Here is a 56,014-nt window from a genome sequence, read left to right as displayed (position 1 = left end):
TCTTGTGGTCCGGACCACAGGGCGAACAGTCATCGCAACTCCCTTGAGCCGCAAGGAGAACACTCGATGCTGCCCTGGAAACGTACTCTCAGGACGCTCCCCGCCCTGCTGCTGACCGCAGCGGCCACCCTGATCCCGGCCGCCACCACGGCCCACGCGTCGTCCGCTCCCAGCCGCGGATGGAACAACTACTCCTGCAAGCCGTCCGCGGCCCACCCGCGACCCGTGGTCCTCGTCCCCGGAACCTTCGGCAACGCGATCGACAACTTCCTCGCCCTCGCCCCGTACCTGGTCAACCGCGGGTACTGCGTCTACTCCCTCGACTACGGTCAGCTCCCGGGCGAGACACTCTTCGACGGGCTCGGCCCGATCGACGCGTCGGCCGGGCAGCTCTCCGTCTTCGTCGACAAGGTGCTCCGGGCGACCGGCACCTCGAAGACGGACATCGTCGGCCACTCGCAGGGCGGCATGATGCCGAACTACTACCTCAAGTTCCTCGGCGGGGCCGCCAAGGTGAACTCCCTGACCGGCCTCGCACCCGACAACCACGGCACCGACCTGTCGGGTCTCACCAAACTGCTGAAGTACTTCCCCGCCGCGACGGACATCCTCCGGAAGGGCGCACCGGGACTCAGCGACCAGATCGTGGGCTCACCCTTCCTCACCAAGCTGAACGCGGGCGGCGACACCGTCCCCGGAGTGCGGTACACGGTCATCGCCACCAAGTACGACGAGGTGGTGACCCCCTACAAGTCGCAGTTCCTGAAGGGCCCCGACGTCACCAACGTGCTGGTCCAGGACAAGTGCGCGCTCGACCTGTCCGAGCACGGCGCCATCGGCCTCACCGACCGGATCGCCTACCACGAGGTCGCCAACTCCCTCGACCCGGCCCACTCGACCCGCACGACGTGCGCCTCGGCCGTCGGCTGAGCGGGGACGCCGGCGAGACCGGCCGGCAGCGCGGCCGGCCCCCTCGGGAGGGCCGCCGCGCACCGAGCCGGCCGGACCGGTCGTAGCGTGTCCGCATGAGTGATGAGATCCGGCCCGCCGTGGCCGATGACACCCCGGCGGTGCGGGCCGTGACCGAGGCCGCGTACCACCGGTACATCGAGCGGATCGGCGTCGTCCCGGTGCCGGTGGAGGCGGACCACGCCGCGAATGTGGCCGCAGGACGGGTGTTCGTCACCGGGACGCCGGTGGTGGGAGTCCTGGTCCTCGTCCCCGAGGCCGACCATCTCTTCCTGGAATCGATCGCGGTCCACCCGGACGCGCACGGCACGGGCATCGGCCGCCGGCTGCTCCGCTTCGTCGAGACGTACGCGGCGGAACGCGGACTCGGCGAGATCCGCCTCTACACCAACGCGCTGATGTGGGAGAACCAGAAGCTCTACACGCGGTACGGCTACGAGCTGATGGAGCGGCGAGCGGACGGGCCCTACGACCGGCTGCACTACCGGAAGCGGCTCACGGGCTGACGCGCCGCCCTCCGCCGACGGGCCAATCAACTCGATTGTCAGTGGTGACTGAGATCATCGGAGCATGACGATCGACTGGGATGCCGCTGCCGGCACTTTCGACGAAGAGGCCGACCACGGACTGCGGGACGCCGGGGTGCGGAAAGCCTGGGAGGCCCGCCTGAGGAGCTGGCTGCCCGACGCGCCGGCCGATGTGCTCGACGTCGGCTGCGGCACCGGAAGCCTCGCCCTGCTCGCGGCCGAACAGGGCCACCGGGTGACCGCTGTGGACCTCTCGCCGCGCATGGCCGACCGGGCGCGGGCCAAACTGGCCGGCGTCGACGCCGAGGTGCTGGTCGGTGAGGCGTCCCGGCCGCCGGTCGGGGAGCGCACGTTCGACGTGGTGCTGGCCCGCCATGTGGTGTGGCTGCTGCCCGATCCCGAGGCGGCGCTCAAGCACTGGTGCTCGCTGCTCAAGCCCGGGGGCAGGCTGGTGCTGGTCGAAGGCGTCTGGGGCGGCGTCGGGCTGTCCGCCGGCCAGCTGATGGCGGCCCTCGACCCTCTCACCTCATCGGTCCATCACACCTTGCTCTCGGCCGACCCGGCGCTGTGGGGACGGGAAGTCGACGATGAGCGGTATGTGCTGGTGGCCATGGCCTGAGACCTGCCTGTTCAGGCGGACGGCAGCTGCCCGCGTGCGGCGAGCAGCTCTGTTGCAGAACGCCTGTCCCGGCTCGGTGGTCTCGTAGGCAACGCCGACCTGCGCAGAGTACGGGCCGGCCAGAGTGGTCGCCTCTCATTTTCCGCCGCGGGCACCCGTGATGGGGGAGAATCGTCCGGTGACTCTGAACATCGCCATGGACACGGCCTCCGGGACCGCCCCGTACGAGCAGTTGCGCACCCAGATCGCCGAGCAGGCCCGCTCGGGGCGGCTTCCGGTGGGCTACCGGCTCCCCACGGTGCGCGGGTTGGCCGAGGAGCTCGGCCTGGCGGCCAACACGGTCGCCAAGGCCTACCGGGCGCTGGAGACGGACGGTGTGATCGAGACGCGGGGGCGCCACGGTACGTATGTCGCCGCCGCCGGGGATGCGGCTCAGCGGGAGGCAGCCGAGGCCGCCCGTGTCTATGCGGAGCGGGCGGTGCGGCTGGGGTTGAGCGCGGACGTGGCACGGGCTGCGGTGGATGAGGCGCTGCGGGCGGCCTACCCGGCGTAGTACGCCGCCCTTTCCGCGTGTCCGCCCCGGCCGTTCACAAATACAGCCCGGCGTCCGCCCCCCGCTCCTGAGCCGGCACCGCAGCCGGCCCCGCACCCCGGCGCAGGGCGTACAGCTCCGCGAGTGTGGTGCCGTCCCGGCCGATGCCCTCGTCCGTGCCGAGCCACGCCGCAGACTCCTTGCGGGTCAGCGCGCCGACCTCGATGCGGGCCAGGCAGCGGCCCGGCCGGACCACTGCGGGGTGCAGGCGCTCCAGGTCCTCGTTGGTGGTGACGCCGACCAGGACGTTGCGACCCTGGCCGAGCAGGCCGTCCGTGAGGTTCAGCAGACGGGACAGGGCCTGGCCCGCCGTGTGCTTGGCCTCGCCGCGGATCAGCTCGTCGCAGTCCTCGAGCAGCAGCAGTCTCCAGCGGCCCTTCGCCGAGCCGTCGTCCTCGCCGATCGCGATGTCCATCAGATAGCCCACGTCGTTGAACAGGCGCTCCGGATCGAGCACGCAGTCGACCTGGCACCAGTCCCGCCAGGAGCGGGCCAGCGTCCGCAGGGCGGAGGTCTTCCCGGTGCCGGGCGGCCCGTGCAGCAGCAGGAGCCGGCCCGAGATGTCGTCGGGGGTGACCTTCATCAGGCCGTCCAGCGCATCGGCCACCGGCGCGGTGTAGTTGGTCCGCACCTCGTCCCAGGTACCGGCCGCGATCTGCCGGGTGGTGCGGTGCGGGCCGCGTCGCGGTGAGACGTACCAGAACCCCATGGTGACGTTCTCCGGCTGCGGTTCGGGCTCGTCCTGGGCACCGTCCGTCGCCTGCTTCAGCACCCGCGCCGCCAACTCCTCGCTGACCGCGGTGACCGTGACGTCGGCGCCGCGGTTCCAGCGGGAGACGAGCAGTGTCCAGCCCTCGCCCTCGGCGAGCGTCGCGCTGCGGTCATCGTCCCGGGCGGCGCGCAACACGGTCGCGTCCGAAGGCAGCAGGGTGCGCCCCTTCTTCACCCGGTCCAGCGATGAGCTGTGCGAATACGGCTGCTCGCCCGTCGCGAAGCGGCCCAGGAACAGCGCGTCGACGACATCGGACGGCGAGTCGCTGTCGTCGACGTTGAGCCGGATCGGCAGGGATGCCTCAGGGTTTGCGGACATGGCGCCCATGATCCGGCACGGCGGCGGCAGACGCACGCGCTTTGTGCGACACGCAGTCAGCTGCCGGGCGCCCCCCGGATGGTAGTGAGTCCGTCAAGTTACTGAATAGTTGGCATGAACACTTCCAGTCGCATCTGTTCCCTGGTACGACAGTTGAGGCGGAAATCCTGCTAAGGGAGGTTCCATGAAACTGTCCCGAATCGCGACACTCTCATCCTCGCTCCTGCTCGCCGTCGGACTCGCCCTCACCGGGGCGAACGCGGCCCAGGCAGCCCAACAGGCCACGCCCACCGGCTATGTGGCCCTCGGCGACTCGTACTCCTCGGGCGTCGGTTCCGGCAGCTACGACAGTGCCAGCGGCAACTGCCTGCGCAGCACCCGCGCCTACCCGGCGCTCTGGGCGGCCGCACATTCACCCTCGTCGTTCCACTTCGCCGCCTGCTCGGGTGCTCGTACGGGTGATGTTCTGTCCGGCCAGCTCTCCTCGCTCGGTACCTCGACCGGGCTCGTCTCCCTCACCATCGGCGGCAACGACGCCGGATTCGCGGACACCATGACGACCTGTGTGCTGCAGTCCCAGTCCTCCTGCCTCTCCCGCCTCGCCACGGCCAACAGCTACATCGACTCGACCCTGCCCGGCCTGCTCGACCAGGTGTACTCGGCGATCACCGCCCGGGCGCCCGCCGCACATGTCGTGGTGCTCGGCTATCCGCGCTTCTACGAACTGAACGGCAGCTGCATCGCGGGACTGAGCGAGACCGAACGCAGCGCCATCAACGCCGCTTCCGACCACCTCAACTCGGTGACCGCCAAGCGTGCGCTCGACCACGGGTTCGCCTTCGGCAGCGTCACGTCGGCCTTCGCCGGGCACGAGATCTGCTCCGGCAGCAGCTGGCTGCACAGCGTCAACCTGTTCAACCTGACCGAGTCCTACCACCCCACGGCGGCCGGCCAGTCCGGCGGCTACCTGCCCGTACTCAACGCCGAGGACTGAGCCCCGGAGGACCGGGATCCCGCGGACCGCACGTCGTCAGAGAGGAGGCCTCTTCCTCCGGGGCCTCCTCTACCGTCCAACTCGCCCTGGAATCGGATGAATTCGGGGAGTTACCGTCAACACCCGTACGGGAAAGGTGAATCCGGCGGCCGGGATACACGCGTGTCATCGGGGGACTGTAGGGTTACTGTGCCCCGGGCCGGGTGCCCTCGTACGGGTGGGGAGTGACATGGAACAGATAACAGTGCGCAGCAGGCCACGAGTGCCTGCCATTACCTGCGGAAGCGGTGCGACCAGCTCGCGTCTCGACCGTCATCTCTCGGTGCTGGGCGGCCCTGTCGTCCCGCAGCGCGAGTCGGCGGAGGCGACCTCGCTGATGCGTGAGCTGACCTCACGCGACGTCGCGCATTCCAGCACGGGACGCGGAGCGCGGGTCAAGCTCTTCGCGCCGCTGCGGCGACTGCGCCGCTCACTCTTCGGCAGCCGCGGCTGAACGCAACGACACGGACGTCACATCAGGCGATCACACCGTTCAGGCGATCACGCAGTCCCGGCGCAGCGCTGCCGTCGCCCCCTCCGTCATCCCCAGGGCCCGCAGCAGCGCGTCGGTGTGCTGGCCGAGCTCCGGGACGCCGCCCATCCGGGGGTCCTCCCCACCCGGCATGGTGATCGGCGGCAGCAGCGCCCGCAACGGTCCGGCCGCCGTTTCCACGTCCCGCCACCTGTCCCGTGCTGCGAGCTGCGGATGCGCGGCCAGCTCGGCCACCGTATTGAGCCGTGCGCAGGCGATGCCCGCGGCATCGAGCCGCTCCACCGCTTCCTGGGTGCTCAGCGTCGCCAGTGCTTCCGCGACCACCCGGTCCGTCCGCTCGCGGTGGGCCGTCCGCGCCCGGTTCGTGGCCAGCTCCGGATCGACCGCCAGCTCCGGCCTGTTCAGCACCTGTTCGGCGAGTCTCCGCCACTCCCGGTCGTTCTGCACGGAGAGCAGCACCTTCCCGCCGTCGGCCGTCGGATAGGCGTCGTAGGGCGCGATGACGGCATGCGCGACCCCGGTGCGCGCCGGTGCGGTGCCTCCGTGCATTCCGTGGTGCAGCGGGTGGCCCATCCACTCGGCGAGGGAGTCCAGCATCGAGACCTCCACCGGCCCGCCGAGCCCGGTGGTGCCGCGGCGCAGGAGTGCGGCGAGCACTCCGGAGAACGCGTACATCGCCGCCGCGATGTCCGCCGCCGGAATACCGGCCTTCACCGGCTGCTCGGGGGTGCCGGTCACCGAAACCAGTCCCGCCTCGCACTGGACGAGCATGTCGTAGGCCCGTTTGTGCGCGTAGGGGCCGCCTGCCCCGTATCCGGAGATGTCCACGGCGACCAGCGCCGGATGCGCCGCGCACAGGGCGGCCGCGTCGAGGCCCATCCGGGCGGCCGCGCCCTGGGCGAGGTTCTGTACGAACACGTCGGCGTCCGCGATGAGCCGGCGCACGATGTGCAGGCCGCGGGGGTCCTTGAGGTCGATCGCGATGGACTCCTTGCCGCGGTTGCACCAGACGAAATGCGAGGCGAGGCCAGCCGCAGCGGTGTCGTATCCGCGGGCGAAGTCGCCGCCGTCCGGCCGCTCGACCTTGATGACGCGCGCGCCCAGATCGGCGAGCTGACGGGTCGCGAAGGGGGCCGCGACGGCCTGTTCGACGGCGACGACGGTGATGCCGTCGAGGGGCAGCGGCTGAGTGCGGTGAGGAGTCACCCTGCCATGATCCTCCCCGGTCCGCCGACCGGAGCAGCGGGCTGTCAGAGCAGGGCGAACTGTCCTTCCGGACCCTCCTCCTGGTGGTCCAGTACCGATGCGGGGCGACGGGCGGCCGGGGGCGCCGGGATGACGCCGGCTTCTCGTAGTTCGACCCGGTCGATGCCGTGGCCCGCGGCCAGCTGCCGACGCAACTCCTGCTGAACCGGGTCGAGTTCACTGAGGAGTGCCAGTACGGTGATCAGTTCGAGCAGCTCCGACGTCCACTCCTGGGGCCAGGCGGACGGCCGAATCGACTCCAGCGTGCCCGGTTCGGCGGGCGCGCTGCGGCGCTCGAACCACAGCTTCAGCATCCGGACCCCGCCGACCCGGACGTTCCATGCCCCGGCCGGAACCGGTGCGATGCGTCCCGAGCCGAGCCGCAGGACCTCCTCGTCCGGCTCGTACCTGATGTCCTCCGGCCGGGCCGGGACGGCGGCCCGCACATAGGGGCGGCGGCCGCCGGGCAGCCTGGGCCGCTCGGTGCCGCGGGAGCCGCGCAACTGGATCCGCAGCGCCCGCTGCCCCAGCTCGACCCCGGCCCGCCAGAGGCCCGGGTCGGCGGTCAGCGGTACGGCACAGCCCCGCGGTGAGGTGGTGGCAGCGGTGAGCGCCCAGGCGAGAAATTGCTCCGCGGTGACCTCCGCGCCGTACTGCGCGGTCAGCCGGGCCGACAGCCCCGGTGCGAGATTGGGCTCGACCCCTCCGGGCCTGCGGTAGAGCGGCCGGATCCGGCCCGGCCGCCCCGCGGCGGAACACCCGTCCGGCAGCAGGGCACTGACCAGCAGGGCGGGCCCGTCAGCAGCCGGCACCCGGCCCTGCTCGGTGGCGAAGAGCTGCCGGTCGTCGGCCACCCGCCAGAGTTCCGATCGCGCCGCGTCGAGCAGCCGGTGATCGGGGATCAGCCACTGCTCGTCGAAGGGGCCGTGCGTGATCCGTACCGGCGGCGGGCACGGCCCGGACTCCCGCGCCAGCCGACCGGTTCCGGTCCGCTGTCCCGGCAGCGCGCTCAGCGAACTGTTCGGTGTACGCATCCGGGTGGAGCGGAACAGCCGCTCCTGGTCAGTCCCTTCGGCCCGCACCAGCCGCTCCCAGCGGCGCTTCAGCGAACCCTGGTCCGGTGCCATCACCCAGCCGCGTCCCAGCCGCAGGGGTGCCACCGACCAGGGCATCAGCTCATCGAGCAGGGGCGCGTCATCCGTCACGTTCCGATGCTAAGGGCCGTCCCGACGGGACAGCCCTTGGGCCGGTCCGCTAGGGAGCTTCCACCGTCACCGAGAAGGAGAACCGGTCGCCCCGGTAGCGGATCCGGGCCACATCCACCGGCCTGCCCGCCTCGTCGTAGGTCACCCCCGTGTAGTGCAGGATGGGCGAGAGCAGCGGCACTTTGAGCAGTTCGGCGGTCCTGGGGTCGGCCAGAGTGGCCTCCAGGGTGTCGGTGATCCGGCTGATCCGCACCCCCACCTCGTCGCGCAGCACCTTGGTCATGGGCCAGCGCTCCAGGTCGGCGGCATTCACCGCCGCGGCGATCTCCGGACGGAGCGCGTTCTCCGCCCAGTTGGTGGGCTCCCCGCTCTCGTCGCAGCGCAGCCGGGTGTAGCCGACGACCTCGTCGAGGTCGGGGAAATACTCGGCGACCTCGCCCGGTACCGCCATCGGCCCATGGCTGAGCACGGTGGTGAGCTCGCCGGACTGCTGGGCGACAATCGCGTCGATCGATCCCAGCAGCCGGCGCGGCGCGCTCGGGCGGGCTCCCGGCGCGATGAAGGTGCCGCGCCGCCGGTGCCGGCTGATCAGCCCCTCGGTCTCCAGCTCCTTGAGGGCCTGGCGCATGGTGAGCACGCTGACGCGGTAGTGCCCGGCGAGCTGCTCCTCGGTGGGCAACCGCAGCGGGTCGTGCGGCCGGCGGCCCAGTATGGAGGCGCGCAGCGACTGCGAGACCTGGTACCACAGCGGCAACTTGCGGTTCAGCACCAGCGAGTCGGGCGCGAAGGCGGTCACGGGGCATCTCCGTCCGTACTTACGACCTGCCGGTGGCCCCGGGGGAGTGCCCCCCGGACCTCCAGTGACGCTGCAGACCCTGCCATACGTCGTCGTACCCGGACTGCAAGTGGTCCGCGGTCGCCGCCTGCTCGGTCGCTGTGACCGGCCAGCGCGTCTCGAACATGAAGGCCAGTCCGTCGTCGATCTTCTGTGGCTTCAGCTCCGCGGTGCTCGCCCGGTCGTAGGTCTCCTGGTCCGGGCCGTGCGCGGACATCATGTTGTGCAGCGAGCCGCCACCCGGGACGAAACCCTCCGCCTTGGCGTCGTACGCGCCCTCGATCAGGCCCATGTACTCGCTCATCACGTTGCGGTGGAAGTACGGCGGCCGGAAGGTGTCCTCGCCCACCAGCCAGCGCGGCGCGAAGACCACGAAGTCGACACCGGCCAGGCCGGGGGTGTCGGACGGTGAGGTCAGCACCGTGAAGATCGACGGATCCGGGTGGTCGTAGCTGATCGACCCGAGCACATTGAAGCGGTGCAGGTCGTAGACGTACGGCACATGGTTGCCGTGCCAGGCGACGACGTCCAGCGGCGAGTGGTCGTACGTCGCGGCCCAGAGGTTGCCGCAGAACTTGTTGACCACCTCGACCTGACGCTCCTCTTCCTCGTACGCGGCGACCGGGGCCAGGAAGTCCCGCGCGTGCGCCAGGCCGTTGGCGCCGATCGGGCCGAGGTCGGGAAGCTGGAAGGGACGGCCGTAGTTCTCGCAGACGTAGCCCCGGACGCTGTCGTCCAGCAGCTCGACCCGGAAGCGCACACCGCGCGGGATCAGCGCGACGTGTCCCGGCTCGGCGCGGAGCAGCCCGAATTCGGTGCGGATGAGCAGGCCGCCCTGCTCGGGCACGATCAGCAGTTCGCCGTCGGAGTCGCTGAACACCCGGTCGGTCATCGCCGAGTTGGCGTGGTAGAGGTGCACGGCCATACCGGTGCGGCAGGCCGCGTCGCCGTTCCCGCCCAGGGTCCACAGCCCGGCCAGGAAATCGGTACCGGGCGGGGGCTCGGGGAGCGGGTTCCAGCGCAGACGGTTGGGGTCGGGCGCCGTCTCGGTGAACGGGGCGCAGCGCACCGCGCCGTTGTCGATCCGGACGAAGGGCGGGTGAGCTGCCGATGGCCTGATCCGGTACAGCCAGGAACGCCGGTTGTGGGCCCGGGGCTCGGTGAAGGCGGCGCCGCTGAGCTGCTCCGCGTACAGCCCCAGAGGTGCGCGCTGTGGGGAATTGCGTCCGTGCGGCAGGGCGCCGGCCACCGCCTCGGAGGAGTGTTCGTTGCCGAAACCCGAGGAGTAGGTCAGTCCGTCCGCCGTCTTCCGCGCTTGTTCGATGGTGGTCATCGCTCGCTCCAGATGCCGAAAGAATCCTATGTTCCACAGTAGGATTGCGCTTACTGAACGTCAATGCGAGGAAACAGCGCGCGTTCCCCGGTGTGAGCCGCCGGGCGGTCCGTATAACGACGATGAGCTGAGCGTGAGGAAAGGTCGGTTCAGGCCATTCCCAACCGGTGCGTAACCGGCTAGTTTGCGCCCCAGTCGTCTCTTCCGGTCACAACAGCTCTTCTGGTCGCAGCCGCCGCGCTCATCGCCCCGGACGGAAATCCATGTCTCGCGCCATCTCCCTGCACAACATTTCCAAGACGTACGATCGCGGCGTCCGCGCCGTCGACCGGGTGTCGATCGAGGTCGAGCCGGGTGAGTTCCTGGTGCTGCTCGGCCCGTCGGGGTGCGGAAAATCAACCGTCCTGCGCATGATCGCCGGTCTCGAGGACGTCACCGAGGGCGAGGTGCTCCTCGACGGGGCGTACGCCAACCACCTGCCGCCGGGGCAGCGCGGCATGGCCATGGTCTTCCAGAACTTCGCCCTCTATCCGAGCATGACCAGCCGCGACAACATCGGTTTCCCGCTGCGCTTCGAAGCCCCCGGCGAGGATTCGTCGGCCCGGGTCGAGGCCACCGCCCGGATGCTCGGCATCGAGGACGTCCTCGACCGTTACCCCGGCCAGCTCTCCGGCGGGGAGCGGCAGCGCGTCGCGATGGGCCGGGCGATCTCGCGGCGTCCTTCGGTGTTCCTGATGGACGAGCCGCTGTCGAACCTCGACGCCAAGCTCCGCAGTCATCTCCGGGCCGAAATAGCCCACCTCACCCGCGAGCTGGGAGTGACCACCGTCTACGTCACGCACGACCAGGCCGAGGCGATGTCGCTCGGCGACCGGGTCGCCGTGATGCGCGGAGGGGTGCTCCAGCAGATCAGCAAGCCCCGTGACGCGTACGGGCTGCCGGAGAACGTCTTCGTCGCCGCTTTCATCGGCACGCCGCGGATCAACCTGCTCCAGGCCGTGGTGCACGCGCCGCTGGAGGGCGCGATGTCGATCGATCTGGGCCGGCAGCGGCTGCGTCTTCCCGAACCGCTCAGCACCGACCACCAGCTGCTCCGCATCCAGCAGGGCAGGCAGCTGATCGTGGGTCTTCGCTCCGAGGCGGTGCGGATCGCCCCGCCCAGTCAGGCCCGCCCGGGTGAGGTGCCCATCAGTGGCCTCGTCGAGCACATGGAGTACCAGGGGCACGAGGCGCTGGTGCACCTCAACACCGGCTCGCAGCCCGCGGTCGTGCCCGAACTGGAGTCGCCCCGGCCGGGGACCGCCGCACGCCGCCGCAAGGGCGGTGCGCCGACCGGGGTGCTGAGCCGGCTGAAGGAGCGGGCCGCCCAGCACGTCTCGGGACCCGTGGTGGTCCTCGACGGGCCGGAGACCGAGCTGCCGCCCCGGCCGTCGTACAGCCCGGACCGTCCCTCCATCGGGGCGAGCGATCTGGTGGTCCGCACCAGCCCCGATCTGCGGGTGCGGACGGGCGCCCAGGTGCCGCTGCTGGTCGACCTCGCGCATCTCTATGTCTTCGACCACTACGGCCGCCGGATCTGCCCGGCGCCGCAGGACCTGCCCGGTCTCGACGAGGGGCCGCTCTGACGGTTTCCGGCCAGGCCGGCCCGGCGGACGGACCCGCCGGGCCCCAGGCATGCCCGGACTCCCGCCGCCTGCTTTCCTGAAGAACGACGTCCTCGCCACCCGGCGGGGCCCTGGCGCCGGAAAACTAACAGCGCTAGTTTGGGCAGCCGGGACAGAACAGCCGGGACAGCCGGACGACGACCGCACGGACAGCAGCGCAACGCAGGTTCTGGAGGAGAGCGATGAAGCCCCATGACGGCATGTACATCGACGGCGAGTGGCGGCCGGCCGCGGGACAGGAGACCATCGCGGTCCTGAATCCGGCCGACGAGCAGGTCATCGGCCACGTCCCGGCGGGCACGCCGGAGGACGTGGACCTGGCGGTACGGGCCGCCCGTGCGGCGTTCCCGGCCTGGGCCGCCACCGCACCCGCCGAGCGCGCGGCCCGGCTCGCGGCGCTGCGCGATGTGCTGGTGACCCGCAAGGACGAGATCGCCGAGACGGTGACCGCCGAACTCGGCTCCCCGCCGCAGTTCTCCCAGCTGGTGCACGCCGGGGTGCCCGCGCTGGTCGCGGGTTCCTACGCCGAGCTGGCCGCCACCTATGCCTTCGAGGAGAAGGTCGGCAACTCGACCGTCTTCTCCGAGCCGGTCGGGGTCGTCGGTGCGATCACGCCGTGGAACTACCCGCTGCACCAGATCGTCGCCAAGGTGGCCCCCGCGCTCGCCGCCGGGTGCACGGTGGTGCTGAAGCCCGCCGAGGACACCCCGCTGACCGCTCAGCTCTTCGCGGAGGCCACCCAGGAGGCCGGACTGCCCGCCGGGGTCTTCAACCTGGTCACCGGTATCGGTACGGTCGCGGGCCAGGCGCTGGCCGGTCATGACGGGGTCGACCTGGTCTCCTTCACCGGCTCCACCGCCGTCGGCCGGCAGATCGGCGCGGTGGCGGGGGCGGCCGTCAAGCGCGTCGCTCTCGAGCTGGGCGGCAAGTCCGCCAACGTGATCCTGCCGAGCGCCGATCTGGCCAAGGCGGTCAATGTCGGGGTCGCCAACGTGATGGGCAACTCGGGCCAGACCTGCAGCGCCTGGACCCGGATGCTGGTCCACCGCGACCAGTACGACGAGGCCGTGACGCTGGCGGCGGCCGCAGTGGCCAAGTATGTGCCGGGGGAGCGGGTGGGCCCGCTGGTCAACGCCAAGCAGCAGGCGCGCGTCCGCGGTTACATCGAGAAGGGCGTCGACGAGGGCGCCAGGCTCGTCGCAGGCGGCCCCGAAGCGCCGCTGGCGCGGGGCTATTTCGTCAGCCCGACCGTGTTCGCCGACGTCACCCCGGAGATGACCATCGCCCAGGAGGAGATCTTCGGCCCGGTCCTCTCGATCCTCCGCTACGAGGACGAGGACGACGCGCTGCGCATCGCCAACGGCACGGTGTACGGGCTCGCGGGCGCCGTATGGGCCGGTGACGAGGCGGAAGCGGTGGCCTTCGCCCGGCGGATGGACACCGGTCAGGTCGACATCAACGGCGGGCGGTTCAACCCGCGTGCGCCCTTCGGCGGTTACAAGCAGTCCGGCGTCGGCCGCGAGCTGGGCTCGCACGGCCTCGCCGAGTACCTCCAGACCAAGTCCCTCCAGTTCTGAGCCCGGGAGCACCGCACCATGGTCCGCGCCGCAATCCTGCCCGCCGTCGGCTCTCCGCTGGAGATCGCCGACATCGATCTGCCCGCACCCGGTCCCGGTCAGGTCAGAGTCCGCCTCACCGCCGCCGGAGTCTGCCACTCCGACCTCTCGCTCAGCAACGGCACCATGCGTGTCCCGGTGCCCGCCGTCCTCGGACATGAGGGCGCGGGCACCGTGGTCTCCGTCGGTGAGGGCGTCAGCCACGTCGCCCCCGGCGACGGAGTGGTCCTCAACTGGGCGCCCTCCTGCGGAGCGTGCCACGCCTGCACGCTGGGCGAGGTGTGGCTCTGCGCCAACGCGCTCTCCGGCGCCGGGGACGTCTACGCGCGGCGGGTCTCCGACGGGACGGAACTGCATCCGGGCCTGAACGTCGCCGCGTTCGCCGAGGAGACCGTCGTCGCCGCCAACTGTGTGCTGCCCGTCCCCGACGGTATCCCGCTCACCGACGCGGCCCTGCTCGGCTGCGCGGTCCTCACCGGGTACGGCGCGGTGCACCACGCCGCACGGGTCCGAGAGGGCGAGTCCGTCGCGGTATTCGGCGTCGGCGGGGTGGGCCTCGCCACCGTGCAGGCCGCTCGTATCGCCGGTGCGTCGACGATCATCGCGGTGGACGTCTCCCCGGCGAAGGAGGAACTGGCGCGCGCGGCCGGCGCCACCGCGTTCGTGGTGGCGTCCGAGAACACGGCTCGTGAGATCCGGTCCCTCACCGGCAAGCAGGGGGTCGACGTCGCTGTCGAGTGCGTGGGGCGGGCGGTGACCATCCGCACCGCGTGGGAATCGACCCGGCGGGGCGGCCGTACCACGGTGGTCGGTATCGGCGGCAAGGACCAGCAGGTCACCTTCAACGCCCTGGAGATCTTTCACTTCGGGCGCACGCTGGCCGGGTGCGTCTACGGCAACTCGAACCCGGCGGAGGACCTGCCGGTGCTGGCGGAGCACGTCCGGAGCGGGCGGCTCGATCTGGGGGCGCTGGTGACCGAGCGGATCGGCCTCGAGGGCATCCCGGCGGCGTTCGACAACATGATCGCGGGCAAGGGCGGGCGCGCGCTGGTCATCTTCTGAGCCGCCGCACCGCTTCGTACTGCAGGGCCAGCCCGTCCACCAGCGCACCGAGTCCCGTCTCGAAGGCGCCCTCGTCCACCTGCTGCTGCCGCTCGGCCAGCAGGTGGGCCTGGCCGAGGTGCGGATAGTCGGCCGGGTCGTAGGCCGTCTCGTCCTCGACGAAGCCGCGGGCGAAGGAACCGAGTGCCGAACCGGTGATGAAGTACCGCATCAGTGCTCCGATGTACGTCGCCTGCGCGGGCGGCCAGCCCGCCCGCACCATCCCGCCGAACACCGCATCGGCCACCCGCAGCCCTGCCGGGCGGCGGCCGGGGCCCTGGGCGAGCACCGGGACGATATTGGGGTGGTCGGTCAGCGCCGAGCGGTAGGAGACGGCCCAGTCGTGCAGCGCCGTGCGCCAGTCGCGGGCGTCGTCCTCGTCGAACATCGACAGGTCGATCTGGGCGGACACCGCGTCGGCGACCGCGTCCAGGATCTCGTCCTTGTTACGGAAGTGGTTGTAGAGCGACGGCCCGCTGACCCCCAGCTCCGCGGCGAGCCGCCGGGTGGACACCGCGGCGAGCCCTTCCGCGTCCACCAGGGCGCTCGCGGTCGTGACGATGCGCTCTCTGCTGAGGAGGGGCTTGCGTGGGCGGGCCATGGCGCACATAGTAGGGCCTGCCGACTAAAAACTAGCAGTGCTAATTAATCGTGACGTGAGGTGCCCGAATGAACCTGGAGCTGAGTGAGGAACAGGCGGCGGTGCGGCAGCTCGCCAAGGACTTCGTAGGCCGCGAAGTGACGCCGCATGTCGTCGAGTGGGACCGGGCGGAGAGCGTCGACCGCGGCATCGTCAGGAAACTCGGCGCGGTCGGATTCCTCGGACTGACGATCCCCGAGGAATACGGCGGCTCCGGCGGTGACCACCTCTCGTACTGCCTCGTCACCGAGGAACTCGGGCGCGGCGACTCATCGGTGCGCGGCATCGTCTCGGTGTCGCTCGGCCTGGTCGCCAAGACCGTCGCCCACTGGGGCGACGAGGAGCAGAAGCGGCGCTGGCTGCCCGGTCTGACCTCCGGGGACCTCATCGGCTGCTTCGGCCTCACCGAGCCGGGCACCGGCTCCGACGCGGGCAACCTCACCACCCGGGCCGTCCGCGAGGGCGGCGGGGACTACGTCATCAACGGCGCCAAGATGTTCATCACGAACGGCACGTGGGCCGATGTGGTGCTGGTCTTCGCCCGCTCGACGGACGCCCCCGGCCACAAGGGCGTGTCCGCCTTCCTGGTCCCCACCGACACGCCGGGTCTGAGCCGCCGGCCGATCCACGGGAAACTCGGACTGCGCGGCCAGGCGACCGCCGAGCTCACCTTCGAGGACGTCCGGGTCCCGGCCTCCGCGATGCTGGGCCGGGAGGGCAAGGGCTTCTCGGTCGCGATGTCCGCCCTGGCCAAGGGGCGGATGTCGGTGGCCGCCGGCTGCGTGGGCATCGCCCAGGCGGCGCTCGACAGCGCGCTCCGGTATGCCGGCGAGCGCGAGCAGTTCGGAAAGTCCATCGCGCAGCATCAGCTGATCCAGGAGCTGATCACCGATATTTCGGTGGATGTGGACGCCGCCAGGCTGCTGACCTGGCGGGTCGCCGATCTGATCGACCGCGGCGAGCCCTTCGTCACCGAGTCGTCCAAGGCGAAGCTCTTCGCATCCGAGGCCGCGGTGCGTGCCGCCAACAACGCGCTGCAGGTCTTCGGCGGCTACGGCTACATCGACGAGTACCCGGCGGGCAAGCTGCTCCGCGACGCCCGGGTGATGACGCTCTATGAAGGCACCAGCCAGATCCAGAAGCTCGTCATCGGCCGCGCGCTCACCGGGGTCTCCGCGTTCTGATGCCTCCGCGTTCTGGTGTCTACGCGTCCGATGAGTACCGGAGCTGAGTATCCGGACGGATGCGGGTCCGCCGCGGCCGTCCGATGCTCTCCTCATGAGTGACACACAGGTCAAGCAGCAGAACACCGCCGCGTACCACGGACAGGCCGTCGCGTCCTTCGCCGTCGCGCTGGCGGCCATGGCACTGGGCATCCTCAACCTGGACGTCGACGTCTGGGTGCGGGCGTTCCTCGGCCTCGGGCTCCTCTACCTCACCACCTCGGCGTTTCACCCTTGCCAAGGTCATCAGGGACCGCCAGGAGGCCGGGCAGATCGTGAACCGGGTCGACCAGGCCCGGCTGGAGAAGCTGCTCGCCGACCACGATCCCTTCCAGAAGATCTAAGCGCTTGCTCACCTTCGGGTATGGTGTGCGTCCTGCACCACGGGAGGAAGGGGCGAGCAATGAGCACGGCGGAGGAGACGGTCGGCGGCGAGGACATGCCGTGGGCCGAGGTCAGTCCCGAGGCTGCGAGGCGGTTGCTCGTCGCCGCGGTCGAGGCCTTCGCCGAACGCGGCTACCACGCGACGACGACCCGCGACATCGCGGGCCGCGCGGGGATGAGCCCGGCTGCGCTCTACATCCACTACAAGACCAAGGAAGAGCTGCTCCACCGGATCAGTCGGATCGGGCACGAGAAGGCGCTCGAGATCCTGGAAACGGCGGTCGACGGCCCCGGCGCCGCCGCAGACCGGCTCGCCGCCGCTGTGCGCTCCTTCGTCCGCTGGCACGCCGGGCACCACATGACGGCGCGGGTCGTCCAGTACGAGCTCGACGCGCTCGGCGACGAGCACCGCGCGGAGATCATCGAACTGCGCAGGCGGAGCGACGCGGCCGTCCGCGGCATCCTCCAGGACGGCGTCGATGCGGGGGAGTTCGACGTCCCGTACGTCCCCGGCACCGCGCTCGCCGTGCTGTCGCTCTGCATCGACGTGGCCCGCTGGTTCAACGTGGAGGGCCGCCGGACGCCCGACGAGGTCGGCGTGTTCTACGCCGACCTCGTCCTGCGCATGGTCTCCGCCCGCGCACCGCGGCCCGCCCAGCGATAGGGCCACGGATCAGAAGTAGTACCGGGAGACCGACTCGGCCACGCACACCGGCTTGTCGCCGCCGTCGCGCTCGATCGTGACGGCGGCGGTGACCTGGACGCCGCCGCCCGCCTCGGACACATCGGTGAGTACGCCGGTGGCCCGGAGCCGCGAGCCGACCGGCACCGTGGCGGGGAAACGCACCTTGTTCGTGCCGTAGTTGATGCCCATCTTGACGCCCTCGACCCGCAGGATCTGCGGAACCAGGACGGGCAGCAGGGACAGCGTGAGATAGCCGTGCGCGATCGTCGTGCCGAACGGCCCCGCCGCGGCTTTCTCCGGGTCGACATGGATCCACTGGTGGTCGCCGGTGGCTTCGGCGAAGAGATCGATCCGCTTCTGGTCGATCTCCAGCCAGTCGCTGTGCCCCAGCTGCTCGCCGACCCCGGCTCGCAGTCCTTCGGCGGATGTGAAGATCCTCGGCTCTGCCATGTTCGTGATCCTGCCTTCCCAAGGGGAGTGTCCAAGCGCTTGCTCAGCATTATCGGGGAGGGCCTCTGCTGTCAACGACCGTTGTCGGTAGGCTTCGCGGAGTGCCGCAGATTCCGGAAAAGATTCATGAACTCACCGTCGGCCAGCTGTCCGCGCGGAGCGGGGCCGCCGTCTCCGCCCTGCACTTCTACGAGTCGAAAGGCCTGATCAGCAGCCGCCGGACCAGCGGCAACCAGCGGCGCTACAGCCGTGACGCGCTGCGCCGGGTCGCTTTCGTACGCGCGGCGCAACGCGTGGGTATCCCGCTCGCCACGATCAGGACCGCCCTGACCGAACTGCCCGAGGAGCGCACGCCCACCCGCGAGGACTGGGCGCGGCTCTCCGCCGCCTGGCGATCGGAGCTCGACCAGCGCATCAGTCAGCTCGGCCGGCTCCGCGACCACCTGACCGACTGCATCGGCTGCGGCTGCCTGTCATTGGAGACCTGCGTGCTCTCCAACCCGGACGATGTCTTCGGCGAACGGATCTCCGGCTCCAGGCTGCTCCCCGAGCGCCGCGAACCCCCGGCCTGAGCCGTCCCGGCCTGAGCCGTCCCCGATCTGAGCCGGGGACGGCTAGGCGACCGAGGCGAGCGCGGTGTGCCGCTCCTTCCTGGCTCCGGTCAGTGCGGCCGGGGTGAGCACCGGCTGCGGCACCAGAATGCCGCACCGGGTGCACACCGGACCCGACCACTCCTCGTGGGCGGCCTCGGCGCGCCAGCCGATCGAACGCTCCGCGCACACCGGGCAGCAGGCGGCGGGATCCGCCCGAAGGGCGGAAATCAGCCGCCGCAGAACCTCGGCCAGCGGCCACGAGGGATGTACGGCGGGGTCGGCGCACCAGACCACTCCGCACCCGCCCCAGGTGCGCCGGTGCCAGTCGTCGAAGGGGCCGGGGCGGCGCAGGCCCGCGTGCTTCTCGCGCTTGCGGCGCTCCGCGAACTCGGCCTCGTAGGCCAGCCAGACGGTCCGCGCCTCCTCCAGTTCGTCGAGCGCGGCAACCAGCCGCGCCGGATCGGGCGCCCGGTCCTCGGGCCCGATGTGGTGCCTGGCACACAGATGGTCCCAGGTCGCCCTGTGTCCGTAAGGCGCAAACCTCTCCAGACACTTGCGCAGCGAATACCGCCGCAGCGCAAGATCGTGATGAGGGTCGCGCACCTCTCTCGCGAGGCTCCGAAAACCGGCCATCGCACTGCCACCTCCGTCGCTGGTGCTTCGGCGTCATGGGATGGACGTACGGCTACCCGATTCGGCTCCATCGAATTTCGGATGGGAGCCATCACTCATGCGCTGTTGCGGTTTCGCCGGCGGCGCCGGACCGGCATCCCGGTCGCCGTGTGGCGATTCGGAAAAGGTGACGCATGTTCACCTTACTGACGAGTCACCTCGCCAGTAACGTCCGGGCATCGGCCTCCCCACAGGAGCATTCATGCGACGACGCACCGGAAAGCTCAGAACTGCCACAGCCGTAGCGGTGTTCGCGCTCGGCACGGGCCTGCTGGCTCCGCTGCCGCAGGCGACCGCCGCCGACCCGGACCCCACCGACTACTGCCACAGTCAGTGCGACGACATTCTGCCGCCCGGCGAGAACGGCAACGCCACCCTCGCCGACATCCTCGCCAACCGGGTGCTGGGTACCCGCCCCGCGCACAGCGCCGACCAGCTCGGACCGTACGACGCACTGCCTGCCGGGGCCTCGTCCCTCACCGACTCCACGCTCAACAGCTTCTTCAACGACGCCTCGTTCGGCGTCCCCGCGGACCAGGTGGCCTCGGTCACCAAGCCGCGCGACGACGTCAGCATCACCCGCGACAAGAAGACCGGCGTCCCCCACATCAAGGGCACCACCCGCTACGGAACCGAGTTCGGCGCCGGCTACGCGGCCGGTCAGGACCGGCTCTGGCTGATGGACCTCTTCCGGCACATCGGCCGCGGCGAGCTCACCTCCTTCGCCGGCGGAGCTCTCGCCAACCAGGGCCTGGAGCAGGAATTCTGGCCGCAGGCCCCGTACACCGAGCAGGACCTCCAGGACCAGGCCGACAAGATCGCCGCAAGCAGCGCCCGCGGCAAGCAGGCCATGGACGACGCCCAGGCCTATGTCGACGGCATCAACGCCTACCGGCAGAAGTCCAAGGACGGCCGGTACTTCCCCGGCGAGTACGTGCTCACCGGCAAGATCAACGCGATCACCAACGCGGGTGAGATAGAACCGTTCAAGATCACCGACATGATCGCCCTCGCCTCGGTCGTCGGCGCGCTCTTCGGCGGTGGCGGAGGCGGCGAGGTGCAGGCCGCGCTGTCGCTGCTGTCCGCCCAGCAGAAGTACGGCGTCACCGAGGGCAGCAAGGTCTGGGAGTCCTTCCGGGAGCGCAACGACCCCGAGGCGACGCTGACCATCCATGACGGCACCAGCTTCCCGTACGCGGGCAAACCGGCGAACCCGAAGGGCGCCGCCCTGCCCGATCCCGGCTCGGTCAAAGCCGAACCGCTCGTGTACGACAGGACCGGCGGCGCCAAGACCGACGCCAGGACCCCCGTCGACGCCCCGAAGAGTCTCAAGCCGCTGCAGGGCATCTACGACAACGGCGTGCTGCCCGCCAACCTCTTCAGCAGCAAGAAGGGCATGTCCAACGCCCTGGTGGTCTCCGGCAAGCACACCGCGAGCGGACATCCGGTCGCCGTGTTCGGGCCGCAGACCGGCTATTTCCTGCCGCAGTTGTTGATGCTTCAGGAACTCCAGGGCCCCGGCATCAGCGCCCGCGGCGTCTCCTTCGCCGGCGTCGGGATGTACATCCAGCTCGGCCGCGGCCAGGACTACGCCTGGAGCGCGACATCGGCCGGCCAGGACATCACCGACACCTACGCCGTGCAGCTCTGCCAGGACGACACCCACTATCTCTACCGCGGCGTCTGCACCCCGATGGAGAAGATGGAACGGACCAACTCCTGGAAGCCCACGGTCGCCGACTCCACGGCGGCCGGCTCCTACCGGATGCAGGTCTACCGCACCCACTACGGGATCGTCACGCACCGGGCGACCGTCGACGGCAAGCCCGTCGCGTACACCTCGCTGCGCAGCACCTACGGGCACGAGGCGGACTCCATCGTCGGCTTCCAGATGCTCAACGACCCGTCGTACGTGACGGACGCGAAGACCTTCCAGCAGGCGGCCTCGCACATCGGCTACACCTTCAACTGGTTCTACGCCGACTCCCGGCAGGCCGCGTACTTCAACAGCGGAATGAACCCGGTGCGCGCCCCCGGAGTGGACGCCTCGCTGCCGGTCAAGGCCGAACGGGCCTACGAGTGGCAGGGCTTCGACCCCGTCACCCACACCACCGACCTGACACCGGACGCCGAACACCCGCAGTCGGTCGGCCAGGACTACTACGTCTCCTGGAACAACAAGCAGGCCAAGGACTATTCGTCGGCCGGCTTCGGCAACGGCTCGGTGCACCGCGTCGACCTGCTCGGTGACCGGGTGGCGAAGCTGGTGGCCAAGGGCGGCGTCACCCGCGCCGCGCTCACCCGCGCCATGGCCGAGGCCGCGGTCACCGACCTGCGGGGCGAGGACGTGCTGCCCGAACTGCTCGACGTCGTACGGAGTAAGCCGGTCACCGACCCGGAGCAGGCGAAGGCCGTCGAGCAGCTGGAAGCCTGGGTCACCGACGGCGCCCAGCGCAAGGAGAACGCCCAGAGTTCGCACGTCTACAGCCATCCGGACGCGGTGCGGATCATGGACGCCTGGTGGCCTCTGCTGGTGGAGGCCGAGTTCGAACCGGGCCTGGGTGACGGTCTCTACTCCGCGCTGACCGCCGACCTCACCATCGACGAGTCCCCGTCGGCGGGCCACGGACCGACCGGTGCGCACGCCGGATCCGCCTTCCAGTACGGCTGGTGGAGCTATGTCGACAAGGACATCCGTACGGTCCTGGGCCGCCCGGTGCAGGGCAAGCTGGGCCGGACTTACTGCGGAGGCGGCGACCTGAGCGCCTGCCGTGACGTCCTGCTCACCACGCTCGGCCAGGCAGCGGCCAGGACGCCGGCGCAGGTCTACCCCGGCGACGCCGGCTGCGCCGCCGGTGACCAGTGGTGCTCCGACTCGATCATCCAGCGCCCGCTGGGCGGCCTGCAGTTCTGGCCGATCCAGTGGCAGAACCGGCCGACCTACCAGCAGGTCGTCGAGTTCCCCGCACACCGCTGAAGCGGCTGCGGGCCGGCCCGGAAGCCGCCGGTCCGGCCCGCAGAGCTCGCTCAGCGGTAGGCCAGATACCGCTTCCGCACCGCACGGAAGGCCGCCAGTTCGTCCTGCCAGTCCGCCACCACCTCGTCCGTACCCGCGCCCGCGTCGATCATCGTGCGGACCCGGGTGGAACCGGTCAGCTTGTCGATCCAGTTGTCGGAGCGCCAGGCGAAGCCGTCCCACACCTGCTTGGCGGTGACCAGCAGTCCGATGGCCGTACGCACCGGGTCGAAGGTCTCGCGGTCCTGGACATGGAGCTGGACGCCACCGGCCGTCCTGCCCTGGAACTTGGAGAACGTCGGCGCGAAGTACGCCTCCCGGAAGGCGACACCCGGCAGTTCCAGTGCCTGGGCCGCCTCCGCCCACTTCCGGTCGATGCCCTCGGCGCCCAGCAACTCGAACGGGCGGGTGGTGCCCCGACCCTCGGAGAGGTTGGTGCCTTCGAAGAGGCAGGTCCCCGAATAGACCAGGGCGGTGTCCGGCGTCGGCATGTTCGGGCTGGGCGGCACCCAGGCCAGTCCCGTCGCGTCGTAGAAGTCCGCACGGCGCCAGCCCGACATCGCCACGGTGTCCAGTTCCACCGGCTTCGTCAGGAACTCCCCGTTGAACAGCCGGGCCAGCTCCGTCACCGTCATCCCGTGCGCCTGGGAGATCGGCTGCCGCCCCACGAAGGTGGCGAACTCCTTGTGCAGCACAGGACCGAGCGCGGCCCGGCCGGTGACCGGATTCGGCCGGTCGAGGACCACGAAACGCTTCCCGGCGAGTGCGGCCGCCTCCATGCAGTCGTACAGCGTCCAGATGTAGGTGTAGAAGCGTGCACCGGCGTCCTGGATGTCGAAGACCACCGTGTCCACACCCGAGGCGGTGAAGATGTCCGCCAGCGGCTGCCCGCTCCTGGTGTAGGTGTCGTAGACCGGCAGCCCGGTCGCCGGGTCGTCATAACGCCCCTCCGAGCCGCCGGCCTGCGCCGTCCCGCGGAAGCCGTGCTCCGGCCCGAAGACGGCGGTCAGCTTCACCCGGTCGTCGGCGTGCATGACGTCCACGATGTGGCGCACCGCGCCACGCTCGGCCTCGGCCGAGCGGGTGGTGCCCCCGCCGGTGATCCCGGTCGGATTGGTGACGATGCCGACCCGCTCCCCGTGCAGCAGCCGGTAACCGTCCGCCGCCAGCCGGTCGAAACCGGTCTGCACCCGGCCGCCGCGTGCCGCGGGTCGCGCGGAGGCCGTACCCGCCGTGGCCGCGACGGCCCCCAGCGCACCGCTCGCGGCCAGCAGTCCCCGTCTCGACAAGTTCATCGGGCTACCTCCAACATCTCGGCGTCTGTCATGGGCACGCACGCTAGTCCTCCCCCCTTCCCCTGCCACATACCGACTGGTTAGTCTGCTGATGCATTCAACGGAGAGGCAGGTCCTGATGGGTACGGTCGACGGCGCGGGCGTAGTGGTGACAGGGGCGGGCGGTGGTATCGGTGCGGCGCTGGCCCGCCGATTCAGCGCGGAGGGCGCGCGGGTCGTGGTCAACGACCTGGACGCGGCGAAGGCACGTACGGTGGCCGATGAGATCGGTGCCACGGCTGTCCCCGGGGACGCGTCGGAGATCGTGGACGCCGCACGGAAGGCGCTCGGCGGCCGGGTCGACATCTACTGTGCCAACGCGGGCCTCGGCTCACCCGGCGACCCCTTCGCCGACGAGCAGGTCTGGGCCTCGGCCTGGGACGTCAACGTAATGGCCCATGTGCGCGCGGCCCGGGCGCTGCTGCCCGACTGGCTGGAGCGCGGCGAGGGCCGGTTCGTCTCCACGGTCTCGGCGGCCGGCCTGCTGACCATGATCGGCGCCGCGCCGTACAGCGTCACCAAGCACGGCGCGCTGGCCTTCGCCGAATGGCTCTCCCTGACCTACCGCCACCGCGGCGTCAAGGTCCATGCGATCTGCCCGCAGGGCGTGCGGACCGACATGCTGTCCTCCGCGGGCTCGGCGGGCAGCCTGGTCCTGGAGCCGACCGCGATCGAGCCCGAGGACGTCGCCGCCGCGCTCTTCGACGCGATCGCCGACGACCGCTTCCTGGTGCTTCCGCACCCCGAGGTCGCCGGGTACTACCGGGCGAGAGCAGCCGAGCCCGATCGGTGGATCACCGGGATGAACCATCTCCAGCAGAAGTGGGAGGCCGGCCGGTGACCGGGTCGATCTACGCGGCGAAGCCCTGGCTCGCCCAGCTGAGCGAGGCCCAGCGCGCCCCGGTCCATCCGGCGGCCACCCTGGTGCACGCCTTCCGCGACACCCTGTCCCGGGTGCCCGAGCAGCCCGCGCTCGCCTACTTCGACGGACGGCTGTCCTACCGGGAGACCGACGAGCTCTCCGACTCGGTCGCCGGTCACCTCGCGGCCCGCGGTGTGGCGCGCGGCGACCGGGTCGCGATCATGCTGCAGAACACCCCGCACTTCGTGCTGGCCCTGCTCGGCGCCTGGAAGGCCGGAGCGACCGTCGTACCGCTCAACCCGATGTACAAGTCGGCCGAGGTCGGACACGCGCTGAGCGATTCCGGCGCCACCGCGCTGATCTGCTCCGACCGGGCCTGGGAGTCCTATCTGCGGGAAACCGCAGCGGCCGCCTCGCTGCGGATCGCCCTCACCGCCTGCGAACGCGACCTGCAGACCCGCGACGACGAGCGGGTCCTGGCCTTCGAGCGGCTGCCCCGGGCTGCTGACGCCGACGATCTGGTGACGGTGGCCCGCCGCGGCCTGTCGGCCCCCGCCGACCGTGACCCGCTGGCTACGGACATCGCGCTGATCAGCTACACCTCGGGGACCAGCGGCACCCCCAAGGGGGCCATGAACTCGCACGCCAACATCATGGTCAACGCCGAACGCCAGCGCAACGGCCACCCGATAGCCGAGGGTGCGGCCTACTTCGCACTGGCGCCGCTCTTCCACATCACCGGCATGGTCTGCGAACTCGCCGCCTGCCTCTGCAACGCGGGCACCCTGGTGCTGGCCTACCGCTTCCACCCCGGCGTGGTGCTCGACGCCTTCGCCGAGCACCGCCCCGCGTACACCGTCGGCCCGTCGACCGCCTTCATGGCGCTCGCCGCCCACCCGTCCGTCACCCCGGAGCACTTCGCCTCCTTCCAGGTGATCTCATCGGGCGGCGCCCCCCTGCCGCCCGCCCTTGTCGAGAAGTTCCGCGAGGGCTTCGGCCCGTATATCCGCAACGGCTACGGGCTCACCGAGTGCACCGCCCCGTGCGCCTCGGTCCCACCCGAGAAGGAGGCCCCCGTCGACCCGGTCTCCGGGACGCTGTCGGTGGGCGTGCCCGGCCCCGACACGGTCGTACGCATCATCGACCCGAAGGGTGACGAGGTGCCCTTCGGGGAGCAGGGCGAGATCGTGGTGCGCGGCCCGCAGGTCGTTTCCGGCTACTGGCGCCGCCCCGAGGCCAGCGCGGAGAGCTTCCCCGGCGGCGAACTGCGCACCGGCGACATCGGTTTCATGGACCCGAACGGCTGGCTCTACGTCGTCGACCGGATGAAGGACATGATCAACGCCTCCGGGTTCAAGGTCTGGCCGCGCGAGGTCGAGGACGTGCTCTACACCCACCCCGCGGTGCGCGAGGCGGCCGTGGTGGGCATCCCCGACGCCTATCGCGGCGAGTCCGTCAAGGCGTACGTGAGCCTGCGCCCCGGCGCGATGCCGGATCCGGCGGAACTCGCTGCCTATTGCCAGGAACGCCTCGCCGCGTACAAGTACCCCCGAGAAGTGGAGATCCTGCCGGAGCTGCCCAAGACGACCAGTGGGAAGATCCTGAGGCGGGAACTGCGTTCCCAGCACTGACGGAACGACGTACACAGGGAAGGTGGCAGCGATGGCAGCCAGGACGACCGGCGGGAACGGCACCCCCGTCCCCCAGAGGCTGCTGGCCGCTGCCACCCGGCTCTTCGCCGAGCAGGGGTACGACCGGACGTCGGTCCAGGAGATCGTGGAGGCGGCCGGTGTCACCAAGGGCGCGCTCTACCACTACTTCGGCTCCAAGGAGGACCTGCTCCAGGAGGTCTACGCGCGGGTGCTGCGCCTCCAGCAGGAACGGCTCGACGCCCATGCCGGTGCGGACGCGCCGGTGGAGCAGCGGCTGCGGGCAGCAGCGGCCGACGTGGTCGTCACCACCATCGAGAACCTCGACGACGCGGCGATCTTCTTCCGCTCGATGCATCACCTGAGCCCGGAGAAGAACAAACAGGTCCGGGTGGAACGCCGGCGCTATCACGAGCGGTTCCGGGCGCTCGTCGAAGAGGGCCAGCGGAACGGGGTGTTCTCCACGGCGACCCCCGCGGACCTGGTGGTGGACTACCACTTCGGCTCGGTCCACCACCTGTCCACCTGGTACCGGCCGGACGGCCCGCTCACCCCGCAGCAGGTCGCCGACCACCTGGCTGACCTGCTCCTGCGGGCGCTGCGCCCGTAACGCGCCGGGCGGTCATGCGTGGCACGCCACCGGAACACCGCCGTTCATCGCGGTCATGTCACCGAAAACGACCACCGGGTCGAGCGGCGAGCCCTCGGGCAGCCCGTCCAGCTCCGCGTAGGCCCGGTGCAGATTCGCCACCAGCCGCTCGCTCTCGCGCAACTCGGCGAACTCCCCGAGGTCGGCCCGGCGGGCCGATTCCAGCGGGCTGAGCCCCTGGGCGTGCCCCTCGGCTGCCGCGTCGGCGACAAAACGCAGATAGCGCTCCGCCGTATCGAAGGCGGACGGGTCGGTGACCGGGCCGTGCCCGGGAACGACGGTATCGGCGCCCAGACCGCGCAGCATCCGCAGGGCGCGCAGTGAACCGCTGAGTGACCCCATCGCGATGAACGGCGTGCCGCCCTGGAAGACCAGATCGCCGGTGAAGACGATCCGCTGCTCGGGGAGATGGACGACGGTGTCCCCGATCGTGTGCGCCACCCCCGGATGGATCAGCCGTACCTCCGTACCACCCACATGGACCGTCAGGCGTTCGCTGTACGTGAGGTCGGGGGCGGTGATGCTGACATCACCGAAATCGGTCTGCGGCCACATCAGGTGCAACTGACGCCCGGCTGCGAGCACTTCGCTGCGGCAGGCGTCATGGCCGATCACCGTGGCATCCGGCAGGAACACACTGTTGCCGTAGGTGTGGTCGCCGTGGTGGTGGGTGTTGACCACGGTGCGCGGCAGCGGCACGCCGGCCGCCAGCACCGCCTCCCGCAGCGCGTGTGCACGCCGCAGGGTGGCCGCCGTGTCGATGAGCAGCGTCGAGCCCCCTTCGCTGACGAACCCGGCGTTGTTGACGCACCACCCGCCGTCCGGTTGCACATAGGCGTGGACCTGCGGCGAGAGCTGTGCGGTGTACGGGTTCCCTGCGGTCATCGAAGCCCCTCCTGGCACGGCCAACCGGTCGGGATCACCCTGTCATTCGACGCCGCCGGAGGGGACGGCGGGGCCGCGGGCCCCGGCCGAGCGCCACGTCCCGCGTCGGATGGCGGGCCATGTTCCGGATGAATCCCGCGCCCCACCGGTTGCGCGAGACCTGGCCGGGCAAGAGGCTCGTAGCTATGAAGGCGATCAGTTACCGCGAATACGGCGGCCCCGAGGTCCTGGAGTACGGCGAGCGTCCCGAGCCCAAGCTGGGGCCGGACTCGGTGCTGGTGCAGGTGCGCGCGGCAGCCGTCAACCCCGTCGACGTGAAGGCCCGTGCGGGCTATCTCGACGGGGCCATGGAAACCGTCTTCCCGGTGATTCCCGGCTGGGACGTCGCCGGGATCGTGGTGCGGCCCGGAGCCGCCGTACCGGAGTTCGCGGCGGGTGACGAGGTCATGGGATATCTACGCGAGGACTTCCTCTCCCGTGGCACCTTCGCCGAGTTCGTCGCCGCCCCGGTGCGCACGCTGGCCCGCAAGCCGGCCGGGCTGAGCTTCGAGGAGGCGGCCGGGCTGCCGCTGACCGGGCTCACCGCCTACCAGGTGCTCCGGGCCCTGGAGATCCGGTCGGACGACACCGTGCTGGTGCACGCGGCGGCCGGCGGCGTCGGCTCGATGGCCGTCCAGCTGGCCCTGCACAACGGTGCGCGGGTCATCGGCACGGCGAGCGAGCGCAACCACGACTATCTGCGCGGTCTGGGGGCGGAGCCGGTGACCTACGGTGAGGGGCTGGCCGACCGGGTGCGGGCGCTCGCGCCGCTGGGCGTCGACGCCGTGTTCGACACCGTCGGCGGGGACACCCTGAAGCTGTCCGCCAATCTTCTCGCCCCCGAGGGCCGGCTCGCCTCCATCGTCGACCCGGGCGTGAAGGAACTCGGCGGCCGCTACGTCTTCGTACGCCCCGACGCGCTGGACCTGCATGTGCTGGGTGAGCTGGCCGACCAGGGCGTCATCACCGTGCATGTGGACCAGGTCTTCCCGCTGGAGCAGGCCGCCGAGGCACACCGGCTGAACGCCGAGGGCCGCACCCGGGGCAAGATCGTCGTCACCGTCGGCCCATGACACCGGAGACTGCGGGCCCTAGCGGACGATGACCGCACCGATCACGGCGAGGGCGATCGGGCAGGCCGCGGCCAGCAGCGCCGCCCGCACCCGCATGGTGCGGGGTGCCGGGATGCTCCCCACCGCGCGGACCCGGTGGTGCGCGGCCCGCAGAAAGCCGAGCCAGATCAGCACGCAGAGCGCACAGACGACGATCCCGTCGGTCGTGGTGCCGTGCAGCGCCTGCCGGCCGGCCAGCAGGGCGGCGACCGCGAAGGAAAGGGTGGTACGCCGCCAGGCGAGCCGGGTCCGCTCCGGCTGCAGCCCCGGATCGCGGCCGGTCATGTGCCGGCCAGCCCGAGAACCACCACCACGACCATCGCCACCGCGACGATGCCGACCGCCAGACTGAGCACGGTGGGGAAGCGCGACACGGGCAGCGCCTCGCCGCGCCGCATCGCCCGCTCGCAGCGCACCCAGTGGTTGACGGCGCGCAGGGAACACAGCACACCGGAACCGAGCAACGCGAGCGCCAGGCCCACCCGTACGCCCCAGCGGAGGTCCGGCAGGAACTGATCCACCGCGAAACCGCCGCCGATCAGGGCGAGAGCCGTCCGGATCCAGGCCAGGAAGGTGCGCTCATTGGCGAGCGAGAAGCGGTAGTCGGGGGTATGGCCCTCCTCCCGGAGGCGCTCAGGAGTGAACCAAAGCCGAAAACTCTGCAGGAAGCCGATCACCGCTCCGACCCTAGGCGCATCGTGCATGCCCCGCCCGGCCGGCTGCCGTCATCGGGCCCGCCGCGCGGTGAGCCGTCGGTAGGCGGCGAGCCCGTCCGGGACCCACTCCCACTCGCCGAGCCGGTGTGCCAGCTGCTCGTCGGTGAGGAAGTCGTGCCAGGCGACCTCCGACTCCTGCGGATGCACCGGCATCTCGCACCGCACCTCGTACACCCGGGACCACCAGCCCTGGCCCGACCCCTGATAGAGGAACGAGAAGAGCGGCGTCGGAGCGGGCAGCCCACTGACGCCGAGTTCCTCCTCCGCCTCGCGCAGCGCGGCCGCGTCGTAGGACTCGCCTGCACCGACCACGCCGCCCACGAACATGTCGTACAGCGAGGGGAACACCAGCTTCACCGGGGTACGCCGATGGACGAAGATCCGGTCGGCCGCGTCCCGGGCCAGCACGAAGACACAGCGGTGCAGTAGCCCTTTCGCGTACACCTCGCCGCGCGGCGCGCGGCCGATCACCCGGTCGGACGCATCGACCAGGTCGAGGATCTCGTCGGCGGGCGAGGCGGGTGAGGCGGGAGGCACGGGGCAGACAGGGGAGTCGGAGCCGGAGCCGGCGGCCTGGGCAGGGGTCATGCCGCGATTCTCTCCCGAGCCGCCTCGGCGCTCCCCTGCGGCATCGCCGGGTGGATCCCCAGCAGCACGATCCCGGCGACGACGCCGGCGAGCCCCGCCGCTTCCCAGGCCAGAGCTCCGGCGTCGGTACGCAGCCGGTCACCCAGGAATCCCACGCCGCAGGCGATCCCGGCGAGCGGCTGGGCCGCCGTCAGCGCGGGCAACGACATCCGCAGCGGCGCCGTCTCGAAGGCGCTCTGCACCAGGACCAGCCCGGTCACGCCGAGTCCCACCACCGCGTACGGCTGCCAGCCGGTACTCAGCTCGAGCCAGCCCCCGTCGCCCAGACGCTGTCCGCTGATCCGGGTCAGCGCGTCCTGCAGCCCGTACAGCAGCCCGGCGGCCAGGGCGAGCAGCGCGGGCCCCCAGCTGAGCCTGGTCCGCTTGGCACAGACGGTGAGGACCATCGCGGTACCCGCGACCACGCCGATGATCAGCCAGTGCCGCACCGGATCGACCGTCGCCGTACCGCTCCGCGGCCGGCCCGCCACGATGAACGCCGAGACCCCGCCCGCGAGCAGCGCGAGGCCGCCCCAGCCCTGTCTGCCCAGCGGCTGCCCCGTGCGGTGGCGCGACAGCGCCATGGCGAAGAGCAGATTGGTCGCGAGCAGCGGCTCGACCAGGGACACCTCACCCTGACCGAGCGCCAGCGCACCCAGCACCATCCCGCACACCATCAGCCCGATCCCCAGTAGCCAGCGCGGTATCCGGACCAGGTCGAGCAGCAGGCGCAGCGAGAGGAAGTCACTGAGCGGGGCGTCCTGCGCGGCGTTCTGCTGCAGCACGAATCCGAAGCCGAGGCAGCAGGCCGCGCCCACCGACAGCGCAAGCACCAGGAACGACATGTGATCCACCTCAAGACCGGCCGAACAGGGGGCAGGTATCGGGTGACGATAGTGCCTGCGGCCGGCCCCGCACCATCGTGGACGCCACAAGGACGGTTGACGCAGAACCGGCCCGTACCGAAGATGTGACTCACTAGTAACCCGGCAGGGATGGGGCCCATGGCGTACGACGCTGACGTGATCGTGATCGGGGCCGGGCTCGCGGGCCTGGTCGCCACCGCCGAGCTGGTCGATGCGGGCAGGAAGGTGATCCTCCTCGACCAGGAGCCCGAGCAGTCCATCGGCGGGCAGGCGCACTGGTCCTTCGGCGGGCTGTTCTTCGTCGACTCGCCCGAGCAGCGTCGCTTCCGGATCAAGGACAGCCGCGAACTGGCCATGCAGGACTGGCTGGGCACGGCCGGCTTCGACCGGCCGGAGGACCACTGGCCCCGCCGGTGGGCCGAGGCGTACGTCGACTTCGCCGCCGGTGAGAAACGCGCCTGGCTGCACCGTCAGGGCATGCGGTTCTTCCCGGTCGTCGGGTGGGCCGAGCGCGGCGGATACGACGCCACCGGGCACGGCAATTCGGTACCGCGCTTCCACATCACCTGGGGCACTGGCCCCGGTATCGTCGCGCCGTTCGAGCGGCGGGTACGGGAAGGGGTGGCGCGCGGCCTGGTCCAGCTGAGGTTCCGGCACCGGGTGACGGGTCTCGCCCGGAACGCCGGGGCGCTGGACACCGTGACGGGCGAGGTGCTCGCCGCGAGCGACATCGAGCGCGGTGCGGCCAGCAGCCGCGAGGTCACCGGCGATTTCGAACTCAGGGCGCAGGCGGTGATCGTCACCTCCGGCGGTATCGGCGGCAACCACGACCTCGTACGGGCTCAGTGGCCGGCCCGCCTGGGCACCCCACCGGAGCACATGCTCTCCGGGGTGCCCGCACATGTGGACGGGCTGATGCTCGGGGTCGCCGAGGCGGCCGGCGCGCACCAGATCAACCGCGACCGGATGTGGCACTACACCGAGGGCATCCAGAACTGGAACCCGATCTGGGCCGCACACGGCATCCGGATCCTGCCCGGTCCCTCCTCGCTCTGGTTCGACGCCCGTGGCAAGCGCCTGCCGGTACCGCTGTTCCCCGGCTTCGACACCCTGGGCACGCTCGACCACATCATGAAGTCGGGGTACGGCTACACCTGGTTCGTCCTCGACCAGCGGATCATCGGCAAGGAGTTCGCGCTCTCGGGCTCCGAACAGAACCCGGACCTGACCGGCAAGTCGGTCCGCGACGTCATCGGGCGGGCCCGCGCCGATGTGCCGGCGCCGGTGAAGGCGTTCATGGACCACGGCGCGGACTTCGTCGTGGAGAAGGACCTGGCATCCCTGGTGCGCGGCATGAACGCGCTCACCGACGAACCGCTGATCGACGAGACCGAACTGCGCAAGGAGATCGCCGCGCGCGACCGGGAGATCGCCAACCCCTTCACCAAGGACCTTCAGGTGATGTCGATCCGGGGCGCCCGTAACTACCTCGGCGACAAGCTCATCCGCACCGCCGCCCCGCATCGCATCCTGGATCCCAAGGCGGGCCCGCTGATCGCGGTCAAGCTGCACATTCTCACCCGCAAGTCCCTCGGCGGCCTGGAAACGGACCTCTCCTCGCGCGTCCTGACGGACAGCGGCGAGCCGTCGTCGAACAGGGGCGGCCCCCTCCCGGGCCTGTACGCAGCAGGGGAGGCGGCCGGGTTCGGAGGTGGCGGCGTGCACGGATACCGGTCCTTGGAGGGCACGTTCCTCGGGGGATGCATCTTCTCCGGGCGGGTGGCGGGGCGGGCAGCGGCCCGGGCGGTGAGCTGACGCGCTCCGGAGTTCGATGAGCGAAGTTCCCATCGACGGACCACCGCAGGTCAGGCCGCCGGGCCGCAGCAAAGCACCGCGCCACAAAGGGAGTTGGGAAGCGCTTTCGGTCCTGTCCGGCCTTGACGTGGAGCTATCACTACCGGTTTGCTGTGCGTGATCATTGCTACCGGCGCCCCTGAGGAACCCCCCGGATGCCTCCCCTCATCGGCCGCTCCCGCAAACGGGGCGGCCAGCTCGCCGACCCGGCTCTCGACGACTCCGAACTCTCCGCAGCACGCACGCAGCTGGCGCAGGGACGCTGGATCGCGGTCAGCTCCCTGCTCACTGCCACCGCCGACGACTGGGACCGGCGCGGCCACCGCATCGTCGTACTCGCCGAAGGACAGAGCACCGCGGCGTGGGCCCAGGACTGGCTGCTGGTCGAGCCGGAAAGTGTGGACGCCGCGACGCTGCTCGCCTGCGCCACGGTGATGCGGGCACTGGACGGGAAGGAAACCGACGACCGGGCGCGGGAGCTGTGCCGTGCCGCGGCACGGCTGGCGCCGGCCGACCCGACGCCCTGGCTCGGGCTGCTGATCCTGGCCCGCAGCCGGGGCACCGAGGAGGAGGTCGGCCGCCTCTTCGACGAGGTCCGCTCGCGTCACCCGGAGCACCATCACGCCCACCATCTGATGGCCGCGCGACTCGCCGAACACCGGCCCGAAGCGGGTCAGGACCCCCTGCACGAGGTGTACGACTTCGCGGCCTGGGCCGCCGAACAGGCCCCGGCCGACTCCCCGCTCGCCGTACTGCCGGTGGTCGCCCACGCCGAGCGTTACCGGGTGCTCGCCACCGCGGGTATGGAGCCCCCCGACCCCGCACGCTCCGCGCACTGGTCGGGGCGCCGGGCCCGCCAGGTGATGAAGACGGCCTTCGACTGGTGGCTGGAGTGGGGCGGCGAGGACCACCCCCGCAACCGCGTCGATCTCAACTTCCTCGCTCACGCCAAGTACTACGGCGGCCGCCAGGCCGAAGCGGCCGCCCTTTTGCAGCGGATCGGTGCACACATCACCCCGGCCCCCTGGTCCTATCCGGACCGGGACCCGTATCAGGCGTTCATCGCCGCGCGCAGCGTCGCGCTCGGCTCCGCGTAATTCCTCACCGAAGGGACCGACCCGCGATGTCGACGGGCAGTTCGAGCACGAGCGAGATCACCGAGATCAGCACGTTCAAGGGCCAGGAACAGGCGTTGCGGGCCGGCCGGCTGGGAACGGCGGGCCTGCTGCTCTCCGTGCTCGCGGCCAGCGCGCCGCTGATGGTCGTCGCAGGTGTCATGCCCACGATCTTCGGGCTGATGGGAATCGTCGGCCAGCCGATCCTGTACGTCATCCTGGCCGTCGTCCTGGCGCTCTTCAGCGTCGGATACGCCGAGATGAGCCGGCACGTGCACAACGCCGGGGCGTTCTACGCGTACATCGCCCGCGGTCTCGGCGCCACCGCCGGGGCCAGCGCCTCCTTCGTCGCGCTGGTCGCCTACAGCGCGATGCAGGTCGGTATCTACGGCATCTTCGGCTTCGAGGTGTCCAATCTCTTCGCCACCTATCTGAGCACCGAACTCGCCTGGTGGATACCGGCGTTGGCGGCGGTCGCGGTGGTCGGGGTACTGTCCTGGCTCAAGATCGACCTGAACGCCAAGGTGCTTGGTGTGCTGCTGCTCATCGAGTGTCTCCTGGTGATCATCTTCGATGTGGCAGCGGTCGCCGACCCGGCGAAGGAGGGCCTGTCGCTGCACGCCTTCAACCCCGACACCCTGACCGGTGCGGGCTTCGGCACCGCGCTCTGCTTCTGCATCGCGGCCTTCGTCGGCTTCGAACAGGCGCCGGTGTACGCCGAGGAGACCAGCAGCCCGCAGATCGTCGTCCGCCGGGTGATGTTCCTGGCCATCGGCTTCGTCGCGCTGTTCTTCGCCCTCAGTTCCTGGGCACTGACCATCGCCGCCGGTCCGTCCGCGATCAACGCGCAGGCCGGAAAGCTCGGTCCGGGACTGCTCTTCGGACTCAGCGAGGGCGTCCTCGGGAAATCCTTCACCGATGTCCTCCATGTCCTCTTCGTCACAGGCATGTTCGCGGCGATGCTCAGCTTCCACAACGTCGTCGCCCGGTACGCCTTCGCGATGGGCCGGGAGGGCCTGCTGCCCGCCGCCTTCGGCCGGACGAACAAGTCCAGCGGCGCGCCCGGCACCGGGTCGCTCCTGCAGACCGTCATCGCCCTGGTCGTGGTCATCGCCTTCGCGGTGACCGACCACAAGCCCACCGGGGACCCGACGGCGCCCGTGCTGCACCTCTTCACCTGGATGGGCAACATCGGCGCCCTCGGCATCATCCTGCTGATGGCCGCCGCATCGGTCGCCGTCATCGCCTTCTTCGTACAGCGGGGCGCCGGCCGCGCGCAGGTGTGGCGACTGGTGGCCTCGGGACTGGCCTGCCTGGCCCTGCTCACCATCGCGGTGCTCACCGTCAAGGACTTCGACGTCCTGGTCGGCGCCGGACCCGGCTCCGTGCTCAGCTGGCTGCTGCCCGGCATCATCGGCCTGACGCTGGTCGGCGGCCTGGTGTACGGACTGGTGCTGCGCTCGGCCAGGCCGGACGTGCACGCCCGGATCGGACTGGGCAACGAAGCCTTCCAGCTCGACAAGGCAGCCGAGGCGGCGGCTGCCGGGACCGCGAACATGTGACGTATTTCTGACGCCTGCCCGCGCTCACTGGCCTCCGGCGGCCGCGAGTGCTCGAATCAGTGTGTGAACGCAGAACGATCCGACCGAGCAGCGTCCCTTCCCGAGGGGGCGGCCCCTGCCGGGCCCGTCCCCGAAGGCTCGCCCGTCGGCCGCCGCCTGGTGCTCGGCATGCTCGGTCTGGGCGCCGCCGGGCTGGTCACCGCTCCGTACATCCAGCGCGGGGTGGACGCCGCACTGGGCGCGGTGGCCGGCAAGGACCCCACCGGGCTCACCGGTCTGCTGCCGAACGGCGGAGGGTTCCGGTACTACTCCGTCACCGCCTCGGTACCGCACAAGGGCCCCGACAGCTATCGGCTGACCGTCGACGGAATGGTCGACCGGCCGGGCGACTACACACTCGGCGCTCTCCGCGGACTGCCGCAGACCCGCCTGACCCGCGATGTCCAGTGCGTCACCGGCTGGCGGGTCCCCGGCACGCCCTTCGAGGGCGTGCGGCTGTCCCGGCTGCTGGACGCGGCGGGCGTGCGCGAGGGGGCGGGCGCGGTCCGCTTCACCTGCTTCGACGGCGCCTACAGCGAGAGCCTCACCCTGGATCAGGCCCGCCGGGCGGACGTTCTGGTGGCGCTGAAGATGCAGGACAAGCCGGTGAGCTACCACCACGGCGGCCCGGTCCGCCTCTACGTCGCCCCCATGTACTTCTACAAGTCGGCGAAATGGCTGTCCGGCATCACCGTCACCAAGGCCGTACAACCGGGATACTGGGAGGAGCGCGGCTATGACATCGACGCCTGGGTCGGCAAGTCCAACGGACGCGACGACCGTCCCACGGTCTGACGTGCGCCGCTTCACTCCCTCGGTCCGCTGGGTGCACCGTACGACCGCGACCCTGATGCTGGTGTGCATCGCGTCGGCGGCCTGCCTGTACGTACCCCAGCTCGCCGAACTGGTCGGCCGGCGCTACCTGGTGGTCACCGTCCACGAATGGTCGGGCCTGCTGCTCCCGGGCCCGGTCCTGGTGGGCCTGGTCTCCCGCGCGTTGCGCGACGACCTCGGCCACCTGAACCGTTTCGCCTCCTACGACCGGGCCTGGCTCCGCTCGGCACTGCGCCGGGACGGCTCACCGCGCACGGCAGGCAAGTTCAACGGCGGCCAGAAGATCTACGCGGGCTGGATCGCGGGAGCGGCGCTGGTGATGCTCGGCACCGGCCTGCTGATGTGGTTCACGCACCTGGCGCCGCTGGTATGGCGCACGAGTGCGACGTTCATCCACGACTGGCTGGCGCTGGCGGTCGGTGTGGTGATCGCCGGACATGTGGGCATGGCCATCGGCGATCCGGAGTCCCGGCGGGGGATGCGGACGGGATGGGTGCGCCGGGGTTGGGCCGAGCGCGAGCATCCGCTGTGGCTGGACGAGGACTGATGGCCGGGGTGCACCCGACCCATCAACGTACCCGCGCCATCAACGCACCCACACCATCCATCTCACGCCGGCCACCTCCAGCCCCTCCGGCGATCGAGGAGCGGGGTCCGGGGCGGAGCCCCGGTTCGGGAAGGGGCGGGGAGGGGAAAACCCCGCCGCAGGCGCGCCCCCCTCACACCCCGAAGTCCAGCAACACCTTGCAGGACCGCCCCCGATCCCCGGCCAACGCAAACGCCTCCACCGCCCGCCCCACCGGCACCACCGCACTCACCAGCTCATCGAGCCCGGACTCCCGCCCGAGCAACCCGATCGCCTCGTCGAACTCCGTGTCGAAGCGCAGCGCCCCCCGAAGTTCGATCTCCCGGCTCACCACCAGGTTCCCGGCGAACGGGCTCATGCCCGGTGGCAGCATGCCGAGCTGGACCACGACGCCGCCCCGCCGCACGGTGCGCAGACAGGTGTCGAGGCCGGCCGCGGAACCGGAGGCCTCCACGGCGGCGTCCACCTCGTCGGGCCGCCCGGGATCCGCGGGGTCGTCGGCGCGTACGAGGGTGGTCGCACCGGCCGCGGCGGCGAACTCCAGAGCCCGCGGCAGCAGATCGGTGACCGTCACGGCTGCGGCGCCGGCGGTCCGGAGCGCGGCCACCACCAGACAGCCGATCGGCCCGGCCCCCGTGACCAGTACGTGCTTGCCCTCCACCGCACCAGCCCGGCGCACCGCGTGCAGTGCCACCGACAGCGGCTCGGCCAGCGCCGCCCGGCGCAGCGGAAGATCCTCGGGGAGAGCCCTCAACTGGCCTGCCGGCACGGCGACCAGGGAGGCGAAGCCGCCCTGGACGTGCGGGGTGCGGGCAGCGCTGCCCAGGTAGCGGGTGTCCCGGCAGACGTGCGCCCGGCCGTCCAGGCACTCGGCGCATCGTCCGCACGGCGTCGCCGGGTGCACGGCGACGGGAGTGCCGACCGCAGGTCCGTCCACTCCGGCGCCGTAGGAATGGACGGTGCCGACGATCTCGTGCCCCAGCACCATCGGCTCGTGGAGCAGGAAGTCGCCCACGCCGCCGTGGCGCCAGTAGTGCAGATCGGAGCCGCACACACCGCCGTACCGCACCGACACGACAGCCTCACCGGGACCGGGCACCGGCTCGGGCAGCTCATCGATCCTGAGGTCGCCGGCTCCATGGATCACGCATCCGCGCATCACAGCACGCTCGTCATTCCGCCGTCGACGTACAGGATCTGGCCGCTGACGAAGTCCGAGGCGGGGGAGGCAAGATAGAGCACGCCGCCCACCAGGTCCTCGGTCCGGCCCCAGCGCCCGGCCGGGGTCCTGCCCCGGACCCAGGCGCTGAACTCCTCGTCCTCCACCAGCGGCCGGGTCAGTTCGGTCTCGATGTAACCGGGCCCCAGGCCGTTGACCTGGATGCCGTACCTGCCCCAGTCGGCGCACATGCCCTTGGTGAGCATCTTCAGCGCTCCCTTGGTCGCGGCGTAGGGGGCGATGCCCGGCCGGACCACCTCACTCTGCAGCGAGCAGATGTTGATGATCTTTCCGTGGCCCCGCCCGGTCATCCGCCGGGCCGCCTCGCGGCCCACCAGGAAGGCGCTGGTGAGATTGGTGTCCACGATCCGGTGCCAGTCGGAGTCGGTGAATTCCAGCAGCGGTGCGCGCAGTTGCATCCCGGCGTTGTTGACCAGGATGTCCAGCGGACCGGCCTGTTCCTCGGCCGCGGTGATCCCGGCGGTCACCGACCGACCGTCGGTCACGTCGAAGGGCGCGGTGTGCACCGTGCCCCCGGTGTCCGCCAGTTCGTCGGCCGCGGCCTTCAGCCGGTCCTCGTCCCGCCCGTTGACGACCACAGTGCAGCCGGCTTCGAGCAGCCCCCGGGCGAGCGCCAGGCCGATGCCCCGGCTGGAGCCGGTGACCAGTGCGGTACGGCCGCCGATGTCGAAGAGCGGATGTGCCATGACGGGGGCCTCCTTGCAACGGACCGTGACGGGACGACGGGCCGACTAGACGATCAGCGACAGCAGCAGGATGAAGATCATGGAGACAACGGAGATGATCGTCTCCATCACCGACCATGTCTTGATCGTCTGCCCGACGTTCATCCCGAAGTACTCCTTCACCAGCCAGAACCCGGCGTCGTTGACATGGCTGAAGAAGAGCGAACCGGCACCGAGGGCGAGGACCAGCAGCGCCACGTGCGAAGACGACATGTCGGCGGCGAGCGGGGCGACCAGACCGGCGGCGGAGACCGTCGCCACCGTCGCGGACCCGGTCGCGAGACGGATCACCACGGCGATCAGCCAGGCAAGCAGCAGCGCGGGGATCGACCAGTCCTTCGAGACGTCCAGCACCATCTGGCCGACGCCGGTGTCGATCAGGGTCTGCTTGAAGCCACCACCGGCGCCGACGATCAGCAGCACACCGGCGATCGGGGCGAGCGACTTCTCCGTGGTGGTCGCCAGCCGGCCCTTGGTGAATCCGGCGGCACGGCCCAGCGTGAACATGGCCACGATGACCGCGGCGAGCAGGGCGATCAGCGGCGAGCCGATGACGTCGAAGACGCGCTGGACGGTGTTGGCCGGGTCGTCGATGACGATGTCGACGAGCGCCTTGGCCAGCATCAGCACGACGGGCAGCAGCACGGTGCTCACGGTGGCGACGAAACTCGGCAGCTTCTTGAGCTCGTCGGAGGCGCGCTCGGGAACCATCCGGTCCGGCGGCTGGATGTCGACCCAGCGGGCCGCGTACTTCGAGAAGACCGGTCCGGCGATGACCACGGTCGGGATGGCGACGACGAGGCCGAACGCGAGGGTGAGGCCGAGGTTGGCGTGCACGGCGGCGATAGCGACCAGCGGGCCGGGGTGCGGCGGGATCAGGCCGTGCATCACGGACAGACCGGCCAGCGCCGGGATGCCGATCCGCATGAGTGAGAAGTTGCCGCGCTTGGCGACCAGCAGGACCACCGGGATCAGCAGCACGATGCCGATCTCGAAGAAGAGCGGCAGACCGACGATGGCGGCGATCAGCACCATCGCCCAGGGCATCATCCGTCGGCTCGCCTTGGCGAGGATGGTGTCGACGATCTGGTCGGCGCCGCCGGAGTCGGCGAGCAGCCTGCCGAGGATCGCGCCCAGCGCGATGAGTACGCCGACGCTCGCCGTGGTGGAGCCGAGGCCCCCGGAGAAGCTGGTGATGACCTTGTCGAGCGGGGCGCCGGCCACCGCCCCCAGCACGAGCGATCCGATGATCAACGACAGGAACGCATGCAGCTTGAACTTCGTGATGAGCAGAACGATGACGGCGATGCCCGCGAGAACGGCGATCCCCAGCTGCGCATGGCCGGCCGAGGATATCGGCTCGACGTCCGCTGCCAGGATCTCAACGCTGAGACTGGACACGGTGGATTCCTTTGCTCGTACGGTGGGGACGGGGGATGGGTCTACTGATCGAGGCGGCGCAGTGCCGCCACGGCCCGCTCGGTGATCTCTGCGGGGGTTCCGGAGATGTCGACGGCCACACCGGGCTCGTCATCGCCCAGCGGCTGGAGGGTGGCGAACTGCGAATCGAGCAGCGCGGTGGGCATGAAGTGGCCCTTGCGCTCCGTCATCCGCTCCTCGATCAGCTTCCGGTCTCCGGTCAGATGGACGAAGACGACACCGGGCGCCTCGGCCCGCAGCCGGTCCCGGTAGGCGCGCTTGAGCGCCGAACTGCTGACCACCCCGCCGCGCCCCGCTCGGCTGTGCGCCCACTGCCCTATGGCGTCGAGCCACGGCCAGCGGTCCGCGTCCTGCAGAGGCGTGCCGGCCGACATCTTGGCGATGTTGGCCGGCGGGTGGAAGTCGTCGCCCTCGGCGTAGGGAACGCCCAGGGCCTGGGCCAGCAGCGGACCGATCGTGGTCTTGCCGGTCCCTGCCACGCCCATCAGGACGACGACTCGGGGGGTGCTCATCGGTGGTGCCTCGCTGTCTTCTTCGGCGCTGTCTTCATCGACACGGGTCCGTGGCGCAACTGAAACCCATTGGTACGACGTATTCAAGAGGCTGTGACATAAAAGTCATACTTTATGGCCGGGGGCTGGGCCCCGTAGGCTGTCGCCATGACCACTCAGGGCCGGGGGCTGCACGCCCATGTGCTGGAGAGCCTCGGGCCGGCGATCACCTGCGGGGAGTATCCGCCGGGGAGCGTGCTGCGGACCGACGAACTCGCCCAGCGCTTCGAGGTATCCCGCACGGTGATCCGCGAGGTGATCCGCGTCCTGGAGTCGATGCACCTGGTGGAGTCCCGGCGCCGGGTCGGCGTCACCGTGCAGCCGACCGAAGCCTGGAACGTCTACGACCCGCAGGTCATCCGCTGGCGGCTGGCCGGCTCCGACCGCCCGCACCAGCTGAGGTCACTGACCGTGCTGCGTTACTCGGTGGAGCCGGTGGCCGCCGGGCTCGCCGCCCGGAACGCCAGCGCCGAACAGTGCGCCGAGCTCACCGAGCGGGCGCTGGGCATGGTCGCCACCTCGCGCGGGCACCAGCTGCCCGCCTACCTCGTGCACGACATCGCCTTTCACCGACTGGTGCTGCGCGGATCGGGCAACGAGATGTTCGCCAAACTCGGCGATGTGGTCGCCGAGGTCCTGACCGGTCGCACGCAGCACCAGGTGATGTTCGAGAACCCCGACCCGGCAGCCGTAACCTTGCATGTGCAGGTCGCAGAGGCCGTACGGGAAGGGAATGCAACGCGCGCCGAGGAACTCACCAGAGAGATCGCAGTCGGCGCCCTGAAGGAGCTCGACGTCCTCGCACCCTGACATAAGGTATTTCAAACGTTATGTGACAAAGATTTCATTCGGTTCACGTGCCCGGTGTGCCCCTCTACGCTGTCGCCTTGATCGACCGGTCCCCCCCACGTAAGGCGAAGCACCACATGAGTGACCGCACCATCACGGCGGCAGCCCCATCCCCCCACGTCGATGCCGGCGATCAGGGCTACAGCAAGGACCTCAAGTCCCGTCACATCAACATGATCGCCATCGGTGGCGCGATCGGCACCGGACTCTTCCTCGGCGCGGGCGGCCGTCTGGCCGGCGCGGGTCCCTCCCTCGCCATCGCCTACGCGGTCTGCGGCGCCTTCGCCTTCCTCGTCGTACGCGCCCTCGGCGAGCTCGTCCTCTACCGCCCGTCGTCCGGCGCCTTCGTCAGTTACGCGCGCGAGTTCATGGGCGAGAAGGGCGCCTTCGCGGCCGGCTGGCTCTACTTCCTCAACTGGTCGACCACCGCCGTCGCCGACATCACGGCAGCCGCCACCTACGCCCACTTCTGGGCGATGTTCAGCTCGGTCCCGCAGTGGGTCTGCGCCCTGGTGGCACTCGCCGTGGTGCTCACCGCGAACCTGATCTCGGTGAAGTACTTCGGCGAGATGGAGTTCTGGTTCGCGATCATCAAGGTCGCCGCACTGATCGTCTTCATGTGCATCGGGATCTTCCTGGTGGTCACCCAGCACTCGGTCGACGGACACACGCCCGGCCTCGCCACGATCGGTGACCACGGAGGCTTCTTCCCCAAGGGTGTGATGCCGATGATGCTGGTCATCCAGGGTGTCGTCTTCGCCTACGCCTCGGTCGAGCTGTGCGGTGTCGCGGCCGGCGAGACCGAGAACCCCGCGAAGATCATCCCGAAGGCGATCAACTCGATCATGTGGCGGGTCGGCATCTTCTACGTCGGCTCGGTGGTCCTGCTGGCGCTGCTGCTCCCGTACACCGCGTACTCCGACGGACAGAGCCCCTTCGTCACCGTGCTGGCCAAACTCGGCGTTCCCGGCGCGGCAGGCGTGATGAACCTGGTCGTGCTGACCGCGGCGCTCTCCAGCCTGAACTCCGGGCTCTACTCCACCGGCCGCATCCTGCGTTCGATGGCGCTGTCCGGTTCCGCCCCCCGGTTCACCGGACGGCTCAACAAGGGCCAGGTGCCCTACGGCGGCATCCTGCTGACCGCCGGCTTCGGCGTCCTCGGCGTCATCCTCAACTACCTGGTGCCGGGCAAGGCCTTCGAGATCGTCCTCAACTTCGCCTCCATCGGCATCCTCGGCACCTGGGGCATGGTCATGATCTGCTCGCTGCTCTTCTGGCAGCGTTCACGGGAGGGCCTGGTCAGCCGTCCGGCCTACCGGCTGCCCTGGGCTCCGTACACCCAGATCGTCACGTTGTGCTTCCTCGCCGGTGTCGCCTTCCTGATGTGGTGGGGCGGCGGAGTGGGCCGGACGACCATCGAGTGCCTTCCGCTGATCGCCGCCGCTCTGGTCGGCGGCTGGTTCGTGGTCCGCGGCCGGGTCGCAGCCGTCGCCGCGGAGCGCCCGGGCCTGGAAGACTGACGGGCCTGCAAGACTGGGGCGACAAACCGCCCGGTGACACGGAAGGCTGTTGACGGCATGACGCAGCAGGTCCAGGGGGTCGTGGCCCCCGGCAAGAACGAGCCGCTCCGCGTGGAGACGATCCTGGTCCCGGATCCGGGACCGGGGGAGGCCGTGGTGAAGATCCAGGCCTGCGGGGTCTGTCATACCGACCTGCACTACAAGCAGGGCGGGATCAACGACGACTTTCCCTTCCTGCTGGGCCACGAGGCCGCCGGAATCGTGGAGTCGGTGGGCGACGACGTCACCGACGTCGCACCCGGCGACTTCGTGATCCTCAACTGGCGCGCCGTGTGCGGCCAGTGCCGGGCCTGCCTGCGCGGCCGGCCGCAGTACTGCTTCGACACGCACAACGCGAAGCAGAAGATGACCCTGGCCGACGGAGGCACCGAGCTCTCACCCGCCCTGGGCATCGGCGCCTTCGCCGAGAAGACCCTGGTGGCCGCCGGGCAGTGCACCAAGGTCGACCCGTCGGTCTCGCCGGCCGTGGCGGGACTCCTCGGCTGCGGGGTGATGGCCGGCATCGGCGCGGCCATCAACACCGGCCAGGTCGGGCGCGGTGACTCGGTCGCGGTCATCGGCTGCGGCGGAGTGGGCGACGCGGCCGTCGTCGGCGCACGGCTCGCCGGCGCGGCCCGGATCATCGCCGTCGACATCGACGACAAGAAGCTGGCCACCGCACGGAAGATGGGCGCCACCCACACCGTCAACTCCCGCTCCACGGACCCGGTCGAGGCGATCCGGGAACTGACCGGCGGCTTCGGGGCGGACGTGGTGATCGAGGCGGTAGGCCACCCGGAGACGTACAAGCAGGCCTTCTACGCCCGCGATCTGGCCGGCACCGTCGTCCTGGTGGGCGTGCCGACCCCTGAGATGCGACTGGAGCTTCCGCTGCTCGACGTCTTCGGCCGCGGTGGGGCGCTCAAGTCGTCCTGGTACGGCGACTGCCTGCCGTCCCGCGACTTCCCGATGCTCATCGACCTGCACCAGCAGGGCCGCATCGACCTCGGCGCCTTCGTCACCGAGACCATCCGGCTCGACGAGGTGGAGAAGGCCTTCGAGCGGATGCAGCAAGGCGATGTTCTGCGCTCGGTGGTGGAGTTCTGATGGCCGCCCGTATCGACCACCTCGTCACCTCCGGCACCTTCTCGCTCGACGGCGGCACCTGGGACGTGGACAACAACGTCTGGATCGTCGGCGACGACGACGAAGCGATCGTCATCGACGCGGCCCACGACGCCGCCGCCATCGAGGCCGCGCTCGCCGGGCGTACGCTGCGCGCGATCGTCTGCACGCACGCGCACAACGATCACGTCGACGCCGCTCCGGCGCTCGCCGACGCGACCGGGGCGCCGATCTTCCTGCACCCCGACGACCTGCCGCTCTGGAAGCTGACCCACCCGGACCGGGCCCCCGACGGCGAACTGACCGACGGACAGACCCTGTCGGTCGCAGGTGTGGAGCTGACCGTGCTGCACACCCCGGGCCACGCCCCGGGCGCGGTCTGTCTGTACGCCCCGGCGCTCGGCACGGTCTTCACCGGGGACACGCTCTTCCAGGGCGGACCCGGCGCGACGGGGCGCTCCTTCTCGGACTTCCCGACGATCGTGGCGTCCATTCGTGACCGGCTGTTGACGCTCGATTCCGCCACTGTGGTCCGTACCGGTCACGGCGACCCGACCACCATCGGCGCGGAGGCCCCCGGCCTGCCGGAGTGGCTGGGACGGGGCCACTGAGCCGCGGCACGTCTCGGGGGTGCCCTCCGGTCCGGTCGGTGGTCGGTCCGGAGGGCACCCCCGGCGTTCGGGCGCTGCCAGGTGTCTGCCAGCCGCTGCCAGCCGCTGCCAGGTGTCTGCTAGGTGAGAAGGAAGTCGGCCTGTCCCGACTTCGCGCCCTGGATGAACGCAGCCAGCTCACCCGGTGAGTAGATGAGAGCGGGGCCTTCCGGATCGGCGGACTGACGCACGGCGACCCGGCCGTCGGACAGCTTCATGGCTTCTACGCAGTTGCCTCCGTTCCCACCGCTCCACGGCTTGTGCCAGCCTTCGGCGCCGAGATCCCCGGCAGGCATGCCGTTGTATATGTGCTTCATTACAGCTCCTTGCGGAAATCCCTGAGGATCTCCTTCGTGCGTTGTGCTGTGGCGGACATCGCCGCCATGCGGTCCATGACCTCGAGGTGGGCAGCCACTTCTTGGCGCGCGTCGAGATAGACGGCGCCGGTCAGGTACTCGCTGTAGACCATGTCGGGCAACTCGGGTACGGCAAATCGGAAGAGGACGAACGGGGCGTACGTCCCCGGGTGGTGGCCGGCGCTGAACTCCGCGATCTGCAGCGTGACGTTCGGCAGGTCTGCCGCCTGCAGCAGCCGGTCGACCTGCCCGCGCATGACGGCGGCCCCCCCGGCGTGCCGGCGCAGGACCGTTTCGTCCATCACCACCCAGAACGTCGGCGCATCGGGCCGGCTCAGCAGGGACTGACGCTCCATCCGCAGCGCCACATGCCGGTCGATGTCCTGGGGGCTGGTCTCCCCGACGGCACCGCTCCGCATCACCGCCCGTGCGTAGTCCTCGGTCTGCAGCAACCCGGGCACGAAGTGCGGCTCGTACGCCCTGATGAGCGCGGCGGCGCCCTCCAGGCTGACGTACATGCTGAACCAGTCGGGCAGGATGCCGTGGAAACGATGCCACCAGCCGGGCTGATTGGCCTCCTCCGCCAGCTCGATGAAGGCATCGGCCTCCGCTTCGTTGTTCCCGTACGCCTTCAGCAGTAACTGCACGTAGGGGATCTTCAGCGCCACCTCGGCGGTCTCCATCCGGCGGATGGTGGCCGGCGCGACCCTGAGTACCTTGGCAGCCTGCTCGCGACTCAGGCCGGCTCGCTCGCGCAGTTCCTGCAAGCGCTTTCCGAGCACGACCTGGCCGACGGTCGGGGCGGACCGCGGCTCACTCAACTGAGACCTCCACATGGGCAGTTGTTCAGCAGTGTGCCATGCCCATCCAATCGGGGAAACGTCACTCTGGACTTTTCAAAGTGCCTCTTGCCAAGGTGTCCGTGACGGAGGACAGTAGAGCGGTGAACCAGTTGTGCGACTGGCGTGCGCCCGTGGGGGAAGGCGCGGCAGTCGCCGTTCCCCCACCGTGAGGATTCGGTTGTGGCTCCAGGCACTGCGCTCGTCCCCCAGCTCATCGATCGGTGCCCCGGCAGTGACACACGGCGCTACGTATTCGAATTACCAGCACGCACCGATTCCGTCGCCCGCGCCCGCCGCCTGACACGGAACCGGCTCGCCTGCTGGGACTTCTCCGAGGACACCAGCGACACCGCACTCCTGATCATCTCCGAGTTGGTCACCAACGCGGTCGTGCACACGGCGGGTGACCACGTCGCCTGCGAACTGCGGGCCAGCGGCGGGCAGTTGCGCATCGCCATACAGGATCAGGGCCATACCTCCGGAGGACCGCAGCTCTGTCTCGCCCCCGAGGGCGAACACGGCCGTGGCCTGCTCCTGGTCGACGCGGTGAGCAGCGCATGGGGCGTCCGGGAGGCGCTCCACGGCCCTGGCCGGCTGGTCTGGGCGGAGCTCGCGCAGGACACGGGGCGGCCGTGCTGAGGACCGCGCTCGCGCGCGTGCCCACGCTCTCCACTCCACTCGGCTGTGACGCCGTCGGAGTGCCCGACCACCACGGCTTCCGGCTGCTGGCTCGACTGCCCAAGCCCGGCTGCGTCTTCGCCGACGGCGACTGGTGGTGGTGGATCGTCCCGGCCGGCTCGGACCTCGAACTCGCCTGGCCCCCCCAGGTCCGCTACGCCCGCGGCGCCCGCGTCCCCGGCGCGCGTCCGCGCCTGCTGCACTGGCCGGAGGACCCACTGCCGTACACGCCGCCGATCCCGCTGTACCTGATGGTCTGCCAGCTGACGGGGGCGGTACCGGAGTGGTCGGGTCGGCGGTAGGTCAGCCTGTGCTGCCCCGGCATTCTCTTTCGCTGCCCCGATGCGAGATTCAACGACCAGTTGTACGGAACCGGCCTTAACTGTCGATGTCGGCTATCGGTTGATCTTTGGTGAGAGATTCGGTCACATGGCGTTTCCGCAAGACGGAGTCAGGTTTCTTTGTCAGAACTTGATGCACTACTCAACTCACCTCGCCAACAGGCTAGTTGAGGGTGCTCGGTACGACAGCCACCCGGGAACTCACGGTTCGTCTCCTTGACGGTGAGTAACGCACAGTGTTTCCTTCCGGAGTCTTTGAAGATTCTGTGACTCTGGGGGCGGGGTTCTGTGACGTCGGTGTGGGGCAGTCGTGTCGGCAGACGGTTTGGGGGGTGCCGTCGGCGGGATGCCCTGAGCGTCACGGTGACCGCTTTCGCGACGGTGTGCGCGGTGTTGGCAGGACCGACGTCTGGAGCGGACAGTGCTTCGGCGGTGGACGCTCCGGTGTTGTCCGAGGGGCAGCAGGCCCTGGCGGCGGCGGAGAAGTCGGGGCAGCGGGTCGAGGTGGTGGGGGAGCGGACGGATCGTTCTACGGTCTTCGCGAATCCGGACGGTTCGACGTTCACGCTGGAGCAGTCGACGGTGCCGGTGCGGGTGGCGAAGCCGGGGGGTGGCTGGCAGGCCCCGGATTCCACCCTGGTGAAGCACGCGGACGGGACTGTGGGTCCGAAGGCTGCCGCGGTGGATATGTCGTTCTCGGGCGGTGGCAGCGACCGGACGCTGGCGCGGATCGCGGATGCGGGGAAGTCGTTGGCCCTGTCGTGGCCGGGAAAGCTACCGGTTCCGGTGCTGGACGGTGCGAGCGCGGTGTATGGGGATGTGCTGCCGGATGTCGACTTGAAGGTGACCGCGACGGCGGAGAGCTTCCAGCATGTGCTGGTGGTGAAGTCGGCGCAGGCAGCAGCTGACCCGGGGTTGAAGAAGCTCGAGTTCGGGCTGAAGACGACGGGGCTGCAGGTCGAATCGGGTGCGGCGGGGAATCTGTCCGCGGTGGACGGGAACGGGAACACTGTGTTCCGGGCGCCTCCTGCCCAGATGTGGAACTCGGCGGGCCAGTCGAGCCCGGCTCAACCCTCCGGTGCGGTTGCCCGTCAGAGCGTCGAGTCCGCGAGCACGACGGAGGGCACTGCGGGGAGCGCGACACCGAGTGACCCGTCGGAGGCGGCGGCGTCGGGTTCGGGGCTGCGGCCAGGCCACGCCTGCTGACCGACACCCGCTACGACTCGCGGAGCCTGACCTATGAGACGTACGCGGACGTTTTCGACAACACCAGCACACCCAACGGCACCTACACCCGGGCCGAGTACGGGCAGGCCCCCACCCAGACCGAGACGGTCTTCGACGGTGCGGGGCGGCCGACGACGAGCACCCTGGTGACATACGGGGTGAACAAGTGGTCCACAGCCACGAGTTACACAGGCGACTCCACCGCCACCACCGCCCTCCAGGGCGGCTCCGCAACACGCACCATCACCGACGTACGCGGACAGACCACCGAGACCCGCGAATACGCCGGTACGACCCCCACGGATACGGATTTCGGCGGGACCCTGGGTGCTTCGTACACGTCGACGAAGTTCACCAACGGCCTGGACGGCCAGCAACTGTCGGTGACCGGTCCGGACGGTGCCAAGTGGGCGTACGGGTACGACCTGTTCGGCCGCAAGATCACTGCTGACGACCCGGACAAGGGCAAGACGACCACCGCCTACAACACGCTGGACCAGGCGGTGAAGTCCACCGATTCCCCGCGGCAAGGCGATCCTGAGCGCGTATGACGAGGTGGGCCGTGTCACCGGCACCTGGGACGGCACGAAGGACGACGCCCACCAGCTGACCGAATACACCTACGACACCCTCCTCAAGGGCCAGCCCACCTCCTCCACCCGCTACGTCGGCGGCAAGGCCGGCAGGCGTATACGACGGCCGTCACCAAGTACGACAGCCTCAGCCGCCCCGTCGCAAACGAGCTAACGCTCCCGGTCAGCGACCCGTTCGTCAAGGCGGGCGAACCGTCCACCCTGGACTACGACCGCTACTACAACATCGACAACAGCCTGCAGCAGACCAAGGAGCCCGCCATGGGCGGACTTCCGTCCGAGATCGTCGAGAACACCTACGACGAACTCGGCGACCTCACCGCCGTCGGTGGTGCCACCGGTTACCTCCGTGACGTCGACTACTCCGCCCTCGCCCAGCCCCAGCTGCTGACCCTGGGCACCGGCGGCACCGGCAACAAGAACCTGTACGTCGCCGAGACGTATGAGGAGGGCACCGGGCCTCTGACCCGCAGCAGCGTCACCGACCAGACGCACCCGTACATGCTGCAGGACCTCAACTACAGTCATGACCAGGCCGGCAATGTCACCGCGATCTCCGATCCCACCACTCTCGGCGGGACCAGCAGCGCGGATACCCAGTGCTTCGCCTACGACGGCCATCAGCGCCTGACCGAGGCCTGGACGCCCGCCACCCAGAAATGCGACACCGCCCCAGATGCGGGCTCGTTGTCGGGGCCGGCCCCGTACTGGGACTCCTATACGTACACGCAGTCCGGCCAGCGCCAGAGCGAAACCGTCCACAAGACGGCCGGTGTAACGAAGACGACGTACTGCTACACCGGCGCCCAGCCCCACACTCTTACCGGCACCACCACTACGACGGACTGCACGAAGCCCGAGAAGACCTACAGCTACGACAAGACCGGCAACACCACCAGCCGCCCCGGCGCCACAGCAACCCAGGCCCTGGCCTGGTCCGACGAGGGCAAGCTTGCCAAGATCACCGAGAACGGCAAGGCCACCGACTACCTCTACGGCGCCGACGGCAACCTCCTCATCCGCACCACCCAGGACGGTGAACGCGTCCTCTACGCAGGTGCCGCCGAACTCCACCTCAAAGCCGACGGCGCCACCTGGGCCCAGCGCTACTACTCCGCCGGCAGCACCCCCATCGCGGTCCGCACCAACCAGTCCGGCACCGAAAAACTCCGCTACCTGACCGGCGACAACCACAACACCTCCAGCCTCGCCATCACCTCCGACAACACCCAGGCCACCACCAAACGGCACATGGACCCCTTCGGAGCAGAACGCGGCAAGCCCACCGGCCAGGCATGGCCCGACGACAAGGGCTTCCTCGGAAAAACCAACGACAGCACCACCGGCCTCACCCACATCGGCGCCCGCGAATACGACCCCACGACCGGCCAATTCATCAGCGTCGACCCGCTCCTCGATACGGGTGCGGCCCAATCCCTCAACGGATACGGCTACGCCGAAAACAATCCTGTGACGCTGACCGATCCCACCGGGCTCGGAGTGTGCATGCCCGAAGCCGGCTGTGGCGGCGTCGATTCCGTCCAGGACGAGGTCAAGAAGATCAAGAAGGCCAATCCGGGCGACTACGACGGTATCGACAACGGAGGAACAGCACACAGCGGCAGTGGCGGTGGCGGTGGCGGTGGCGGTGGCGGAGTGTGGGGCTGGCTCGGCACTGTGGGCCACACAATAGTCGATCAGGCAAAAAACACCGTGATCTCGGTCGCCAAGACCCCCTACCGGCAGTTCATCGCGGACTGGCAATGCATTTCCGGTGGCGACAACTGCGGAGATGCGCTCGAATACCTGCTGCTCGCACAGGAGCCGGGAGTAGGCATAGTTCAAGGCCTGACCCAGCGCGTGCAAGAGATATACGGCGATTACTCACACGGCAGGTCCGCCCAGGGAACCGGAAAGCTCGTATTCGACATTGCCCTGATCCTGGCAACGCGAGGAGAGGGCACTGAAGTCGAGGCGGCTGAGGAAGGGGCTCTCACTGCCACAAAGGGAGCCAAGACCGGGGGCTGCAGCTTCACCCCGGCGACCTCGGTCCTCATGGCCCACGGTGGAACAAAACCCATCGGCAAAATCAAAACCGGCGACAAGGTCGAGGCCGCAGATCCCGCCACCGGCAAGCACCAACGACCTCACACTGTCACTGCCACCCACGTCAACCATGACTACGACCTCATCGACCTACGTATCCGCCGCACCAACGGGACCACCGCCACCCTCCATACAAACGCCAAACACCCCTTCTGGGACGACACCCTCCACACCTGGATCCCCGCCGGCCAACTCCACCCAGGCCACGCCCTCAACACCCCGAACAACCGCCACGCCTACGTCGCCGCGGTCACAGTCCGCCCCGGCGACGGCGACATGTACAACCTCACCGTCGACACACTCCACACGTACTATGTGTTGGCGGGGGCCACGCCGGTACTCGTTCACAACTGCAATGGAAGGGATCCTGTCAATGGCGGGCTCGATGACGACACCTATGACCGAATAGATGGTGCGCACGGCCCGGATGTAGCCGACGGAGTCGATTACCAGGTGCAGAGGATGCATGACGGCTCCTCCACTGCCGCGGATCACGATCTTCCTGGTATCGGGCATGACCCTGATGCGTTGGCTTCCTACTTTGCGTCGTGGCGAGGCAAGATGACGCATACGGATACTAGGACTGGATCGCGTGTGGCATACGACTCCAGTCGAGGTGTGCTACTTGTGACGACTGGCCGTAACATCCACGGGTTTAGGTACAGTCAAGGCGCCTTTGAAAGCGGGAGGTATGTGACGCCATGAGGGTGAGAGTTGCAGCCACGGTGACTCGCAGTGGAGTCCTCTTGCGGTTGACGGAGGTGCAGAAGCAGTTGATCTGCGAGACGCTCATGTTCCATGCGGATCGCCCCGATGGGGATCGTCCTTCGATTGTGCGCCTGGGTGTCGATCGCGCAAGCGCTGCGCAGGTGATGGAGAAGGCTTCCGGGGCGAATTCAGAGTTCCAGCTGAATGAGATTCACGTGCTGTTTGCGGCATTGGTTTCCGCTCCAGTCATGATGCCCTCTGAGGAGGTGTTCTACGAAAGGATCGGCTTCTTTCGAGAGCAGGCGCTTGCATTGGCTGGCGGGTTGGTGAGTGCCGTAGAGGAAGCGCCTAACTGGACCGGAGAGTCTTCCGGGAGTGCTTAACCGGAGGTTGTGCCTTTATGCAGTTCCGTGAGTTCACTTGGGGCTTTCGAGGGCACGCAAGGGCAAATATGAAGCCCCGTCAGGCATGCCCTGGCCTGCATCGCCATCACCGCGACGCCGACGTAGGCGGGGTCCTGCAAGGTGACCGGGCTGGCGTCGGGCCAGTTGCGGATGTCCTCACCCAGCGCGGCCACCGCGGCCTCCACCGTCTTCTGCGCGAAGGACAGCCCGATGGGGCACACGTCACGGATGAACGTGGGGATGGCATCGCCGGTGGTCTTCTGACTGATCAGGATCACTGCCTCCAGCGGGGAGCGGGACCCCCAGCGGCGCACGGCGACTGCCCGCACGCCAGCAGGGGTGAACCTCCGCCGATCCAGCTGTCCGAGGCCGCGGGGCCGTCCTACACTGCTGGGGTGACCGCTGCGTACGACTACGAGGACATGCACCAACTGGTGGACCGGCTCTCCCCGGCCCAGGTGCGACGCCTGCGCCTGCTTGTCACCCAGGATGAGGAACTGTCCCAGGTGGCCCAGCCGCTGCCGGCAGCCGACGCGAACGAGGCCGAGGAGTCGGTCCCGGCCGGGCTGCTGGCCCTGATCGGCAGCGTGAATGGCCCAGAGGATCTGGCGGAACGGCACGACGACTACATCCGCGAGCGAATGCGCGAGCGCTTCGGCGACTCGGCGTGATCGCCACGGTCCTGGACACCGGACCCCTGGCTGCGGCGTTCAACGCGGCCGACCGGCGTCACCCGGAGTGCGCCTCCCTCCTGACGTCGCTGACCGGCCGCCGTCTGCTGCCCAGCCCGGTCATGACCGAGGTCTGCTGGCTGCTGGAGCGCTGGCCCAAGGTCGAAGCGGCGTTCCTCGCCGAGGTCGCACGGGGAACATTCGAACTGGTGCACCTCACTCCCGCCGACCTGACGCGCATGGGGAGCTGGTCCTCCAGTACGCCGACTTCCCGCTCGGCGGGGTCGACGCCTCGGTCATCGCGGTGGCCGAGCGCTTCGGCGTGGATCGAGTAGCCACCCTCGACCGGCGGCACTTCAGCGTCGTCAAGCCCGCCCACGTCCCCGCGCTGACACTCCTGCCGTAGCCCGACCAGTGGTCTATACACCTGACGGCAGCGGTGACGGCAACAACCACGCACGCCAGCGCACGAGCACGCACCCCGGCGCACCGTCAAACCGCCGCTGACCTGCCAAGACGCAGTTGGGGAGGGGTCGCATAGCACACGTACTATGTGCTGGCGGGATTACGTCGGTCCTCGTTCACAATTCAGGACCGAACTGCGGGGTTCCGCTTGGCGGGAAGAGCGGTGATCGCCTTGGTGGGGAAGACAGGGTAGCGAATATTCCCTGGCCGAGATCACTCAATTCGTGAACGGGCATACGGGTGATGGGAATTCGGCAATGGGTAGACCTTCGCCGGCAGAGGTCGAAATCACGTTGAGGCAAGCCGGGCCGCGTCAGCTGGAAGGGCGGAACTCATCCCGATTCGACCATAATGGCGTTCGCGTCATCGTCAACTGGGATATGCCGTGGAAGTCGACAGCCTACTATCCGGGAAGGTGATGTCATGTCAGAAGTTGAAGCACGTGATTGGCTAGTACTCCAGTCGTAGATCGTGACCTTGTTCGTGTCGGGCTCTGAGCAGTCCAGTTGGCGGGTCCCGCGATGAGGTCTCGCTGTCCGCGGGGTCGCTCAAACGGGATGTATCGTGTGGCGATATGCCGTTTCCCGATGAGCGCAGTCAGGTTGCCGTGGTTGAGTACCGGCCTCAGTGGCCGGCGGAGTTCGAGCTGCTTGCCGAGGTGTTGAGAAATGCGCTGGGTGACCTCGCGCTCGGGGTCGATCACGTGGGATCCACTTCGGTACCGGGCCTGCCGGCCAAGGACTGCATCGATGTGCAGGTGCGGATGAGGTCGATCGACGAGACACGGGACGCACCGCTGCTCGCAGCGATCGGCTTCCGGTGTCGCCCTGAGTGGTGGAATCGCATCGAGGTCTCCGGCGGCCGACGGTGTCACAAACTCGTCTTCGCGCCGCCGATCGGCGCACGCTCATGCAACGTCCACCTTCGGGAGGGCACCGGACCCAACGCCCGCTTTGCCTTGCTGTTTCGGGACTACCTGCGCGAGGACGAGGTCGCCCGCCGGGCCTGGGGGGCGTTCAAGCAGCGGCTGGCGCTGAGCGTGCCGAACCTGTTGGACTACGGGCAGATCAAGGCCCCCGCTACGGAGGTGCTGATGGCTGCGGCCGAACGGTGGGCCACCGGAACTGGTTGGAGCGGTGCCCCAGCGGCTTGATCGAGTCGGCCGGCTATCACGCGTAACCTGGCGGCCAATTGACTCGGTCACAGGTTGGGGGCGATGGGCAGCCTGGTGCGGCCGCCGCCGATCATCAGTGTGTGAAGACAAAAGATCACGCGATGGCCGCAGGTCACAGCGTAGACCCTGCCCGCTGACAGGAGGCGTTCGAGGGTCTAATGGGCCGGATCGCAGGCAGGTTCGCGCGGGTCGAACCGCGTTGGCGGGTAAGGAAATTGGTGCTCGGACTGCTGTCGGACCTGCCGCGCAAGAACTGCTGGACCATCGCCGAGTGGGTGGGTGAGGCAACTCCGTGCGGGATGCAGCACCTGCTGGGCAGAGCCTCGTGGGACGCGGACCAGGTCCGCGACGACGTGCGCGGCTACGTAGTGGAGCATCTGCACGACGACCAGGCGGTGCTGGTGGTCGACGAGACCGGTGGCGTGAAGAAGGGCGTGGGCACGGTCGGAGTCCAGCGCCAGTACACCGGCACCGCGGGCAGGATCGAGAACGCCCAGGTCGCCGTCTACCTGGTCTACGCGGGCCAACGCGGGCACGCCGCGGTGGACCGGGAACTATATATGTTCCACGTTCTTGGATCTCCCACCCCGACCGCTGCCGCGCCGCGGGTCTATCCGAGGACACCTCCTTCGCCACCAAGCTGGAGCTGGCCGCTCGGATGGTCGCCCGGTTCCTGGACGTCGGTCATCGGGCCGCGTGGGTTGCGGGCGACGAGGTCTACGGCGGCAACCCGAAGCTGCGAACCGCGCTGGAGGAACGCGGGACCGGCTACGTCCTCGCGGTGGCCTGCTCGCACGAAGTCACCACCGGCGCCGGGAAGTTCCGTGCGGACAACCTGGCCAAGAAGGTACCCAAGCGGGCCTGGCAGAAGCTGTCTGCCGGGGCCGGAGCGAAGGGGCGCCGCTTCTACGACTGGGCCGTCATCGACCTGGCCGGCCCCGGCCCCGGCAGTCGCCAGCTGCTGATCCGCCGCAACCGCAGCACCGGCGAACTCGCCTATTACCACTGCTACTCGCCCACACCGGTGCCGCTGACCACGCTGGTACGAGTCGCTGGATCAAGGTGGCGGGTGGGGGAGTTCTTCCAGTCCGGCAAGGGCCTGGCCGCACTGGACGAGCACCAGGTCCGCCGCTACCCGTCCTGGTCGCGCTGGGTAACCCTGGCCATGCTCGCGCACGCCTTCCTCGCCGTCGTCCGCGCGGACGAACACACCCGCCACCCCGCACCCGATTCCCTCATACCGCTCACCTGCAACGAGATCCAGCGCCTGTTCATCGCCCTCGTCGTCCGCCCCGCCCACAGCGCCGCCCACCGGCTCGGTTGGTCCACCTGGCGACGCCGCCACCAGGCCCGATCCCAGGCCAGCCACTACCTGCGACAAGCCGCCAAAGCGTGAAGGTCACGATCTACGACTGGAGTACTAGTGACCTGAGTCGAAGATTCGTCGTTGGTTGGGCATGAGTCGTCCGGGTCCGAAGATTCCGCCGTTGTCGGTCACTGTTGCTCAGCGGGGGGTGCTGGAGGGTTGGGTGCGTCGCCGGACGACGGCTCAGGCTCTGGCCCAGCGGTCGCGGATCGTGCTGGAGTGCGCCGAGG

Annotated in this window: 54 protein-coding genes and 5 pseudogenes; 38 read left to right on the top strand and 21 right to left on the bottom strand. The window is 69.6% G+C overall.

Annotated elements, in window-relative coordinates; translation table 11 throughout:
* Positions 1-66: 66 nt before the first annotated feature.
* From AB0436_RS26115 to AB0436_RS26100, 4 genes and pseudogenes are all read left to right on the top strand, one after another.
* Positions 67-930: an alpha/beta fold hydrolase gene (locus AB0436_RS26115; RefSeq protein ID WP_366470371.1), complete on the top strand. Its 864-nt coding sequence runs from the start codon at positions 67-69 to the stop codon at positions 928-930.
* A gap of 95 nt (positions 931-1,025) precedes the next feature.
* On the top strand, positions 1,026-1,475 hold the full coding sequence (locus AB0436_RS26110) for a GNAT family N-acetyltransferase (RefSeq protein WP_366470370.1): 450 nt from the start codon (positions 1,026-1,028) through the stop codon (positions 1,473-1,475).
* Positions 1,476-1,539: 64 nt separating this feature from the next.
* Positions 1,540-2,112: pseudogene (locus tag AB0436_RS26105) on the top strand (class I SAM-dependent methyltransferase); the annotation flags it as partial.
* Positions 2,113-2,293: 181 nt separating this feature from the next.
* The gene (locus tag AB0436_RS26100; protein WP_366470369.1) at positions 2,294-2,668 is read left to right on the top strand and encodes a GntR family transcriptional regulator; all 375 of its coding nucleotides are present in this window, start codon (positions 2,294-2,296) and stop codon (positions 2,666-2,668) included.
* Between the two features lie 34 nt (positions 2,669-2,702).
* Here AB0436_RS26100 and AB0436_RS26095 read toward each other — a convergent pair whose 3' ends face one another.
* A complete protein-coding gene (locus AB0436_RS26095) occupies positions 2,703-3,797 on the bottom strand; it encodes a DUF5925 domain-containing protein (protein WP_366470368.1) in 1,095 nt (364 codons plus the stop codon).
* Positions 3,798-3,981: 184 nt separating this feature from the next.
* Between AB0436_RS26095 and AB0436_RS26090 the strand changes: the two genes are divergently transcribed.
* Positions 3,982-4,791, top strand: a complete 810-nt coding sequence (locus AB0436_RS26090; protein ID WP_366470367.1) for an SGNH/GDSL hydrolase family protein — start codon at positions 3,982-3,984, stop codon at positions 4,789-4,791.
* 229 nt (positions 4,792-5,020) lie between these two features.
* Positions 5,021-5,284: a hypothetical protein gene (locus AB0436_RS26085; RefSeq protein ID WP_328539596.1), complete on the top strand. Its 264-nt coding sequence runs from the start codon at positions 5,021-5,023 to the stop codon at positions 5,282-5,284.
* Positions 5,285-5,323: 39 nt separating this feature from the next.
* On the opposite strand, the gene AB0436_RS26080 is transcribed toward AB0436_RS26085, so the two are convergent.
* The 4 genes from AB0436_RS26080 to hmgA form a co-directional block, all read right to left on the bottom strand.
* Positions 5,324-6,529 (bottom strand): CaiB/BaiF CoA-transferase family protein, encoded by a 1,206-nt coding sequence (locus AB0436_RS26080; protein ID WP_366470366.1) that lies wholly within the window; start codon positions 6,527-6,529, stop codon positions 5,324-5,326.
* A gap of 44 nt (positions 6,530-6,573) precedes the next feature.
* Complete coding sequence (locus AB0436_RS26075) at positions 6,574-7,740, bottom strand: type ISP restriction/modification enzyme (protein WP_366470422.1); 1,167 nt, start codon at positions 7,738-7,740, stop codon at positions 6,574-6,576.
* 82 nt (positions 7,741-7,822) lie between these two features.
* Positions 7,823-8,569, bottom strand: coding sequence for a GntR family transcriptional regulator (locus AB0436_RS26070; protein WP_366470365.1), 747 nt, complete (start codon positions 8,567-8,569; stop codon positions 7,823-7,825).
* A gap of 19 nt (positions 8,570-8,588) precedes the next feature.
* On the bottom strand, positions 8,589-9,941 hold the full coding sequence (gene hmgA / locus AB0436_RS26065; RefSeq protein ID WP_366470364.1) for a homogentisate 1,2-dioxygenase: 1,353 nt from the start codon (positions 9,939-9,941) through the stop codon (positions 8,589-8,591).
* Positions 9,942-10,204: 263 nt separating this feature from the next.
* On the opposite strand from hmgA, the gene AB0436_RS26060 reads away from it, so the two are divergent.
* From AB0436_RS26060 to AB0436_RS26050, 3 genes are all read left to right on the top strand, one after another.
* The gene (locus AB0436_RS26060; RefSeq protein WP_366470363.1) at positions 10,205-11,566 is read left to right on the top strand and encodes an ABC transporter ATP-binding protein; all 1,362 of its coding nucleotides are present in this window, start codon (positions 10,205-10,207) and stop codon (positions 11,564-11,566) included.
* Positions 11,567-11,787: 221 nt separating this feature from the next.
* Positions 11,788-13,182, top strand: coding sequence for an aldehyde dehydrogenase family protein (locus tag AB0436_RS26055; protein WP_366470362.1), 1,395 nt, complete (start codon positions 11,788-11,790; stop codon positions 13,180-13,182).
* An 18-nt stretch (positions 13,183-13,200) separates the two neighbouring features.
* Entirely contained in the window at positions 13,201-14,283 is a 1,083-nt protein-coding gene (locus AB0436_RS26050; protein WP_366470361.1) for a Zn-dependent alcohol dehydrogenase, read from the top strand.
* Here the strand turns inward: AB0436_RS26050 and AB0436_RS26045 are convergent.
* On the bottom strand, positions 14,273-14,923 hold the full coding sequence (locus AB0436_RS26045) for a TetR/AcrR family transcriptional regulator C-terminal domain-containing protein (protein ID WP_366470360.1): 651 nt from the start codon (positions 14,921-14,923) through the stop codon (positions 14,273-14,275). The genes AB0436_RS26050 and AB0436_RS26045 overlap by 11 nt on opposite strands.
* Positions 14,924-14,991: 68 nt before the next feature.
* Between AB0436_RS26045 and AB0436_RS26040 the strand changes: the two genes are divergently transcribed.
* The 3 genes and pseudogenes from AB0436_RS26040 (at position 14,992) to AB0436_RS26030 (ending at position 17,233) form a co-directional block, all read left to right on the top strand.
* A complete protein-coding gene (locus AB0436_RS26040; RefSeq protein WP_366470359.1) occupies positions 14,992-16,146 on the top strand; it encodes an acyl-CoA dehydrogenase family protein in 1,155 nt (384 codons plus the stop codon).
* Between the two features lie 94 nt (positions 16,147-16,240).
* A pseudogene (locus AB0436_RS26035) lies at positions 16,241-16,529 on the top strand (YiaA/YiaB family inner membrane protein).
* 59 nt (positions 16,530-16,588) lie between these two features.
* A complete protein-coding gene (locus AB0436_RS26030) occupies positions 16,589-17,233 on the top strand; it encodes a TetR/AcrR family transcriptional regulator (protein ID WP_366470358.1) in 645 nt (214 codons plus the stop codon).
* Positions 17,234-17,242: 9 nt separating this feature from the next.
* Here the strand turns inward: AB0436_RS26030 and AB0436_RS26025 are convergent, their stop codons facing one another.
* Entirely contained in the window at positions 17,243-17,704 is a 462-nt protein-coding gene (locus tag AB0436_RS26025) for a MaoC family dehydratase (protein ID WP_366470357.1), read from the bottom strand.
* Positions 17,705-17,805: 101 nt separating this feature from the next.
* Here AB0436_RS26025 and soxR point away from each other — a divergent pair, with 101 nt between their 5' ends.
* Complete coding sequence (soxR, locus tag AB0436_RS26020) at positions 17,806-18,276, top strand: redox-sensitive transcriptional activator SoxR (RefSeq protein ID WP_366470356.1); 471 nt, start codon at positions 17,806-17,808, stop codon at positions 18,274-18,276.
* 42 nt (positions 18,277-18,318) lie between these two features.
* Here the strand turns inward: soxR and AB0436_RS26015 are convergent, their stop codons facing one another.
* Positions 18,319-18,930, bottom strand: a complete 612-nt coding sequence (locus tag AB0436_RS26015) for a hypothetical protein (protein ID WP_366470355.1) — start codon at positions 18,928-18,930, stop codon at positions 18,319-18,321.
* 241 nt (positions 18,931-19,171) lie between these two features.
* Between AB0436_RS26015 and AB0436_RS26010 the strand changes: the two genes are divergently transcribed.
* On the top strand, positions 19,172-21,946 hold the full coding sequence (locus tag AB0436_RS26010; RefSeq protein ID WP_366470354.1) for a penicillin acylase family protein: 2,775 nt from the start codon (positions 19,172-19,174) through the stop codon (positions 21,944-21,946).
* Between the two features lie 50 nt (positions 21,947-21,996).
* Here the strand turns inward: AB0436_RS26010 and AB0436_RS26005 are convergent, their stop codons facing one another.
* Entirely contained in the window at positions 21,997-23,280 is a 1,284-nt protein-coding gene (locus AB0436_RS26005) for a DUF1343 domain-containing protein (protein WP_366470353.1), read from the bottom strand.
* Between the two features lie 118 nt (positions 23,281-23,398).
* Here AB0436_RS26005 and AB0436_RS26000 point away from each other — a divergent pair, with 118 nt between their 5' ends.
* Genes AB0436_RS26000 through AB0436_RS25990 form a run of 3 tightly spaced genes read left to right on the top strand, consistent with a single transcriptional unit; the run spans position 23,399 to position 26,440 of the window.
* A complete protein-coding gene (locus AB0436_RS26000) occupies positions 23,399-24,160 on the top strand; it encodes an SDR family oxidoreductase (protein WP_366470352.1) in 762 nt (253 codons plus the stop codon).
* Complete coding sequence (locus AB0436_RS25995; protein ID WP_366470351.1) at positions 24,157-25,812, top strand: AMP-binding protein; 1,656 nt, start codon at positions 24,157-24,159, stop codon at positions 25,810-25,812. The genes AB0436_RS26000 and AB0436_RS25995 overlap by 4 nt, the downstream gene beginning before the upstream one ends.
* A gap of 31 nt (positions 25,813-25,843) precedes the next feature.
* Positions 25,844-26,440, top strand: a complete 597-nt coding sequence (locus AB0436_RS25990) for a TetR/AcrR family transcriptional regulator (protein ID WP_365858015.1) — start codon at positions 25,844-25,846, stop codon at positions 26,438-26,440.
* Positions 26,441-26,452: 12 nt separating this feature from the next.
* On the opposite strand, the gene AB0436_RS25985 is transcribed toward AB0436_RS25990, so the two are convergent.
* Positions 26,453-27,364: an MBL fold metallo-hydrolase gene (locus AB0436_RS25985; protein ID WP_366470350.1), complete on the bottom strand. Its 912-nt coding sequence runs from the start codon at positions 27,362-27,364 to the stop codon at positions 26,453-26,455.
* A 185-nt stretch (positions 27,365-27,549) separates the two neighbouring features.
* Between AB0436_RS25985 and AB0436_RS25980 the strand changes: the two genes are divergently transcribed.
* A complete protein-coding gene (locus AB0436_RS25980) occupies positions 27,550-28,476 on the top strand; it encodes an NADP-dependent oxidoreductase (protein WP_366470349.1) in 927 nt (308 codons plus the stop codon).
* Positions 28,477-28,494: 18 nt separating this feature from the next.
* Here the strand turns inward: AB0436_RS25980 and AB0436_RS25975 are convergent, their stop codons facing one another.
* From AB0436_RS25975 to AB0436_RS25960, 4 genes are read right to left on the bottom strand one after another with little or no spacing between them, the layout of a single operon-like run.
* Complete coding sequence (locus tag AB0436_RS25975) at positions 28,495-28,800, bottom strand: DUF202 domain-containing protein (protein ID WP_366470348.1); 306 nt, start codon at positions 28,798-28,800, stop codon at positions 28,495-28,497.
* Positions 28,797-29,192, bottom strand: coding sequence for a DUF202 domain-containing protein (locus AB0436_RS25970; protein WP_366470347.1), 396 nt, complete (start codon positions 29,190-29,192; stop codon positions 28,797-28,799). Before AB0436_RS25970 ends, AB0436_RS25975 begins: the two co-directional genes overlap by 4 nt.
* 48 nt (positions 29,193-29,240) lie before the next feature.
* Entirely contained in the window at positions 29,241-29,819 is a 579-nt protein-coding gene (locus AB0436_RS25965) for an NUDIX domain-containing protein (protein ID WP_366470346.1), read from the bottom strand.
* The gene (locus AB0436_RS25960) at positions 29,816-30,703 is read right to left on the bottom strand and encodes a DMT family transporter (RefSeq protein ID WP_366470345.1); all 888 of its coding nucleotides are present in this window, start codon (positions 30,701-30,703) and stop codon (positions 29,816-29,818) included. The genes AB0436_RS25965 and AB0436_RS25960 overlap by 4 nt, the downstream gene beginning before the upstream one ends.
* Before the next feature lie 159 nt (positions 30,704-30,862).
* Between AB0436_RS25960 and AB0436_RS25955 the strand changes: the two genes are divergently transcribed.
* From AB0436_RS25955 to AB0436_RS25935, 5 genes are all read left to right on the top strand, one after another.
* A complete protein-coding gene (locus AB0436_RS25955; protein ID WP_366470344.1) occupies positions 30,863-32,539 on the top strand; it encodes an FAD-binding dehydrogenase in 1,677 nt (558 codons plus the stop codon).
* Positions 32,540-32,733: 194 nt separating this feature from the next.
* On the top strand, positions 32,734-33,675 hold the full coding sequence (locus AB0436_RS25950) for a hypothetical protein (protein ID WP_366470342.1): 942 nt from the start codon (positions 32,734-32,736) through the stop codon (positions 33,673-33,675).
* Between the two features lie 26 nt (positions 33,676-33,701).
* The gene (locus tag AB0436_RS25945; RefSeq protein WP_366470341.1) at positions 33,702-35,255 is read left to right on the top strand and encodes an APC family permease; all 1,554 of its coding nucleotides are present in this window, start codon (positions 33,702-33,704) and stop codon (positions 35,253-35,255) included.
* Between the two features lie 168 nt (positions 35,256-35,423).
* Positions 35,424-36,089: a molybdopterin-dependent oxidoreductase gene (locus AB0436_RS25940; protein ID WP_366470421.1), complete on the top strand. Its 666-nt coding sequence runs from the start codon at positions 35,424-35,426 to the stop codon at positions 36,087-36,089.
* Positions 36,031-36,675, top strand: coding sequence for a cytochrome b/b6 domain-containing protein (locus tag AB0436_RS25935; protein WP_366470340.1), 645 nt, complete (start codon positions 36,031-36,033; stop codon positions 36,673-36,675). The genes AB0436_RS25940 and AB0436_RS25935 overlap by 59 nt, the downstream gene beginning before the upstream one ends.
* A 172-nt stretch (positions 36,676-36,847) precedes the next feature.
* On the opposite strand, the gene AB0436_RS25930 is transcribed toward AB0436_RS25935, so the two are convergent.
* The 4 genes from AB0436_RS25930 to AB0436_RS25915 are packed head-to-tail and all read right to left on the bottom strand — an operon-like array spanning position 36,848 to position 40,631.
* Positions 36,848-37,873 carry an L-idonate 5-dehydrogenase gene (locus AB0436_RS25930; RefSeq protein ID WP_366470339.1) on the bottom strand — a complete coding sequence of 342 codons (1,026 nt, stop codon included), beginning with the start codon at positions 37,871-37,873 and terminating at the stop codon, positions 36,848-36,850.
* A complete protein-coding gene (locus AB0436_RS25925) occupies positions 37,873-38,640 on the bottom strand; it encodes an SDR family oxidoreductase (protein WP_366470338.1) in 768 nt (255 codons plus the stop codon). Before AB0436_RS25925 ends, AB0436_RS25930 begins: the two co-directional genes overlap by 1 nt.
* A gap of 45 nt (positions 38,641-38,685) precedes the next feature.
* Positions 38,686-40,080, bottom strand: coding sequence for a gluconate:H+ symporter (locus tag AB0436_RS25920; RefSeq protein ID WP_366470337.1), 1,395 nt, complete (start codon positions 40,078-40,080; stop codon positions 38,686-38,688).
* Between the two features lie 41 nt (positions 40,081-40,121).
* Complete coding sequence (locus AB0436_RS25915; RefSeq protein WP_366470336.1) at positions 40,122-40,631, bottom strand: gluconokinase; 510 nt, start codon at positions 40,629-40,631, stop codon at positions 40,122-40,124.
* Positions 40,632-40,778: 147 nt separating this feature from the next.
* Here AB0436_RS25915 and AB0436_RS25910 point away from each other — a divergent pair, with 147 nt between their 5' ends.
* The 4 genes from AB0436_RS25910 to AB0436_RS25895 all read left to right on the top strand — a co-directional run bounded on the left by AB0436_RS25910 (position 40,779) and on the right by AB0436_RS25895 (position 44,814).
* On the top strand, positions 40,779-41,480 hold the full coding sequence (locus AB0436_RS25910; protein ID WP_366470335.1) for an FCD domain-containing protein: 702 nt from the start codon (positions 40,779-40,781) through the stop codon (positions 41,478-41,480).
* A 116-nt stretch (positions 41,481-41,596) separates the two neighbouring features.
* Positions 41,597-43,039: an amino acid permease gene (locus AB0436_RS25905; protein WP_366470334.1), complete on the top strand. Its 1,443-nt coding sequence runs from the start codon at positions 41,597-41,599 to the stop codon at positions 43,037-43,039.
* A gap of 57 nt (positions 43,040-43,096) precedes the next feature.
* Positions 43,097-44,185 carry an S-(hydroxymethyl)mycothiol dehydrogenase gene (locus tag AB0436_RS25900; RefSeq protein ID WP_366470333.1) on the top strand — a complete coding sequence of 363 codons (1,089 nt, stop codon included), beginning with the start codon at positions 43,097-43,099 and terminating at the stop codon, positions 44,183-44,185.
* Entirely contained in the window at positions 44,185-44,814 is a 630-nt protein-coding gene (locus AB0436_RS25895) for an MBL fold metallo-hydrolase (protein ID WP_366470332.1), read from the top strand. The genes AB0436_RS25900 and AB0436_RS25895 overlap by 1 nt, the downstream gene beginning before the upstream one ends.
* A gap of 119 nt (positions 44,815-44,933) precedes the next feature.
* Here the strand turns inward: AB0436_RS25895 and AB0436_RS25890 are convergent, their stop codons facing one another.
* Positions 44,934-45,170, bottom strand: a complete 237-nt coding sequence (locus AB0436_RS25890; protein ID WP_365858054.1) for a DUF397 domain-containing protein — start codon at positions 45,168-45,170, stop codon at positions 44,934-44,936.
* Positions 45,170-46,030, bottom strand: a complete 861-nt coding sequence (locus AB0436_RS25885; RefSeq protein WP_366470331.1) for a helix-turn-helix transcriptional regulator — start codon at positions 46,028-46,030, stop codon at positions 45,170-45,172. Before AB0436_RS25885 ends, AB0436_RS25890 begins: the two co-directional genes overlap by 1 nt.
* 201 nt (positions 46,031-46,231) lie before the next feature.
* Here AB0436_RS25885 and AB0436_RS25880 point away from each other — a divergent pair, with 201 nt between their 5' ends.
* From AB0436_RS25880 to AB0436_RS25850, 7 genes and pseudogenes are all read left to right on the top strand, one after another.
* Positions 46,232-46,690: an ATP-binding protein gene (locus AB0436_RS25880; protein ID WP_366470330.1), complete on the top strand. Its 459-nt coding sequence runs from the start codon at positions 46,232-46,234 to the stop codon at positions 46,688-46,690.
* Entirely contained in the window at positions 46,609-47,031 is a 423-nt protein-coding gene (locus AB0436_RS25875; protein ID WP_366470329.1) for a hypothetical protein, read from the top strand. Before AB0436_RS25880 ends, AB0436_RS25875 begins: the two co-directional genes overlap by 82 nt.
* A gap of 432 nt (positions 47,032-47,463) precedes the next feature.
* A pseudogene (locus tag AB0436_RS25870) lies at positions 47,464-48,264 on the top strand (LamG domain protein jellyroll fold domain protein); the annotation flags it as partial.
* Between the two features lie 179 nt (positions 48,265-48,443).
* Positions 48,444-48,848 carry a hypothetical protein gene (locus tag AB0436_RS25865; RefSeq protein ID WP_366470328.1) on the top strand — a complete coding sequence of 135 codons (405 nt, stop codon included), beginning with the start codon at positions 48,444-48,446 and terminating at the stop codon, positions 48,846-48,848.
* A 4-nt stretch (positions 48,849-48,852) separates the two neighbouring features.
* A complete protein-coding gene (locus AB0436_RS25860) occupies positions 48,853-49,044 on the top strand; it encodes a hypothetical protein (RefSeq protein ID WP_366470327.1) in 192 nt (63 codons plus the stop codon).
* A gap of 107 nt (positions 49,045-49,151) precedes the next feature.
* A complete protein-coding gene (locus AB0436_RS25855) occupies positions 49,152-51,701 on the top strand; it encodes a polymorphic toxin-type HINT domain-containing protein (protein WP_366470326.1) in 2,550 nt (849 codons plus the stop codon).
* 47 nt (positions 51,702-51,748) lie between these two features.
* Positions 51,749-52,087 (top strand): hypothetical protein, encoded by a 339-nt coding sequence (locus AB0436_RS25850; RefSeq protein WP_366470325.1) that lies wholly within the window; start codon positions 51,749-51,751, stop codon positions 52,085-52,087.
* Between the two features lie 95 nt (positions 52,088-52,182).
* Here the strand turns inward: AB0436_RS25850 and AB0436_RS25845 are convergent.
* Positions 52,183-52,386, bottom strand: a pseudogene (locus tag AB0436_RS25845) (cell division protein FtsK); the annotation flags it as partial.
* Positions 52,387-52,503: 117 nt separating this feature from the next.
* Here AB0436_RS25845 and AB0436_RS25840 point away from each other — a divergent pair.
* The 4 genes and pseudogenes from AB0436_RS25840 to AB0436_RS25825 all read left to right on the top strand — a co-directional run bounded on the left by AB0436_RS25840 (position 52,504) and on the right by AB0436_RS25825 (position 55,814).
* Positions 52,504-52,779, top strand: coding sequence for a hypothetical protein (locus AB0436_RS25840; protein WP_366470324.1), 276 nt, complete (start codon positions 52,504-52,506; stop codon positions 52,777-52,779).
* A complete protein-coding gene (locus tag AB0436_RS25835) occupies positions 52,776-53,114 on the top strand; it encodes a hypothetical protein (RefSeq protein ID WP_366470323.1) in 339 nt (112 codons plus the stop codon). Before AB0436_RS25840 ends, AB0436_RS25835 begins: the two co-directional genes overlap by 4 nt.
* A gap of 704 nt (positions 53,115-53,818) precedes the next feature.
* Positions 53,819-54,397 carry a GrpB family protein gene (locus tag AB0436_RS25830; RefSeq protein WP_366470322.1) on the top strand — a complete coding sequence of 193 codons (579 nt, stop codon included), beginning with the start codon at positions 53,819-53,821 and terminating at the stop codon, positions 54,395-54,397.
* Positions 54,398-54,576: 179 nt separating this feature from the next.
* Positions 54,577-55,814, top strand: a pseudogene (locus AB0436_RS25825) (IS701 family transposase).
* The last annotated feature ends 200 nt before the right edge of the window (positions 55,815-56,014 follow it).

Origin of the sequence: Streptomyces sp. NPDC051322, assembly GCF_040689485.1 — a bacterium.
Lineage (GTDB): Bacteria > Actinomycetota > Actinomycetes > Streptomycetales > Streptomycetaceae > Streptomyces.
Note: the sequence above shows the minus strand (reverse complement) of the source record. Positions and strands in the feature narration are given on the sequence as shown.

Bases quoted from the DNA above. Each gene is read 5' to 3' on its own strand.
- AB0436_RS26025 (WP_366470357.1), bottom strand. From the start codon at position 17,704: ATGGCAGAGCCGAGGATCTTCACATCCGCCGAAGGACTGCGAGCCGGG.
- AB0436_RS25965 (WP_366470346.1), bottom strand. From the start codon at position 29,819: ATGACCCCTGCCCAGGCCGCCGGCTCCGGCTCCGACTCCCCTGTCTGC.
- AB0436_RS25980 (WP_366470349.1), top strand. From the start codon at position 27,550: ATGAAGGCGATCAGTTACCGCGAATACGGCGGCCCCGAGGTCCTGGAG.
- AB0436_RS25950 (WP_366470342.1), top strand. From the start codon at position 32,734: ATGCCTCCCCTCATCGGCCGCTCCCGCAAACGGGGCGGCCAGCTCGCC.
- AB0436_RS26075 (WP_366470422.1), bottom strand. From the start codon at position 7,740: ATGCCCTGGTCGGTGGCACCCCTGCGGCTGGGACGCGGCTGGGTGATG.
- AB0436_RS26015 (WP_366470355.1), bottom strand. From the start codon at position 18,930: ATGGCCGGTTTTCGGAGCCTCGCGAGAGAGGTGCGCGACCCTCATCAC.
- AB0436_RS25905 (WP_366470334.1), top strand. From the start codon at position 41,597: ATGAGTGACCGCACCATCACGGCGGCAGCCCCATCCCCCCACGTCGAT.
- AB0436_RS25935 (WP_366470340.1), top strand. From the start codon at position 36,031: ATGACATCGACGCCTGGGTCGGCAAGTCCAACGGACGCGACGACCGTC.
- AB0436_RS25925 (WP_366470338.1), bottom strand. From the start codon at position 38,640: ATGGCACATCCGCTCTTCGACATCGGCGGCCGTACCGCACTGGTCACC.
- AB0436_RS26110 (WP_366470370.1), top strand. From the start codon at position 1,026: ATGAGTGATGAGATCCGGCCCGCCGTGGCCGATGACACCCCGGCGGTG.
- AB0436_RS26045 (WP_366470360.1), bottom strand. From the start codon at position 14,923: ATGGCCCGCCCACGCAAGCCCCTCCTCAGCAGAGAGCGCATCGTCACG.
- AB0436_RS25915 (WP_366470336.1), bottom strand. From the start codon at position 40,631: ATGAGCACCCCCCGAGTCGTCGTCCTGATGGGCGTGGCAGGGACCGGC.
- AB0436_RS26115 (WP_366470371.1), top strand. From the start codon at position 67: ATGCTGCCCTGGAAACGTACTCTCAGGACGCTCCCCGCCCTGCTGCTG.
- AB0436_RS25830 (WP_366470322.1), top strand. From the start codon at position 53,819: ATGCCGTTTCCCGATGAGCGCAGTCAGGTTGCCGTGGTTGAGTACCGG.
- AB0436_RS25910 (WP_366470335.1), top strand. From the start codon at position 40,779: ATGACCACTCAGGGCCGGGGGCTGCACGCCCATGTGCTGGAGAGCCTC.
- AB0436_RS26000 (WP_366470352.1), top strand. From the start codon at position 23,399: ATGGGTACGGTCGACGGCGCGGGCGTAGTGGTGACAGGGGCGGGCGGT.
- AB0436_RS25855 (WP_366470326.1), top strand. From the start codon at position 49,152: ATGGGCGGACTTCCGTCCGAGATCGTCGAGAACACCTACGACGAACTC.
- AB0436_RS26090 (WP_366470367.1), top strand. From the start codon at position 3,982: ATGAAACTGTCCCGAATCGCGACACTCTCATCCTCGCTCCTGCTCGCC.
- AB0436_RS25990 (WP_365858015.1), top strand. From the start codon at position 25,844: ATGGCAGCCAGGACGACCGGCGGGAACGGCACCCCCGTCCCCCAGAGG.
- AB0436_RS26055 (WP_366470362.1), top strand. From the start codon at position 11,788: ATGAAGCCCCATGACGGCATGTACATCGACGGCGAGTGGCGGCCGGCC.
- AB0436_RS26030 (WP_366470358.1), top strand. From the start codon at position 16,589: ATGAGCACGGCGGAGGAGACGGTCGGCGGCGAGGACATGCCGTGGGCC.
- AB0436_RS25985 (WP_366470350.1), bottom strand. From the start codon at position 27,364: ATGACCGCAGGGAACCCGTACACCGCACAGCTCTCGCCGCAGGTCCAC.
- AB0436_RS26060 (WP_366470363.1), top strand. From the start codon at position 10,205: ATGTCTCGCGCCATCTCCCTGCACAACATTTCCAAGACGTACGATCGC.
- AB0436_RS26005 (WP_366470353.1), bottom strand. From the start codon at position 23,280: ATGAACTTGTCGAGACGGGGACTGCTGGCCGCGAGCGGTGCGCTGGGG.
- AB0436_RS25895 (WP_366470332.1), top strand. From the start codon at position 44,185: ATGGCCGCCCGTATCGACCACCTCGTCACCTCCGGCACCTTCTCGCTC.
- AB0436_RS25930 (WP_366470339.1), bottom strand. From the start codon at position 37,873: ATGCGCGGATGCGTGATCCATGGAGCCGGCGACCTCAGGATCGATGAG.
- AB0436_RS25875 (WP_366470329.1), top strand. From the start codon at position 46,609: ATGGGGCGTCCGGGAGGCGCTCCACGGCCCTGGCCGGCTGGTCTGGGC.
- AB0436_RS26050 (WP_366470361.1), top strand. From the start codon at position 13,201: ATGGTCCGCGCCGCAATCCTGCCCGCCGTCGGCTCTCCGCTGGAGATC.
- AB0436_RS26085 (WP_328539596.1), top strand. From the start codon at position 5,021: ATGGAACAGATAACAGTGCGCAGCAGGCCACGAGTGCCTGCCATTACC.
- AB0436_RS25960 (WP_366470345.1), bottom strand. From the start codon at position 30,703: ATGTCGTTCCTGGTGCTTGCGCTGTCGGTGGGCGCGGCCTGCTGCCTC.
- hmgA (WP_366470364.1), bottom strand. From the start codon at position 9,941: ATGACCACCATCGAACAAGCGCGGAAGACGGCGGACGGACTGACCTAC.
- AB0436_RS25940 (WP_366470421.1), top strand. From the start codon at position 35,424: ATGCTCGGTCTGGGCGCCGCCGGGCTGGTCACCGCTCCGTACATCCAG.
- AB0436_RS26095 (WP_366470368.1), bottom strand. From the start codon at position 3,797: ATGTCCGCAAACCCTGAGGCATCCCTGCCGATCCGGCTCAACGTCGAC.
- AB0436_RS25975 (WP_366470348.1), bottom strand. From the start codon at position 28,800: ATGACCGGCCGCGATCCGGGGCTGCAGCCGGAGCGGACCCGGCTCGCC.
- AB0436_RS25945 (WP_366470341.1), top strand. From the start codon at position 33,702: ATGTCGACGGGCAGTTCGAGCACGAGCGAGATCACCGAGATCAGCACG.
- AB0436_RS25900 (WP_366470333.1), top strand. From the start codon at position 43,097: ATGACGCAGCAGGTCCAGGGGGTCGTGGCCCCCGGCAAGAACGAGCCG.
- AB0436_RS25955 (WP_366470344.1), top strand. From the start codon at position 30,863: ATGGCGTACGACGCTGACGTGATCGTGATCGGGGCCGGGCTCGCGGGC.
- AB0436_RS26040 (WP_366470359.1), top strand. From the start codon at position 14,992: ATGAACCTGGAGCTGAGTGAGGAACAGGCGGCGGTGCGGCAGCTCGCC.
- AB0436_RS25890 (WP_365858054.1), bottom strand. From the start codon at position 45,170: ATGAAGCACATATACAACGGCATGCCTGCCGGGGATCTCGGCGCCGAA.
- AB0436_RS26010 (WP_366470354.1), top strand. From the start codon at position 19,172: ATGCGACGACGCACCGGAAAGCTCAGAACTGCCACAGCCGTAGCGGTG.